Source organism: Parvibaculum indicum (assembly GCF_011762095.1).
GTDB lineage: Bacteria > Pseudomonadota > Alphaproteobacteria > Parvibaculales > Parvibaculaceae > Parvibaculum > Parvibaculum indicum.
In genome coordinates this window covers 168,460-224,382 of the sequence record NZ_JAASQO010000005.1, presented here as the reverse complement: position 1 = coordinate 224,382, position 55,923 = coordinate 168,460, and the positions used below count along the sequence as shown (strand labels likewise).

57 protein-coding genes (2 of these 57 cut by a window edge) are annotated in these 55,923 nt (G+C 64.7%); 33 read left to right on the top strand and 24 right to left on the bottom strand.

The window, feature by feature from the left end:
• Positions 1–165, top strand: partial view of an ABC transporter transmembrane domain-containing protein gene (locus tag FHS78_RS08600; protein WP_246220395.1) — the final stretch only. Its footprint begins 2,538 nt before the window's first position; only the last 165 of its 2,703 coding nucleotides appear in the window; its start codon lies beyond the left edge, outside the window; its stop codon occupies positions 163–165.
• Between the two features lie 19 nt (positions 166–184).
• On the opposite strand, the gene FHS78_RS08595 is transcribed toward FHS78_RS08600, so the two are convergent.
• Complete coding sequence (locus tag FHS78_RS08595) at positions 185–826, bottom strand: TlpA family protein disulfide reductase (protein ID WP_167093191.1); 642 nt, start codon at positions 824–826, stop codon at positions 185–187.
• A 96-nt stretch (positions 827–922) separates the two neighbouring features.
• Between FHS78_RS08595 and argH the strand changes: the two genes are divergently transcribed.
• From argH to FHS78_RS08575, 4 genes are read left to right on the top strand one after another with little or no spacing between them, the layout of a single operon-like run.
• On the top strand, positions 923–2,308 hold the full coding sequence (gene argH, locus FHS78_RS08590) for an argininosuccinate lyase (RefSeq protein ID WP_167093189.1): 1,386 nt from the start codon (positions 923–925) through the stop codon (positions 2,306–2,308).
• A gap of 40 nt (positions 2,309–2,348) precedes the next feature.
• Positions 2,349–2,591, top strand: coding sequence for an LPS translocon maturation chaperone LptM (gene lptM, locus FHS78_RS08585; RefSeq protein WP_167092700.1), 243 nt, complete (start codon positions 2,349–2,351; stop codon positions 2,589–2,591).
• Positions 2,592–2,613: 22 nt separating this feature from the next.
• Positions 2,614–3,885 (top strand): diaminopimelate decarboxylase, encoded by a 1,272-nt coding sequence (lysA, locus tag FHS78_RS08580; RefSeq protein WP_167093187.1) that lies wholly within the window; start codon positions 2,614–2,616, stop codon positions 3,883–3,885.
• Positions 3,886–3,938: 53 nt separating this feature from the next.
• The gene (locus FHS78_RS08575) at positions 3,939–6,542 is read left to right on the top strand and encodes a TIGR02302 family protein (protein WP_167093185.1); all 2,604 of its coding nucleotides are present in this window, start codon (positions 3,939–3,941) and stop codon (positions 6,540–6,542) included.
• A gap of 118 nt (positions 6,543–6,660) precedes the next feature.
• Here the strand turns inward: FHS78_RS08575 and FHS78_RS08570 are convergent, their stop codons facing one another.
• The 3 genes from FHS78_RS08570 to FHS78_RS08560 are packed head-to-tail and all read right to left on the bottom strand — an operon-like array spanning position 6,661 to position 8,464.
• Positions 6,661–7,041, bottom strand: a complete 381-nt coding sequence (locus FHS78_RS08570; protein ID WP_167093183.1) for a response regulator — start codon at positions 7,039–7,041, stop codon at positions 6,661–6,663.
• A 3-nt stretch (positions 7,042–7,044) separates the two neighbouring features.
• Positions 7,045–7,590: a hypoxanthine phosphoribosyltransferase gene (gene hpt / locus FHS78_RS08565; protein WP_205305251.1), complete on the bottom strand. Its 546-nt coding sequence runs from the start codon at positions 7,588–7,590 to the stop codon at positions 7,045–7,047.
• 10 nt (positions 7,591–7,600) lie between these two features.
• Positions 7,601–8,464 (bottom strand): zinc-ribbon domain-containing protein, encoded by an 864-nt coding sequence (locus tag FHS78_RS08560; protein WP_167093249.1) that lies wholly within the window; start codon positions 8,462–8,464, stop codon positions 7,601–7,603.
• A gap of 208 nt (positions 8,465–8,672) precedes the next feature.
• On the opposite strand from FHS78_RS08560, the gene ftsE reads away from it, so the two are divergent.
• The 9 genes from ftsE (at position 8,673) to FHS78_RS08515 (ending at position 17,648) form a co-directional block, all read left to right on the top strand.
• Positions 8,673–9,332 (top strand): cell division ATP-binding protein FtsE, encoded by a 660-nt coding sequence (gene ftsE / locus FHS78_RS08555; RefSeq protein WP_167093182.1) that lies wholly within the window; start codon positions 8,673–8,675, stop codon positions 9,330–9,332.
• Positions 9,325–10,308, top strand: a complete 984-nt coding sequence (locus tag FHS78_RS08550; RefSeq protein WP_167093181.1) for a cell division protein FtsX — start codon at positions 9,325–9,327, stop codon at positions 10,306–10,308. The genes ftsE and FHS78_RS08550 overlap by 8 nt, the downstream gene beginning before the upstream one ends.
• A 113-nt stretch (positions 10,309–10,421) precedes the next feature.
• Positions 10,422–11,072 (top strand): YdcF family protein, encoded by a 651-nt coding sequence (locus FHS78_RS08545; protein ID WP_167093180.1) that lies wholly within the window; start codon positions 10,422–10,424, stop codon positions 11,070–11,072.
• A gap of 28 nt (positions 11,073–11,100) precedes the next feature.
• A complete protein-coding gene (locus FHS78_RS08540; protein ID WP_167093179.1) occupies positions 11,101–11,841 on the top strand; it encodes a lysophospholipid acyltransferase family protein in 741 nt (246 codons plus the stop codon).
• A gap of 73 nt (positions 11,842–11,914) precedes the next feature.
• Complete coding sequence (locus FHS78_RS08535; RefSeq protein WP_167093178.1) at positions 11,915–15,319, top strand: LAGLIDADG family homing endonuclease; 3,405 nt, start codon at positions 11,915–11,917, stop codon at positions 15,317–15,319.
• 47 nt (positions 15,320–15,366) lie between these two features.
• Positions 15,367–15,720, top strand: coding sequence for a type II toxin-antitoxin system RelE/ParE family toxin (locus FHS78_RS08530; RefSeq protein WP_167093177.1), 354 nt, complete (start codon positions 15,367–15,369; stop codon positions 15,718–15,720).
• Between the two features lies 1 nt (position 15,721).
• The gene (locus FHS78_RS08525; RefSeq protein ID WP_167093176.1) at positions 15,722–16,021 is read left to right on the top strand and encodes an XRE family transcriptional regulator; all 300 of its coding nucleotides are present in this window, start codon (positions 15,722–15,724) and stop codon (positions 16,019–16,021) included.
• A gap of 1 nt (position 16,022) precedes the next feature.
• Positions 16,023–16,442, top strand: a complete 420-nt coding sequence (locus FHS78_RS08520) for a VOC family protein (protein WP_167093175.1) — start codon at positions 16,023–16,025, stop codon at positions 16,440–16,442.
• A gap of 3 nt (positions 16,443–16,445) precedes the next feature.
• Positions 16,446–17,648, top strand: coding sequence for a winged helix-turn-helix domain-containing protein (locus tag FHS78_RS08515; RefSeq protein WP_167093173.1), 1,203 nt, complete (start codon positions 16,446–16,448; stop codon positions 17,646–17,648).
• Here the strand turns inward: FHS78_RS08515 and FHS78_RS08510 are convergent.
• A complete protein-coding gene (locus tag FHS78_RS08510; RefSeq protein WP_167093171.1) occupies positions 17,599–18,138 on the bottom strand; it encodes a gamma-glutamylcyclotransferase in 540 nt (179 codons plus the stop codon). The genes FHS78_RS08515 and FHS78_RS08510 overlap by 50 nt on opposite strands.
• Positions 18,139–18,176: 38 nt before the next feature.
• Here FHS78_RS08510 and FHS78_RS08505 point away from each other — a divergent pair, with 38 nt between their 5' ends.
• The gene (locus FHS78_RS08505) at positions 18,177–19,295 is read left to right on the top strand and encodes a DUF2125 domain-containing protein (RefSeq protein WP_167093169.1); all 1,119 of its coding nucleotides are present in this window, start codon (positions 18,177–18,179) and stop codon (positions 19,293–19,295) included.
• A gap of 116 nt (positions 19,296–19,411) precedes the next feature.
• On the opposite strand, the gene FHS78_RS08500 is transcribed toward FHS78_RS08505, so the two are convergent.
• Genes FHS78_RS08500 through FHS78_RS08490 form a run of 3 tightly spaced genes read right to left on the bottom strand, consistent with a single transcriptional unit; the run spans position 19,412 to position 22,376 of the window.
• Positions 19,412–20,347: a prephenate/arogenate dehydrogenase family protein gene (locus FHS78_RS08500; RefSeq protein WP_167093167.1), complete on the bottom strand. Its 936-nt coding sequence runs from the start codon at positions 20,345–20,347 to the stop codon at positions 19,412–19,414.
• The gene (gene hisC / locus FHS78_RS08495) at positions 20,344–21,444 is read right to left on the bottom strand and encodes a histidinol-phosphate transaminase (protein WP_167093165.1); all 1,101 of its coding nucleotides are present in this window, start codon (positions 21,442–21,444) and stop codon (positions 20,344–20,346) included. Before hisC ends, FHS78_RS08500 begins: the two co-directional genes overlap by 4 nt.
• 5 nt (positions 21,445–21,449) lie before the next feature.
• Positions 21,450–22,376 carry a chorismate mutase gene (locus FHS78_RS08490; protein WP_167093163.1) on the bottom strand — a complete coding sequence of 309 codons (927 nt, stop codon included), beginning with the start codon at positions 22,374–22,376 and terminating at the stop codon, positions 21,450–21,452.
• Positions 22,377–22,601: 225 nt separating this feature from the next.
• On the opposite strand from FHS78_RS08490, the gene metX reads away from it, so the two are divergent.
• Positions 22,602–23,789 carry a homoserine O-acetyltransferase MetX gene (gene metX, locus FHS78_RS08485; protein WP_167093161.1) on the top strand — a complete coding sequence of 396 codons (1,188 nt, stop codon included), beginning with the start codon at positions 22,602–22,604 and terminating at the stop codon, positions 23,787–23,789.
• Positions 23,786–24,430 (top strand): methionine biosynthesis protein MetW, encoded by a 645-nt coding sequence (gene metW / locus FHS78_RS08480; RefSeq protein WP_167093159.1) that lies wholly within the window; start codon positions 23,786–23,788, stop codon positions 24,428–24,430. The genes metX and metW overlap by 4 nt, the downstream gene beginning before the upstream one ends.
• Before the next feature lie 126 nt (positions 24,431–24,556).
• Here the strand turns inward: metW and FHS78_RS08475 are convergent, their stop codons facing one another.
• The gene (locus tag FHS78_RS08475) at positions 24,557–25,315 is read right to left on the bottom strand and encodes a class I SAM-dependent methyltransferase (protein ID WP_167093157.1); all 759 of its coding nucleotides are present in this window, start codon (positions 25,313–25,315) and stop codon (positions 24,557–24,559) included.
• A gap of 255 nt (positions 25,316–25,570) precedes the next feature.
• Here FHS78_RS08475 and gloB point away from each other — a divergent pair, with 255 nt between their 5' ends.
• From gloB to FHS78_RS08455, 4 genes are all read left to right on the top strand, one after another.
• Positions 25,571–26,338 carry a hydroxyacylglutathione hydrolase gene (gene gloB, locus FHS78_RS08470; RefSeq protein WP_167093155.1) on the top strand — a complete coding sequence of 256 codons (768 nt, stop codon included), beginning with the start codon at positions 25,571–25,573 and terminating at the stop codon, positions 26,336–26,338.
• 28 nt (positions 26,339–26,366) lie between these two features.
• Positions 26,367–26,789 (top strand): cupin domain-containing protein, encoded by a 423-nt coding sequence (locus FHS78_RS08465; RefSeq protein ID WP_167093247.1) that lies wholly within the window; start codon positions 26,367–26,369, stop codon positions 26,787–26,789.
• 156 nt (positions 26,790–26,945) lie between these two features.
• Positions 26,946–29,168 (top strand): TonB-dependent siderophore receptor, encoded by a 2,223-nt coding sequence (locus FHS78_RS08460; RefSeq protein WP_167093153.1) that lies wholly within the window; start codon positions 26,946–26,948, stop codon positions 29,166–29,168.
• 108 nt (positions 29,169–29,276) lie between these two features.
• Positions 29,277–29,960, top strand: coding sequence for a Fe2+-dependent dioxygenase (locus tag FHS78_RS08455; protein WP_167093151.1), 684 nt, complete (start codon positions 29,277–29,279; stop codon positions 29,958–29,960).
• 18 nt (positions 29,961–29,978) lie between these two features.
• Here the strand turns inward: FHS78_RS08455 and FHS78_RS08450 are convergent, their stop codons facing one another.
• Entirely contained in the window at positions 29,979–31,151 is a 1,173-nt protein-coding gene (locus tag FHS78_RS08450) for a PepSY domain-containing protein (RefSeq protein ID WP_167093149.1), read from the bottom strand.
• A 231-nt stretch (positions 31,152–31,382) separates the two neighbouring features.
• On the opposite strand from FHS78_RS08450, the gene FHS78_RS08445 reads away from it, so the two are divergent.
• Entirely contained in the window at positions 31,383–32,318 is a 936-nt protein-coding gene (locus tag FHS78_RS08445) for a polysaccharide deacetylase family protein (protein ID WP_167093147.1), read from the top strand.
• 9 nt (positions 32,319–32,327) lie between these two features.
• Complete coding sequence (locus FHS78_RS08440; RefSeq protein ID WP_167093145.1) at positions 32,328–32,987, top strand: YcbK family protein; 660 nt, start codon at positions 32,328–32,330, stop codon at positions 32,985–32,987.
• A 240-nt stretch (positions 32,988–33,227) separates the two neighbouring features.
• Here FHS78_RS08440 and phbB read toward each other — a convergent pair whose 3' ends face one another.
• The gene (gene phbB / locus FHS78_RS08435; RefSeq protein ID WP_167093143.1) at positions 33,228–33,953 is read right to left on the bottom strand and encodes an acetoacetyl-CoA reductase; all 726 of its coding nucleotides are present in this window, start codon (positions 33,951–33,953) and stop codon (positions 33,228–33,230) included.
• Positions 33,954–34,046: 93 nt separating this feature from the next.
• Complete coding sequence (locus tag FHS78_RS08430) at positions 34,047–35,237, bottom strand: acetyl-CoA C-acetyltransferase (RefSeq protein WP_167093141.1); 1,191 nt, start codon at positions 35,235–35,237, stop codon at positions 34,047–34,049.
• 480 nt (positions 35,238–35,717) lie between these two features.
• On the opposite strand from FHS78_RS08430, the gene phaR reads away from it, so the two are divergent.
• Positions 35,718–36,392 (top strand): polyhydroxyalkanoate synthesis repressor PhaR, encoded by a 675-nt coding sequence (phaR, locus tag FHS78_RS08425; protein ID WP_167093139.1) that lies wholly within the window; start codon positions 35,718–35,720, stop codon positions 36,390–36,392.
• A gap of 12 nt (positions 36,393–36,404) precedes the next feature.
• Here phaR and FHS78_RS08420 read toward each other — a convergent pair whose 3' ends face one another.
• Complete coding sequence (locus FHS78_RS08420; protein WP_167093137.1) at positions 36,405–38,156, bottom strand: EAL domain-containing protein; 1,752 nt, start codon at positions 38,154–38,156, stop codon at positions 36,405–36,407.
• A gap of 281 nt (positions 38,157–38,437) precedes the next feature.
• Between FHS78_RS08420 and FHS78_RS08415 the strand changes: the two genes are divergently transcribed.
• The gene (locus tag FHS78_RS08415) at positions 38,438–38,773 is read left to right on the top strand and encodes a hypothetical protein (protein WP_167093135.1); all 336 of its coding nucleotides are present in this window, start codon (positions 38,438–38,440) and stop codon (positions 38,771–38,773) included.
• Positions 38,774–38,905: 132 nt separating this feature from the next.
• On the opposite strand, the gene FHS78_RS08410 is transcribed toward FHS78_RS08415, so the two are convergent.
• From FHS78_RS08410 to FHS78_RS08395, 4 genes are read right to left on the bottom strand one after another with little or no spacing between them, the layout of a single operon-like run.
• Entirely contained in the window at positions 38,906–40,495 is a 1,590-nt protein-coding gene (locus tag FHS78_RS08410) for a gamma-glutamyltransferase family protein (protein WP_167093133.1), read from the bottom strand.
• On the bottom strand, positions 40,495–40,914 hold the full coding sequence (locus FHS78_RS08405) for a hypothetical protein (protein ID WP_167093131.1): 420 nt from the start codon (positions 40,912–40,914) through the stop codon (positions 40,495–40,497). Before FHS78_RS08405 ends, FHS78_RS08410 begins: the two co-directional genes overlap by 1 nt.
• A gap of 38 nt (positions 40,915–40,952) precedes the next feature.
• Entirely contained in the window at positions 40,953–41,774 is an 822-nt protein-coding gene (locus FHS78_RS08400) for an enoyl-CoA hydratase/isomerase family protein (RefSeq protein ID WP_167093130.1), read from the bottom strand.
• A 45-nt stretch (positions 41,775–41,819) separates the two neighbouring features.
• Entirely contained in the window at positions 41,820–42,623 is an 804-nt protein-coding gene (locus FHS78_RS08395) for an SDR family oxidoreductase (protein ID WP_167093128.1), read from the bottom strand.
• A 231-nt stretch (positions 42,624–42,854) separates the two neighbouring features.
• Here FHS78_RS08395 and FHS78_RS08390 point away from each other — a divergent pair, with 231 nt between their 5' ends.
• The 4 genes from FHS78_RS08390 to FHS78_RS08375 all read left to right on the top strand — a co-directional run bounded on the left by FHS78_RS08390 (position 42,855) and on the right by FHS78_RS08375 (position 46,829).
• Positions 42,855–43,877, top strand: a complete 1,023-nt coding sequence (locus FHS78_RS08390) for an alpha/beta fold hydrolase (protein WP_167093126.1) — start codon at positions 42,855–42,857, stop codon at positions 43,875–43,877.
• A 71-nt stretch (positions 43,878–43,948) separates the two neighbouring features.
• Positions 43,949–45,376 carry an aminodeoxychorismate synthase component I gene (pabB, locus tag FHS78_RS08385; protein WP_167093124.1) on the top strand — a complete coding sequence of 476 codons (1,428 nt, stop codon included), beginning with the start codon at positions 43,949–43,951 and terminating at the stop codon, positions 45,374–45,376.
• The gene (locus tag FHS78_RS08380; RefSeq protein ID WP_167093122.1) at positions 45,373–45,996 is read left to right on the top strand and encodes a glutamine amidotransferase-related protein; all 624 of its coding nucleotides are present in this window, start codon (positions 45,373–45,375) and stop codon (positions 45,994–45,996) included. Before pabB ends, FHS78_RS08380 begins: the two co-directional genes overlap by 4 nt.
• The gene (locus FHS78_RS08375) at positions 45,993–46,829 is read left to right on the top strand and encodes an aminotransferase class IV (protein ID WP_167093120.1); all 837 of its coding nucleotides are present in this window, start codon (positions 45,993–45,995) and stop codon (positions 46,827–46,829) included. Before FHS78_RS08380 ends, FHS78_RS08375 begins: the two co-directional genes overlap by 4 nt.
• Here the strand turns inward: FHS78_RS08375 and FHS78_RS08370 are convergent.
• A complete protein-coding gene (locus FHS78_RS08370) occupies positions 46,813–47,205 on the bottom strand; it encodes a hypothetical protein (protein WP_167093118.1) in 393 nt (130 codons plus the stop codon). The genes FHS78_RS08375 and FHS78_RS08370 overlap by 17 nt on opposite strands.
• A 169-nt stretch (positions 47,206–47,374) precedes the next feature.
• Here FHS78_RS08370 and FHS78_RS08365 point away from each other — a divergent pair, with 169 nt between their 5' ends.
• Complete coding sequence (locus tag FHS78_RS08365; RefSeq protein ID WP_167093116.1) at positions 47,375–48,457, top strand: M14 family metallopeptidase; 1,083 nt, start codon at positions 47,375–47,377, stop codon at positions 48,455–48,457.
• Between the two features lie 179 nt (positions 48,458–48,636).
• Here the strand turns inward: FHS78_RS08365 and rpmF are convergent, their stop codons facing one another.
• The 3 genes from rpmF to ald all read right to left on the bottom strand — a co-directional run bounded on the left by rpmF (position 48,637) and on the right by ald (position 51,001).
• A complete protein-coding gene (rpmF, locus tag FHS78_RS08360; protein WP_167093114.1) occupies positions 48,637–48,822 on the bottom strand; it encodes a 50S ribosomal protein L32 in 186 nt (61 codons plus the stop codon).
• Between the two features lie 242 nt (positions 48,823–49,064).
• Positions 49,065–49,763 (bottom strand): SPOR domain-containing protein, encoded by a 699-nt coding sequence (locus tag FHS78_RS08355; protein WP_167093112.1) that lies wholly within the window; start codon positions 49,761–49,763, stop codon positions 49,065–49,067.
• Positions 49,764–49,882: 119 nt separating this feature from the next.
• Positions 49,883–51,001: an alanine dehydrogenase gene (gene ald / locus FHS78_RS08350; protein ID WP_167093110.1), complete on the bottom strand. Its 1,119-nt coding sequence runs from the start codon at positions 50,999–51,001 to the stop codon at positions 49,883–49,885.
• Between the two features lie 211 nt (positions 51,002–51,212).
• On the opposite strand from ald, the gene FHS78_RS08345 reads away from it, so the two are divergent.
• The gene (locus FHS78_RS08345; protein ID WP_167093108.1) at positions 51,213–51,854 is read left to right on the top strand and encodes an NUDIX hydrolase; all 642 of its coding nucleotides are present in this window, start codon (positions 51,213–51,215) and stop codon (positions 51,852–51,854) included.
• 64 nt (positions 51,855–51,918) lie between these two features.
• Here FHS78_RS08345 and FHS78_RS08340 read toward each other — a convergent pair whose 3' ends face one another.
• On the bottom strand, positions 51,919–52,152 hold the full coding sequence (locus FHS78_RS08340; protein WP_167093106.1) for a DUF2061 domain-containing protein: 234 nt from the start codon (positions 52,150–52,152) through the stop codon (positions 51,919–51,921).
• A gap of 303 nt (positions 52,153–52,455) precedes the next feature.
• Here FHS78_RS08340 and FHS78_RS08335 point away from each other — a divergent pair, with 303 nt between their 5' ends.
• The gene (locus tag FHS78_RS08335) at positions 52,456–53,595 is read left to right on the top strand and encodes an ABC transporter ATP-binding protein (protein ID WP_167093104.1); all 1,140 of its coding nucleotides are present in this window, start codon (positions 52,456–52,458) and stop codon (positions 53,593–53,595) included.
• On the opposite strand, the gene FHS78_RS08330 is transcribed toward FHS78_RS08335, so the two are convergent.
• Both FHS78_RS08330 and FHS78_RS08325 read right to left on the bottom strand, forming a co-directional pair.
• On the bottom strand, positions 53,592–54,338 hold the full coding sequence (locus tag FHS78_RS08330) for a MerR family transcriptional regulator (protein WP_167093102.1): 747 nt from the start codon (positions 54,336–54,338) through the stop codon (positions 53,592–53,594). The two genes, FHS78_RS08335 and FHS78_RS08330, sit on opposite strands and share 4 nt — an antisense overlap.
• A gap of 56 nt (positions 54,339–54,394) precedes the next feature.
• A complete protein-coding gene (locus FHS78_RS08325; RefSeq protein WP_167093100.1) occupies positions 54,395–55,054 on the bottom strand; it encodes a TetR/AcrR family transcriptional regulator in 660 nt (219 codons plus the stop codon).
• 118 nt (positions 55,055–55,172) lie between these two features.
• Between FHS78_RS08325 and FHS78_RS08320 the strand changes: the two genes are divergently transcribed.
• Positions 55,173–55,923, top strand: the 5' portion of a protein-coding gene (locus FHS78_RS08320) for an HlyD family secretion protein (RefSeq protein WP_167093098.1). The gene runs 359 nt beyond the window's last position; 751 of the gene's 1,110 nt are visible here — the first part of the coding sequence; the start codon lies at positions 55,173–55,175; its stop codon lies beyond the right edge, outside the window.

Sequence of the window (55,923 nt, the reverse complement as noted above, 5' to 3'; positions counted from 1 at the left end):
TCCACCGTGCGCAATGCGGACCGGATCTATGTGCTGGACAGGGGCGAGGTGATGCAGTCCGGCACGCATGACGAGCTGCTGGCCGAAGGCGGGCTCTACGCCCACCTCTACTCGCTACAATTCCGTGATTCCGGCCCGAAACTGGCTGCCGTCGGGGCCGAGTAAGATCCGTCTGATTTCCCGATCATTGACCGAGCGCGGCGCGGATCAGCGCCAGCGCCTGCCGGCCGTCCCAGGGCGCGGGGCCGGAAATCCGGCCCATCTCCCGGCCCTGCGGGTCGACCAGCAGCGTGGTCGGCAGGCCAACGGCCCGAAGCTGGAAATTGGCGCTCGACTTGGGGTCGTTATAGAGCGCGAGATGCTGCGCCTTTACCGTATTGTCCAGAAAATCGCGGGCCCGCTCGAGCCCCTGACGGTCCACGCTGAGCGCCAGCACCTGGAAGCTGTCGCCGCCCATTTCACCCTGCAGCTTGTCGAGCTCGGGCATCTCCTCCCGGCAGGGCGCGCACCAGGTCGCCCAGACATTGAGAAGAAGCGTCTTGCCGCGGAAATCGGAGAGTTTGACCGGCTTGCCCTTACCGTCCTGAAAGACCACATCCGGCACCGGCTTCAGCGTCTTCGAGGGCACGAAGGCCGCGACCTCGCCGGTGGCGGCAGCCTCGAGCGCCGCATAATGCGGGTTCGGCACGCCCGCAGGCCCGGCCTCGCCCTCCGCGCCGGATTTGCCTAAGGGACCGACGATCAAGTATATCCCGGCAACGACAAGTACCGCGGCGGCGACGAAGGCGGCGGCGAGTTTCGGCAGGTTGCGGGATTTCTGGGACATATGTCTTCCTCGACTTCCTTGGCGGCCTTGCCGGGCCTTATACGCCTCTTCTCGAAGAACCTGACCGTCTGACGGAGAGCTCCCGGAGAAGCGAGCATGAGCAACAAGATGTGGGGCGGCCGGTTTGGCGAAGGCCCCGACCGGATCATGGAGGAAATTAACGCCTCCATCGGTTTCGACCAGCGCCTTTTCGCCCAGGATATAAGGGGCTCGAAAGCGCATTGCACGATGCTGGCCGAGAAGGGAATTATCTCAAAGGCCGATGCCGATCAAATTATCGAAGGGTTGGACAAGGTTCTGGCCGAGATCGAGGCGGGCGAATTCGCCTTCAGCCGCGAGCTCGAGGACATCCACATGAATGTGGAATCGCGCCTGACCGAGCTTGTCGGCGCGGCGGCGGGCCGGCTCCATACGGCGCGCTCACGCAACGACCAGGTTGCGACCGACTTCAAGCTCTATGTCCGCGACACGCTCGACCATCTGGACGGGCAGCTGAAGGATTTCCAGCTCGCCCTGCTGGAAAAGGCCGAAGCCCATGCCGACGCCATCATGCCGGGCTTCACCCATCTCCAGACGGCCCAGCCCGTGACCTTCGGCCATCATTGCCTCGCCTATGTGGAAATGGCCGCGCGCGACCGGGGCCGGATGCAAGATGCGCGAAAGCGCCTTAACCTGAACCCGCTGGGCTCGGCGGCGCTCGCCGGCACCTCCTTCACGATCGACCGGGAGATGACCGCAAAGGCGCTCGGCTTCGACGGCCCCACGCGCAATTCGCTCGACGCGGTATCCGACCGCGATTTCGTGCTGGAAGCGCTGTCGGCAGCCTCCATCGCGGCCATGCATCTCTCAAGGCTGGCTGAGGAAATCGTGATCTGGTCGACGCCGGGCTTCGACTTCATCCGGCTGCCGGACAGCTTCACCACCGGCTCGTCCATCATGCCGCAAAAGCGCAATCCGGACGCCGCCGAACTCATCCGCGCGAAATCCGGCCGCGTCATCGGCGCGCTGACCTCGCTCCTCGTGGTGATGAAGGGCCTGCCGCTCGCCTATTCGAAGGACATGCAGGAAGACAAGGAAGCCGCTTTCGACGCACTCGACGCGCTGTCGCTGTCGCTGGCGGCCATGACCGGCATGGTCCGCACGCTGACCATCAACGCGCCCGCGATGAAGGCGGCAGCGTCGCGGGGCTTTTCCACCGCGACGGATCTCGCCGACTGGCTGGTGCGCGAGCTGAACCTGCCCTTCCGCCAGGCCCATCATGTGACGGGCAGCCTCGTCGCCAAGGCCGAAGCCAAGGGATGCGATCTCGACGGGCTGACGCTGGAAGAGATGCAGGCGGTGGAACAGGGCATCACGAAAGATGTATATTCGGTGCTTGGCGTCGAGAATTCGGTTGCCAGCCGAACGAGTTTCGGCGGCACGGCGCCGGACAATGTGCGGCAGATGGCGGCTTTCTGGCGCAAGGAACTGGGACAGTCCTGAGCGGCTGATCCGCATGAATGCGGGGCAAGGGGAGAGCGCAATGAAAAACCGCGGCACATTGGTGACGGCAGGCCTTATTCTGGGCCTCGGCCTTGCGCTCGCCGGATGCGGCAAGAAAGGCCCGCTCCAACTGCCCGAGGGCCAGGAATCCCATATGCCGGCGGATGAGAGCGCGCAGACGGTGGATGCGCCGGAAAGCGACGATCCGATCGATATGCGCTCCATTTCGCACGATCCGAGCATGAAGGCCAATCCCTACGATCCGGCAGCGCAGAGCAACTGACGCGCCCCAACCGGCAAGACACATGAACCATTTCGAGTATCGCGACGGCGTCCTTCACGCGGAAGGCGTCTCCGTCCCCGACATAGCGGCCGCGACCGGCACGCCCTTCTATTGCTATTCGAGCGCCACGCTGGAACGCCATTACGAGGTGTTCTCGCAGGCGTTCAAGGGCCAGAAGGCGCGCATCTGCTATGCGATCAAGGCCAATTCCAACCTCGCCGTCATCCGCACGCTGGCCCGCCTCGGCGCGGGCGCGGATGTGGTGTCGGAAGGCGAGCTGCGCCGTGCGCTGGCCGCCGGCGTGCCTGCCTCGAAGATCGTTTTTTCCGGCGTCGCCAAGACGGACGCCGAAATCGCCTTCGCGCTGGACGTGGGCATCGACCAGTTCAATGTGGAATCGGAACCCGAACTCGATGCGATTTCGCGCGTCGCGGCAGGCATGGGCAAGACCGCCCGCGTCGCCCTGCGCGTGAACCCCGATGTCGATGCGAAGACGCATGAGAAGATCGCGACCGGCAAGGCGGAAAACAAGTTCGGCATCTCCTGGCGCCGCGCGCCCGCCGTCTATGCCCATGCGCGCACCCTGCCCGGTATCGAGATTTCCGGCATCGACGTCCATATCGGCAGCCAGTTGACCGATCTCGAACCCTTCTCCACCGCCTTCACCCGCGTCGGCGAAATGGTGGAAGCGCTGAGGGCGGACGGCCACAACATCACCCGCATCGACCTGGGCGGCGGGCTCGGCATCCCCTATCGCGGTGACAACGACCTGCCGCCGCATCCGGACGAATATGCCGCCATGGTGAAGCGCACGCTCGGCCATCTCGATTGCGAGCTGACCTTCGAGCCGGGCCGCCTCATCGCAGGCAATGCGGGCATTCTCGTCACCCGCGTCATCTATGAGAAGGTGGGCGACGACCGCACCTTCCTGATTGTCGATGCGGGCATGAACGATCTCATCCGCCCGACGCTTTATGACGCCTTCCACGAAATCCGCCCCGTGGCCGAGCCTGCGCCCGGCGCGGAAGAGGTCGAATATGACGTGGTCGGTCCCGTCTGCGAGACGGGCGACACCTTCGCCCGCAAGCGGCGGCTGCCGCGTCTGAAGGCGGGCGACCTGGTGGCGGTGATGTCGGCAGGCGCCTACGGCGCGGTGCAGGCCAGCGAATACAATACGCGGCCCCTCGTGCCCGAAATCCTGGTGCGCGGCGAGCATTTCGCCGAGGTCCGGGCACGCCCCAGTTATGACGCAATGCTGAGACAGGATATAATGCCGGACTGGCTCTCCGACTGAGGCGCGAGGGAGGGCCCGACGGCCTCATCCATCGACGCGCGAAAGGCGAAAGCTTGGCACGCCCCGACGGCAATCCCGATAACGACAGGCCCGAAAGCGAGAAGCCCGAAAAACTGCCGCGCCGCGTGGAGCGGCGTATCGCGCTCGCCCGGGCGACGCTGCTTTGGGAAGCGCTCTGGCCCGCGCTCTGGCGGGCGGCGGCGCTGACCGGATTTTTCGTCTCGCTGGCGCTGTTCGGCCTCTTCGAGGAAGCGCCGCTCTGGCTGCACTGGCTGGCACTCTCCATCTTCGGCGTCCTTCTCGCGCTGACGCTGTGGCGCGGCTTCCGCGACTTCCGCTGGCCGAACCGGCACGATGCGCTGCGCCAGATCGAAACCGCCTCCGGCCTTTCCCATCGGCCTCTCTCCACCTTCGAAGACATGCAGGCGGGCGGTACGGGCGATGAAACCCTGTGGCGCGCCCATCGCAACTGGCTGGCGAAGCGATTGAGCCATCTGCGCGTCGGCCTGCCCGCGCCGCGCATCGCAGGCCAGGACCCGTTCGGCCTGCGCGCGGCGGTGGTCCTGCTGCTGCTCGTCGCCGTCTGGACGGGCGGGCGGGATGCGGGGCCGCGCCTCATCTCCGCCTTCCTGCCCGGTGCCTCGCTTGCCCGCAACATCGTCATCGAAGCCTGGATTTCGCCACCGGCCTATACCGGCACCCCGCCCATCTATCTCACCGGCGGCACGGGCCCCGACAAGACCGGCAAGACGGATATCACCGTGCCGCAGGGCAGCATCCTCTCGCTTCGCGTGAACGGCATGCGGGCCTATCCCGCCCTCACCGTGGAAAACGGCGAGCGCGCGGAACCCGAACCGCTTTCCGAAGTCTCGCCCGGCAGCCACGCCATCGACCGCAAGCTGATGACGAGCGCGGAGATCACGCTGACGGGCGCGGGCCGCATCATGGATAGCTGGAAGGTGAATGTGACGCCGGACGAAGCGCCCTATATCGCCTTCAAGACCGACCCGAAAAAGGCCGCCTCCGGCGCGATCAACATCGCCTATATCGCCAAGGACGATTACGGCATCGCCTCCGCCAAGGCCGAAATCCGCCTCGAAGACGCCAGGGACAAGAAAAAGGCCGACACGGCGGACAGCGCGGATCTCAGCGACATGGTGGACTCCCTCATCCCCGCCGCGCCCGCCGTGGCGCCGCCCGATATCCGCCTGCCGCTCCCCGGCGCGCGGCCGAAAGACGCCGACGGCCAGACCTGGGCGGATTTGCGCAGCCACCCCTGGGCGGGCCTCAAGGCGACCATGACGCTGGTGGCGACCGACGATGCCGGCCAGCAGGGCCATTCCCGCAGCATCGAATTCACCATTCCCGAGCGCCGGTTCACCAAACCGTTGGCCCGCGCCATCGTCGAGCAACGCCGCCTTCTCGCCGAGAATCCGCGCAGCACGGCCCGCGTCGCCCGTTTCCTCAACGCCTTTGCGCATGACCCGGAAAAAACCATTTCCGATCCGGGCGTTTATATGGGCCTCAGGACCGCCTATTGGCGGCTGACGACCGCCCAGCGCAGCGAGGACATGAAAGGTATTTACGACCTGCTCTGGTCGATCGCGCTCCGGATCGAGGATGGCGACCTGTCGCTGGCCGAACGTGATCTGCGCGATGCGCAAAAGGCCCTCTCCGACGCATTGCAAAACGGTGCGGGCGACGACGAGCTTCAGCACCTCATGTCCAAGCTGAAGGAAGCCTTCAACCGCTATATGGACGCGCTGACTGCGCAGCAGAACCAGACCGCCGACCGGCAGACGGAATTCCCCTCCGACGGCCGCAGCATCAGCCGCGAGGAGCTGGAAAAGATGCTGGGCGATATCGGCGACCTCGCCCGCTCCGGTTCGCGCCAACAGGCGCAGGCCATGCTGCAACAAATGCAGTCCGTGCTTGAAAACCTGCAAATGCCCCAACAGGCAGGCCCCATGTCGCCCGGCGACAAGGCCATGTCGGAAGCGGTGGACAAGATGGGCGGCCTCATCCGCCGTCAGCAGGAGCTGATGGACAAGACCTTCCGCCAACAGCCGCCGCAAAAGGGCCTCGATTCCATGGGGATGCCGCAGCAGGGCGACCAGAGCCAGGACGGTATGGGCCAAAACGGTATGGGCCAGGGCGGCATGAACGAGCACGGCAAGGGAGGCGGCAAGGCGCCCGACCTCGAGGGGCTTGCAGGCGAACAGAAGGCGCTGCGCGACCAGCTTGCCAAGGTGCTGAAGCAGCTGAACGAAAACGGCGTGAAGACGCCGGACGCGCTCGGCAAGGCCGACAATTCCATGGAAGACGCCGAAGGCCGGCTGAAAGCGGGCCGCGCCGACCGGGCGACCTCATCGCAGGGGCAGGCCATCGAGCAGATGCGCGCCGGCGCGCAAGGGCTTGCCGACAAGCTGATGCAGGGCCGGGGCGGCAAAGGCCGCGGCAAGGGCACCGCCCGGACCGACCCCTTCGGCCGCCCCTCACCCGGCGCGATGGATCTCGGCGACGGCGTCAGCGTGCCCGACAAGCTCGGCGTGCAGCAGGCGCGCGAAATTCTGCAGGAACTGCGCCGCCGCGCGGGCGAACTCAACCGCCCGCAGGAAGAACTCGATTATCTGGACAGGCTCCTGAAGCGGTTTTGAATTTTCAGCGTCATCCCGGCGAAAGCCGGGACCCACTCTCGTCTCCGCTTGTCGAAGGGCTAATGGGTCCCGGCAACAAGTGCCGGGATGACACGCCGTTTTCAGTTGAAAGGGTTTGCTAACCCCGCGAGGCCAGCGCCGCGCCGACCTGCGTCACCAGCTCTTCCAGCGTGAAGGGCTTCAGCATGATGTCGTGAATGATCGCATCGAGACCATGCGCACGCTCGCGCTGGTCCGAATAGCCCGTCATCAGCAGGATGGTGATGCCCGGCGCGTGGCGCGAGGCGGAAAGCGCCAGCGAGATGCCGTCCATTACCGGCATGATGATGTCGGTCAGCAAGAGCTCGTAAGGCGTCTTGGCCTCCATCGCGCGGGCGAGCGCCTCCAGCGCTTCCGACCCGTCCGACACGGCGTCGACCTCATGTCCCGCACCCCGCAACGCGCGGGTGATGAAGGACTGGACGGCAGGCTCGTCTTCGGCAACCAGTATCCGCGCCATGACCTATTCCTCGAGATAGCCGACAAACGGCAATTGGCGATAGGCATGGGCGACATCCATGCCATAGCCGATGACGAAACGGTCGGGACAATCGAAGCCCGTGAAGTCGGGGGTAATGTCCACCGCCTGCTTGTCTTTCTTGTGGAGAAGGACGCAGGTCCGGACACTCTTCGCGCCGCGCGCCATCATTAAATCCTTGGCAAAGGCGAGCGTGCGGCCGCTTTCCAGAATATCGTCCACCAGCAGCACATCACGACCCTTGATCGGCACTTCGGTATCGCGGACGATCTTGACCTCGCCCAGCGACCTGGTGCCGGCGCCGTAACTCGACAACGAAATGAAATCCATATCCGGCGCCGCGCCCGCATCGTGAAGCGCGCGCAAAAGGTCGGCTGCGAAGATGAAACTGCCCTTGAGAACGGGAATGATGAGCGGAGCGCGCCCCATCTCGGCGACGATCTCCGCCGCCAGCACGGTATTGCGCGCGGCGATCTCTTCCGCGGTCATGAGGACGGTGATATGCGCGGAACGATCGCCTGTTTCGGTCATCCGGTCGTTCCTATTCGCCGCCCGGCCCATCGGCGGGCGGATGGTCGCCTTCGGCCGCCGCATCCGGTGCCGCCCCGGACGGCGCCTTTTCGGCGGGCGCCGGCGAGGAGGCGCCATTGTCGAAACGGATCTCGACATCCCGCGTCTCGACAGGCGGGCTCGAGAGCCGCGTGACGAAAGGAACCGACTGGCCCGGCTTCAGCGACCGTTCCTTCAGCGCGAAGGTCCAGTGATAAATCTCTTTCTTCTTCTCGTTGCGCAAACCGATGCGCAGACGCGGAAGCACGCGGGGCTCGTCGCTCACATTCACCACCTCGCCCATGATGGCGAGCACCGGCAGGTCGTTCACCTCCTGCCGCTCATAGCGAACCTTGTGAAACTCAACCCCGCGCAGATTGATGTCCTGCCCCGTCAGTTTGTAGACATCCGCCGTGGCGGGCCAGAGCGAGGCGATTTCGTTGCGGAAAACCCAGCCCGCCCCCAGCGTGCCGCCGAGGAAGATGATGAGCGTGATCCAGCCGAGAATGGTGAGGAAACGCACCCGGCGCACGGCAGCCGCGCCATGGACGAAGCTGCGGATCCGTCCGCCCGTGGTGCTTTCGCCGGCCTCGGTCGTCGTTTCGACCTGTCGCGGCTGGCGCGCCGCGGCCTTGTCCTTCTCCGCCTCCCGCTTGAAGACGGGTTGGGCAGGCCCCTTGACCGGCTCGGCCTCCGTGGCGGGCGTCGCGCCGGCAGACGGCGTCTCGCCCTCTTCCAGCGGCTGCTGTTCCCAGCTATGGCCGCATTTGGCGCAACGCACCTTGCGCGGTCCCGAGGCGAAGGCACCGGGTTTCACGGGGTAGCGCGTCGAACAATGCGGACAGGTGATAATCATCCGGATCTTGCTGCGATGGATTGCCCAAATGGCGGAAAGACGGACGCGCGGCAGCACCCTCGCCACGCCTCCTTGCACCTCAAGCCTATTGAATGGCCCCTCATGGTTAAAGCCGCGTTAAATGCACGTCGTTTTCACGATGGAAACTGCGGCTTATTGCGTTTCAGCGCGACCCGCCCCACTGCCGATCCGTGATACCGTCTCCTCCATGATTCGCTTCGAAAATGTCGGCATGAGATACGGCATGGGGCCGGAAGTGCTCCGGGATGTCAGCTTCGAGCTCGCGCCCGGCTCTTTCCATTTCCTCACCGGCCCTTCGGGCGCGGGCAAGACCTCGCTCCTCAAGCTCATGTTTCTGGCCGTCCGCCCCTCGCGCGGGCTCATCACCATGTTCGGTCAGGACATCGCCACCCTGCCGCGCAAGGAGATGCCGGCGCTGAGACGACGCATCGGCGTGGTGTTCCAGGAATTCCGGCTGCTCGACCATCTGACGACCTACGAAAATGTGGCGCTGCCCCTGCGCATTCAGGGCCAGCCGGAAAGCGCCTGGCGCGCCGATGTGATGGAACTGCTGGCCTGGGTCGGGCTCGGCGACCGCATCCACGCCAAACCGCCGACGCTGTCGGGCGGCGAAAAGCAGCGCGCCGCCATCGCGCGCGCCGTGGTGGGCCAGCCCGATGTGCTGCTGGCCGACGAACCGACCGGCAATGTGGACCCGGAAATGGGCCAGCGCCTGCTCCGCCTGTTCGTGGAACTGAACCGGCTGGGTACCTCCGTGCTGCTGGCCACCCATGATCGCAGCCTCGTGGAAGCGGCGGGCGCGCCGGAGCTTGTGCTGAAAGAGGGAGGGCTGTCGATCCGTGGCTGATACCTCCCAACGTCCCGCCCGGCCGGGCCGCCCGGGCCGCGACCCCGCCCCGACTTTCCATGACGAGGAGAAGGCGGGGCGCAGCCGGCTCGTCTCGCTGCTCGTCGAAACGCGCTCCATCATGCCCTCGGGCGGCGCAACCGGCCTGCCCCTCATCCTCGCCATCGCGGCCATGTGCTTTCTGGCGAGCCTGACGCTGGGCGCGGCGCTGTCGGTCGGCCATGCGGCGGCGGAATGGACGGGGCAGTTGTCCGGCGCCTTCACCGTGGAAATCAAACCCTCGCCCGAGATGAAGCCGGACAAACAGCTTTCCGAAGTGATGAGCCTTCTGGGCCAGACCAACGGCATTGTGAGCGCCCGTCCCGTGACCCGCAGCGAAACGGCGAAGCTGCTGGAACCCTGGCTCGGCAAGGGCAATGTGACCGACGACCTGCCCATCCCGCAGCTTGTGGATGTGACGATCGACCCCGCCTCGCCACCCGACCTCGCGGCACTGGCGATCAATGTCGCGGCGGTAGCGCCCGGCGCGCTGCTCGACACGCACCGGCAATGGCAGGCCGAAATCATCAGCGCCGCCCATGCCGTGCTGTGGCTCGCCTATGCGGTGCTGGGCCTGGTGGCAGCGACCACCACCGCCATCGTCGTCTTTGCGACGCGGGCGGGCCTCTCCGCCAACCGGGATGTGGTGGAAGTGCTCCACCTGATCGGCGCGCGCGACCGCTTCATCGCCCGCGAGGTGCAGCACCATTTCCTGCATCTGGGGCTCAGGGGCGGCATTGCGGGGCTCGCCCTGTCCGTGCTGACCTTCGTCGTCCTGTCATTCGCGGGCGACAATGGCGCGCTCTTCCTGATGCCGGTCACGGGATTGCAGCTCACCCATTACCCGATCCTGCTGGCCGTGCCGATTGCCTCCGCACTGGTCGCGGTGCTGACCGCCCGCATCACCGTGATGCGCGAGCTGGAACATATGCTCTGAGATCGAAATCCATGCGGCATTGCGCGCTTTTGCGCCTATCCTGCGGCCCGCGCATTCCATGTTAATATCTGCGACGTTAGAATTCTCTCAGAGCCGACAAGGACTTGGCATCATTGGCCCGAACCAGCGCCACAGGGAAAGCAGGCGAGAACCGCCAGACGCCGCCCGGACCGGACGGGCCGCGCCGCCCCTTCCTGCGTCTTGTGGTCGGGCTGGCGGCGCTGGCGCTCGCGCTTTACGTGGGCGGCTTTTTCGTCTTCACCGCGCTGATCGACCGGACGCCCGCGGCCAATGACGGCAAGGCCGACGGCATCGTGGTGCTGACGGGCGGGCCCGAGCGCATCGCGGAAGGCTATCGGCTGCTCGTCGAAGGCCGCGCCAAGCGCATGCTCATCAGCGGCGTGAACCCGGAAGTGAAGGCCAGGGAGCTTGCCGCGCTGGTCGGCGGCGACCGGGGAAAATTCGATTGCTGCATCGATATCGGCTGGCAGGCCATCGACACCATCGGCAATGCCGAGGAGACCGCCAACTGGGTGCATAAACGCGACTACCGCTCGATCATTCTGGTGACGAGCACCTATCACCTGCCGCGCGCCCGGCTGGAACTCAGACGCGCCATGCCGGGTGTCGAAATCATGCCCCATCCGGTATTTCAGGATAAGCTGCATCTCGACGGCTGGTGGAACTATCCCGGCACCACGCGGCTGCTCGTATCGGAATACACCAAATATCTGCTGACGCTGACGCATCTGCGCGCGCGCTAGCGGGAGGAAAACGAAGGGGCGTACTTCCTTGCTCTGGCTTCGCTCGACCTTTTTCAACCTGTCCTTCTGGCTGATGTCCATCATCATGTGCATCCTCGCCACGCCGCTCTTTCTGGCGCCGCGCGGCTGGACGGTTCGGGCCATGAACCTGTGGTCCCGCCTTACCATGTTCCTGCTCCGGGTCTGCGCGGGCACGCGCTACGAGGTGCGCGGGCGCATACCGGAGGGCGCGGTGCTGGTCGCGGCCAAGCACCAGTCCATGTGGGACACGATCATCGCGACGACCCTGCTGCGCGATCCGGCCATCGTGATGAAAAAAGAACTTCTGATGATCCCCTATTATGGCTGGTACTCGCTGAAGACGCGCATGATCGCCATCGACCGTGGATCGGGGTCGGCGGCCATCCGCAAGCTCATCGCGCAGGCAAAGGCCGCGCTGGGGCTGGGACGGCCCGTCCTGATCTTTCCCGAAGGCACGCGCATGGCGCCCGACGCCGCGCCGGACTACAAGCCGGGGGTAGCCGCGCTTTACCGCCAGCTCGACGTCCCTTGCGTGCCGGTGGCGGTGAATTCAGGTATCTACTGGGCGCGACGCGGCTTTGCGAAACGCCCAGGCACCATCGTGATCGAATTCCTCGACCCCATTCCGCCGGGCCTCGACCGCAAGGCGTTCATGGCGGAACTGGAAAAACGCATCGAACCGGCGACCGCGAAACTGGTGGCCGAGGCAAGGGGCAAAACCCCGGCACTCTCGGAAGCGGCGGATTAGACTCCGGCGCGCGGGAACGATACAAGAACATTCATTCATCGACCGGTGACAGAACCGGGTTTAGGTTAGCGTTATGAAACCCATCGCCGAACAGATCTGGGACATGAAATACCGCCTGCATGCGCAGGACGGCACGCCTGTGGACCTCACCGTCGAGGACACATGGAAGCGTGTCGCCAATGCGCTGGCGGCCGCCGAAGCGCCTGAGAAGCGCGCCGAATGGGCGGAGAAGTTCCATGGCGCGATGGAGGGCTTCCGCTTCCTGCCGGCGGGCCGCATTCTCGCGGGCGCAGGCACCGCGCGCGATGTGACGCTCTTCAACTGCTTCGTGATGGGCACCGTGCCCGACACTATGGCGGGCATCTTCGACAATCTGAAGGAAGCCGCGCTGACCATGCAGCAGGGCGGCGGCATCGGCTACGACTTCTCCACGCTGCGCCCCAAGGGCGCGCCCGTGCATGGCGTGGGGGCGGATGCCTCCGGCCCGCTTTCCTTCATGGATGTGTGGGACGCGATGTGCCGCACCATCATGTCGGCGGGCTCGCGCCGGGGCGCGATGATGGCGACCATGCGCTGCGACCACCCGGATATCGAAGCCTTCATCGACGCCAAGCGCGAACCGGGCCGCCTCACCATGTTCAACCTCTCCGTGCTGGTGACGGATCCGTTCATGGAAGCGGTGAAGGCGGATGCGGATTGGGACCTCACCTTCAACGGCACGGTCTTCCGCACGCTGAAGGCGCGCGAACTCTGGGACAAGATCATCGCCGCGACCTATGCCTATGCCGAACCGGGCGTGATCTTCATCGACCGCATCAACAAGAAGAACAATCTTTATTACGCCGAGACGATCCAGGCGACGAACCCCTGTGTGACAGCCGATACATGGATTATGACCGAGGAAGGCCCTCGTCGCGCGGGCGATCTTGTGGGCACGGACTTCAGCGCCCGCGTGAACGGAGAGGCCTGGAGAAGTAGTGACAGAGGGTTCTTCCGTACCGGGCGCAAAAGTGTCTTTTCGCTTCGAACTGAAGAAGGGTTTTCCGTTTCGCTGACCGCGGATCACCCGGTTTTGAAAGTGACCCGACGTACGCGTTGGTCGATCGACACGCAATGGTGCAAAACCTCCGAACTGATTCCTGGTGACGAGATCATTCTTCATGATCATACAGACGCCTCCACATGGGATGGGACGGGATCCGAGAGTGAAGGCTATCTTCTCGGCCTGCTAGTGGGAGATGGCACGTTGAAAGCCGACAAGGCGGTGCTCAGCGTATGGCAACCCGCACTCGTCGCCAATGAAACGTCTGCACCAATCGGCACGACGGGCATCATGAAGGCAGCGGAAGCGGCAGCCCGCGCCATGCCCCACCGCAGCGACTTCAGCGGCTGGTGGCGCGTCGAAGGCCGCAATGAGTGGCGTCTTGCTTCTGGCGCGCTCAAAAAGCTTGCCGCCGAAATGAATCTCGCGCCGGGCGCGAAGAACGTGACGCCAGCTATCGAACAATCCTCGTCGGATTTCCATGTCGGATTCCTCCGCGGGCTCTTCGATGCGGATGGCAGCGTACAAGGCGACCAGCAAAAGGGCGTGAGCGTAAGACTGGCTTCCTCCAAGCTCGAAACACTGACGGCGACGCAGCGTATGCTGGCCCGCCTCGGTATCATCTCCCGCATCTTCCGCGACCGGCGCATGGCCGGCCCGCGCCGCCTACCCGACGGACATGGCGGAGAAAAAGAATACTGGTGCAATGCCGACCACGAACTCGTCATTTCCGGTTCCAATCTGAGGCGCTTTGCGGAAAGGGTCGGTTTTGAAGACACCGACAAGTTCGCACGGCTGGCCTCCGCACTCAGCCAATACAAGCGCGAACCAAACCGCGAGAGATTTCTGGCGCGTGTCGTCGCCCTCGATGCGATCGGCGAAGCCGATGTATTCGACTGCGAAATTCCGGGAATCAACGCATTCGATGCCAATGGCCTTTATTTGCATAATTGCGGCGAGCAACCCCTGCCGCCCTATGGGGCGTGCCTGCTGGGCTCGATCAACCTCGCCGCGCTGGTGAAGGATCCGTTCGGCGACGATGCCGCGCTCGACGAGGACGAACTCGACGCGCTGGTACGCACCGCTGTGCGCGCCATGGACAATGTGGTGGACGTCTCGCGCTTTCCGCTGCCCGAGCAGGAACATGAGGCGAAGGCCAAGCGCCGCATCGGCCTCGGCGTGACGGGGCTCGCCGACGCGCTCATCATGTGCCGGACGCGCTACGGTTCGGACGAGAGCGTGGCGCTCATCCGCAAATGGATGCACAGGCTTTCGCGCGCGGCCTATCTCGCCTCGGTCGATCTCGCCGCCGAAAAGGGCGCCTTCCCGCTGTTCGACGCGGACGCCTATCTGGCGGGCGAGACCATCGCCACGCTAGACGAGGATGTGCGCGAGGCCATCGCCAAACACGGCATCCGCAACGCGCTCGTCACCTCCATCGCGCCGACCGGCACGATTTCGCTTTTCGCAGGCAATGTGTCCTCCGGCATCGAGCCCGTCTTCGCCTATGGCTATACGCGCAAAGTGCTGCTGCCGGACGGTTCGCATCGCGAGGAACGCGTGCGCGACTATGCGGTGGAGCAGTATCACGCCCGCTTCGGCGACAAGGCGGAACTGCCGGATTATTTCGTCAATGCGCAAACGCTGAGCCCCGCCGAGCACATCGCCGTGCAGGCGGCGGTGCAGGACTATATCGACAGCTCGATCTCCAAGACGATCAACGTGCCCGCCGATATTTCCTTCGAGGCCTTCAAGGGCGTCTATACGGATGCCTATGAGAAGGGATTGAAGGGTTGCACCACCTATCGCCCGAGCGATGTGCGCGGCTCCGTGCTGACGGCGGATGAGGAACCGGCGGCGCAGCCCGCCGCGCCCGCGACGACGCCTGCGAGCGAGGACGGCGTGGTGCGCATGTGGCAGCCGCTGGAGCGCGACGAGATCCTTCCCGGCTTTACCTACAAGATCAAATGGCCGGAATCGGACCATGCGATCTACATCACCATCAACGACATCGTGCAGGACGGACGCCGGCGTCCCTTCGAGATCTTCATCAATTCCAAGAACATGGAGCATTACGCCTGGACGGTGGCGCTGACGCGGATGATCTCCGCCGTCTTCCGCCGGGGCGGCGACGTGACCTTCGTGGTGGAGGAACTGAAAGCCGTGTTCGACCCGCGCGGCGGCGCCTGGATGGAAGGCCGCTACGTGCCGAGCCTGCTGGCGGCCATCGGCGGCGTCATCGAACAGCACATGATCGACACCGGCTTCATCGCGGCAAAGGACGGCAAGCCGATCACCGAGGCGATGCAGAAAGCAGTCGGCGAAAACGACGGCCGCCCGCGAGGCAATCCCTGCCCGCGCTGCGGCGCCTATGGCATGATCAAACAGGAAGGCTGCGAGACATGCCCCTCCTGCGGGCATTCGAAATGCAGTTGAACAAAAATCCCCCTTGCCAAATAGTACCAAAATAGGTACAAATCAATATGCCATCCACGCCAGTCAAGCGGATACCCGCCATTTTCTACCGGACCGGGCGGGGAGCGGAACCCGTTCGAGACTGGCTGAAGGGTCTGAACAAGGCAGACCGGTTACTGATCGGCGCCGATATCAAGACTGTGGAATTCGGCTGGCCCATTGGCATGCCGACATGCAGACCGCTTGGCGATGGACTGCATGAAGTCCGCACCAATCTGACGAATGGGCGCATCGCGCGCGTAATCTTTTTCGTAAGGCGCGGAAAAATGGTGCTCGTGCACGGCTTCATCAAGAAAACACAGAAGACGCCGAAACCCGATCTGGACCTCGCCCGAAAACGCAAGAAGGAAGTGGAAGAGTAAAATGGCCAAGAAGAACATTCATCTCGGGTCGAGCCTCGACGACCTGCTGGAAGAAGAAGGACTTCTTGCCGAAGCGCAGGCAATTGCCATCAAGCGTGTACTGGCATGGAAACTTGCCGAGGCTATGAAAGAAGAAAACCTGACCAAGTCGGCGCTCGCCAAGACAATGAACACGAGTCGCTCCGCACTGGACCGCCTGCTCGATCCAGACAATCCCTCCGTGACGTTGCTGACCATGGAAAAAGCCGCCGCCGCCATCGGCAAGACGCTGCGGGTCGAACTGATCGACGGTCCGGCCTGACATGACCTCGCGCGGGCTCATTCACCATGTCGATCTCACCGTCACGGATGTCGCCCGCTCCGCGCCGTTTTACGACGCGGTGCTGAGCTTCATGGGTTATCGCCGCTGGCAGGAAGACGAGCACGGGATCGACTGGGAACACACCGGCACGCCCGACCTGCTGCCGACCATCGGCATCTTCAATGCGAGCGCGGAAGGCCGCGCGCAGAAGCACAACCGCTATGCGCCGGGGCTGCACCACATGGCCTGGAACGCGGAAAGCCGCGAAGACGTGGACCGGCTTTACGACCTTCTGAAAAGGATCGAGGCCGACATCCTCGATCCGCCGGCGGACTATCCGGAATACGGACCGGGCTATTACGCCGTCTTCTTCGCCGATCCGGACGGGCTGAAGCTCGAATATGTGTTCGAGCCGCGCTGACGCATGACCGCTCTCACTCTCGACAATGAGACGGCACGGCGTCTCTTCCTCGACCGCCACGCGCTGAGCGCGCCCGTCGGCTGCCAATCGCCGGACGATCTGTCGTCGCTCATCCGGCGGATCGGCTTCGTGCAGATCGACAGCGTCAATGCGGTGGAACGCGCGCACCACATGATCCTGTTTTCCCGCGCGCCGGCTTACGAACGCGGCTGGCTCGACGAACTGCATCAGGACCGCCGCGACATCTTCGAGCACTGGACGCATGACGCCTCGCTGCTGCCGATGGAGTTCTATCCGCACTGGCACCACCGCTTCAAAAAGGCGAAGGAACGGCTGAAGCATCCCAACTGGCAAAAGCGCATCGGCGAGGACCCGCAAAAGACGATCCGCAAGGTGCGCGCCCGCATCCGCAAGGACGGCGAGGTGAGCACGCGCCATTTCGACGACAAGGGCGCAGGCGGCTGGTGGGGTTGGGGCCCGTCCAAGACGGCGCTGGAATTTCTCTGGCGCGCGGGCGAACTCGCCATCGCGCGGCGCGACGGCTTCGAGAAGGTCTACGACCTTGCCGAGCGCGTGATCCCGGACGAGCTGCGTAAACGCCGCCCGACGAGACGGCAGACGGTGGACTGGGCCTGCGAGACGGCGCTTGACCGGCTGGGCTTTGCGACGCCGACCGAGTTGGCAAAGTTCCTCGATCTCATCGAAATCGCCGAGGCGAAAGACTGGGCGAAACGCGCGGCCAGGCGCGGGGAGATCGTGGAAGTCGCGGTGACGGGCGCCGACGGCAGCCATCGCCATGCCTTCGCGCCCGCCGACATCGAGGAACGGATCGCAAAGCTACCCTCCCCGCATGAGGGCCTGCGCTTCCTCTCGCCCTTCGACCCGGCCATTCGCGAGCGCAGGCGCGCCCAGCGGCTTTTCGGTTTCGACTACACCATCGAAATTTTCGTGCCGGAAAAGAAACGCAAATACGGCTACTACGTGCTGCCGCTGATGGAGGGCGACCGCTTCATCGGCCGCGCCGACCTGAAGGTCCATCGCGAGGAGGACCGGCTGGAGGTGAAAGGCTTCTGGCCGGAAAACGGTGTGAAGATGACGAAGACGCGCATCGCCGCGACGCAGGACGCGCTGGCGGATCTTGCGCGCTTTACCGGCGTCAGCCGGATCGAGGGAGCCGTTCCTTCACGGCGCGCCAAAGCCTCGTAAGGCCCTCGTCATGCGTGCCCATCTCGTCGAGATGCTGCACCATGCCGTGAAGATAGTCCGGATTGCGGCCGGACTGGCCTTCTCCCTCCGCGATGAGACGCACCTGGTCCTCGAAGGAGAGCGCGCCCGCATATTGCCCGTGGGACCGGTCCACCAGATAGCAAAGCGCCTGCGCCTCGCCGCCGCTGTGAAGCAGGCGCACACGCTTCACCTCTTCGCGATAGACCATGGTGACCTGCTCGCGCGCGCGGAGATAGTCGCGCACCTCGTCCACCCGATCGGGCGCGATGCGGAAGGCCATGCCCTTGCAGGAGCCGCCCGCATCCAGCCCGAAAACCAGGCCGGGCCGCTCCGGCGTGCCGCGATGAACGTGACTATAGACGCAGAAGGCGCGATGATAGCCGTGAAGACGGGCGGGCTCCCGGTGCTCGAACGCGAAACCCGGTCGCCACATCAGCGAGCCATAGCCAAATACCCAGAAATCATTCATTACTTGCCGCCCTGCCTTGGGGCGCACACCATATCGTCATGACAGAGAACGCAAAAGCTTCCCCTCCGCCGCGCCGGAGAAACATCCGATGGGGCGTCCTGACCCCGACCATCGTGCTGGGCGTGCTGGTGGCCGCCTACACCGCCTATTGGTGGATCGTCGCGGGCGAGATCCGCAACCGCGTCGAAACCGCGTCGCTGGATGACGGGCGCATCGAGGCGGGGTGGAAAGAGCTGGGCGTCTATGGCTTCCCCTATCGCTTCACGGCGAGCTTCACCGGCCCCGAGATCGCCGCGCCCCGCACGCCCGAACAATGGCGCTGGCAGGCGGAGGAATTCTCGGCAAGCGTCCTGCCTTACGATTTCAGCCATGCGATTTTCGACGTGGAAGGCGAACAGCGCCTGAGCTTTCGCGATGTGACGCAACAGGACGCGCCGCGCCGCCACTGGCGCATCGAAACGCATACCGCATGGGCAAGCTATGTGGCGCAGGAGGGCGCACCCTTCGGACGGCTGGCCATCGACGTGAAGAAGCTCGACGCAACCCGCGAAGACGGCGGCGGGACGATGCGGGCGCAGCGGCTGCAACTTCACGCGCGGCCCGCCCCGCTGACGCTCGAAGGCGGCGCGGCCCCGATCCTGCCCGGCACACCGAAAGCGGCGACCGCCATCGACCTCGCATTCCAGGGCGAGGACATGCTGCTGCCCGCCCGCCTGACGCCGCCCGCGCTCGGCAACAAGGCCGGGTTCGTCATCCTGCAGGCGCGGATGCGCAACGTGCCCGTCACCCATGCGGCAAGCCCGGTGGAATTCTCGCGCGACTGGATGGCGGCGGGCGGCACGCTGGCCGTCTCCGACCTGAAAGTGAAATGGGGGCCGCTCGACATGAAGGCCTCGGGCGAAGTGACGCTGGACGAGAAGGGCCGTCCGGCGGGACGCCTCGAGGCGGAGATCGCCGACTATGAAGGCCTCGTTTCGGCGCTGGTGAAGGCGGGCCGCATTCCGCGGAAGAACGAGAAGATGGCACTGGCGGGCCTCGGCCTCATCTCGCAGTTCCAGGGCAATAAATCCGGCCGGGTGCGCGTGCCTGTGGTGATGAGCGAAGGCAAGCTCTATCTCGGCCCCGTGCCCGTGGCGCGGCTCGATCCGGTTTATTGAGGCTCGCTCCCCGTCATTGCGAGGAGCGATAGCGACGAAGCAATCCAGCGCCGAGCCTGCCGCTTCTGGATTGCCGCGCGCCCTGCCGGGCGCTCGCAATGACGAATGAAGAGGCCTCAGTCCTTCTTGCCCGTCTTGTCGGGCGTGCGGCCGAAATTGGGGGCGGGGGTTTCCTGACCGGCTTCGATGATCGAGCGGCGGATATCGCGGGTGCGCGTGAAGAGGTTGAAAAGCGCATCGCCGTCGCCCCAGCGGATCGCGCGCTGCAGCGCCGACAAATCTTCGGAAAACCGCGCCAGCATTTCGAGGATCGGTTCGCGGTTGTTGAGGCAGACATCGCGCCACATGGTCGGGTCGGACGCCGCGAGACGCGTGAAGTCGCGGAAACCGGAGGCGGAATATTTGATGACTTCCGATTCCGTCACCGTTTCCAGATCGTTCGCCGTTCCGACGATGTTGTAGGCGATGATATGCGGTAGATGGCTGACGATGGCGAGCACCATGTCGTGATGGCGCGGTTCCATCGCATCGACGGTCGAACCGCAGCCTTCCCAGAAGGCGGTGAGCTTTTCCGTCGCCTGACGATCCGTGCCGGGCACCGGTGTGAGAATGCACCAGCGATTGTCGAAGAGTTCCGCAAAGCCCGCCTCAGGCCCGGACTGCTCCGTACCGGCGATGGGATGGCCGGGAATGAAATGCACGCCTTCGGGCACATGCGGGCCGACATCGCGGATGACGGCCATCTTCACCGAGCCGACATCGGTGAGGATCGCTCCGGGCTTCAGCGCCTTTTCGATTTCCGCGGCCACCGGCCCGAGCGCGCCGACGGGCACGCAGAGGATGACGAGGTCGGCATCCTTCACCGCGTCCGCCGCCGTCTCATGCGCACTGTCGATGAAGCCGATTTCATGCGCACGCTTGCGGGTTTCTTCCGACCGCGCATAACCCGCAATGTGTTTTGCGAGATTGCCGCGCTTCACCGCATGGCCGATGGAACCGCCGATAAGGCCGAGGCCGATCAGCGCGATACGCTCGAAAAGCGGTTCGCTCATGACGCACCGCCCTTCATGAAGTCGGCGAGCGCGTCCACCACCAGCCGGTTCGCTTCTTCCGTGCCGACACTCAGGCGCAGGCAATCGGGCAGCCCGTAAGACGAGACGGCGCGCAGGATGAGACCGCGCTTCATCAGGAAGGCATCCGCCTCCGCCGCCGTCTTGCCGGGTTCATTCGGAAAGCGGACGAGCAGGAAGTTCGCCGCGCTCGGCGTCACCTCAAGGCCCAGCGCCGAAATCCGCTCCGTGAGCCATTGAAGCCATTCGTCGTTATGCGCGCGGGCCTTTTCCACATGGGCGATATCTTCCATCGCCGCGACGCCGGCCATCATGGCGGGCGTGGAGACGTTGAAGGGACCGCGCACGCGGTTCAGCGTTTCGCAGACATGGGCCGGGCCGTAAAGCCAGCCGAGGCGCGCGGCGGCCAGCCCGTAGATCTTGGAGAAGGTCCGCGTCATCACGACGTTCTCGTTCGTCGCGACAAGCTCGATCCCGGCCTCGTAATCGTTGCGGGTCACATATTCGGCATAGGCCGCGTCGATGACGAGCAGGATGTCGTGACGCAGGCCTGCGTGAAGCCGCTTCATCTCGTCCGAGGGCAGATAGGTGCCGGTCGGATTGTTGGGATTGGCGATGAAGACGATCCGCGTCCTGTCCGTCACCGCGGCAAGCACCGCATCGACATCGGTCCGCAGATCCTTCTCCGGCACCTGAATGCAGGTGCCGCCCGCCGCCTTGGTCACGATGGGATAGACGAGGAAACCGTGCTCGCTCGCAATCGTCTCGTCGCCCTCGCCGACATAGCACTGGGCGAGAAGATGCAGAAGTTCGTCGGACCCCGCGCCGCAGACGATGCGGTCGGCGGCCAGGCCGAAACGCTTTGCAATCGCCTCGCGCAGGGGCGCCGCGGAGCCTTCCGGATAATGTTCGAGATCCTGCGCGGCGGCGACATAGGCCTCGCGCGCGGCCGGGCTCGGCCCCAGCGGCGTTTCATTGGCCGACAGCTTGAAGACGCGCACGCCCGGATCGGCCTTGGCGCGGCCGCCCACATAGGGCTCGATCCTTTCAATGCCGGATTGCGGTGTCGGTTTCGTCATGAGGCTCAGTCCGTATCCGCGTCGCGCTGCACGGGATTGGCGAACCCGCCCAGCACATAGACGTCGTCGACGGGATCTTCGATCAGCGCGGCAAGGCGCGCATCGCCGGCTTCGAGATAGCCCGGCACGGCATAAAGGCTCAGATGACGCGGCTCCCCGTCCTGCGTGACGGCGACGCTGAGCCGCTCCGCCTCGATCCCGGCCTGCTTGACAAGCTGGGCGAGCTTCGCCTCGCTGACGCTGCCGCGCGCGGAAATGGCGATCAGGCTGGTATCGTCGCCGGTGGGCTCGAACTCCGCCTGCGCCACCACAAGCGCGCCGACCTCGCCCTCCGCGCCGTCGATACGGGCGAAGGGAAGCTGCGTCACCACGCGAAGCGGCACGCCGCGCCCGGCCAGCGCCGTCCACCAGTCGCCGCCGGGATAATGGCCCGGCCGGGGCAGGATGCCGATGGCGGAGCGGTCCTGCGACACGCGGCGGGTGAGATCGCGCATGCTGTCATGCAGCGTCATCTCGGTGATGGAGCCGTAATAATTGCGGGCAAGGTCCCAATAGGCGAGCGCATCGGTATCCGCGCCGCCATAGACCTCCACCCGGAAGGGGCCCTGAATGCGGGTCATGGCGGAAATGATCTCGCGCCAGAGCCGGAAGACGACGCGAAGCGGCAGCCGCCCTTCATGGCGGCCGGCGAGACGGCGCAGCACCTCCGCCTCGCGGCCCGGGCGGAAGGCAATGAAGCTCCCCTCCCCCGCCGCGCTGGCATCGCGCGCCTTGGCATTGGCGACATCGACGACCAGCTCGGTCCGCTTCATCAGCAGATCGTGGATCGCATCGTCGATCGCATCTATCTCACGCCTCACATCGGCCAGGGCGGGCGCGCTCTCATCGCCTGTCCCGGCCTGTTTGACGGGGCTTTGTGTCTCGCTCGTCATCTTGTGTCTCACGCACGGAAAAAGGGGCGCAAAGCCGCTGCCCGGCCCCTGCCGCAGGAGCGGTATTCATAAGGGCGGATATGCCCAAAATCAAAGAAAACATTGACATTTCAAGGGGTCCCACCCTAGCTATGCTGCCTGCCCGGGGCGACATATGAGGCCGTCCGCGGGCCGGAAATAACGCGAAACGACCTCAAAAAGCGCCGCAGGACCGCCGCTCACGCGATGATTACCACCGAAAAGCCGGAAATAGCGGAAGCCGCCGCCGAGGCGGGAGAGCGCGTCAACGCGAAGAGCTGCACCGAGACCTTTGGCGCCGACGAGCCGCTGAGGCTCGACAGCGAGGTCGAGTTGTCGCCCTTCACGATCTCCTTCCAGACCTATGGCCGGCTCAACGCCGACAAGTCGAATGTGGTGCTGGTCTGCCATGCGCTGACGGGCGATCAGTTCGCGGCGAGCCCGCATCCGGTCACCGGCAAGCCCGGCTGGTGGTCCAACATGGTCGGCCCGGGCCGCCCCATCGACACCGACCGCTATTTCGTGATCTGCCCCAACGTCATCGGCGGCTGCATGGGCACGACCGGCCCGCGCGACATCAACCAGGAAACCGGCAAACCCTACGGCCTTTCCTTCCCCGGCGTCACCATCGCCGACATGGTGCGCGCCCAGGCCATGCTGCTCGACCGGCTGGGCATCGACGACATTTTCTGCGCCATCGGCGGCTCCATGGGCGGCATGCAGGTGCTGCAATGGTGCGCGGCCTATCCCGGCCGCGTCTTTTCCGCGATCCCGATTGCGACCGCGGCGCGCCATTCCGCCCAGAACATCGCCTTTCACGAGGTCGGCCGCCAGGCGATCATGGCCGATCCCGAATGGCGCCATGGCAGCTATCTGGAACACGGCACGAACCCCGCCAAGGGGCTCGCGGTGGCGCGCATGGCCGCCCATATCACCTATCTGTCGGAAACGGCGCTGCACCGGAAATTCGGCCGCAACCTGCAGGACCGCGACGAGGTCTCCTACGGGTTCGACGCCGATTTCCAGATCGAATCCTATCTGCGCTATCAGGGCTCGACCTTCGTGGATCGCTTCGACGCCAATTCCTATCTCTACATCACCCGGGCGATGGACTATTTCGACCTCGCCCAGGACCATGGCGGCATCCTCGCCAACGCCTTCCGGGGCACTTCGACCCGCTTCTGCGTGATGAGCTTCACCAGCGACTGGCTGTTCCCGACCTCCGACAGCAAGCAGGTCGTCCATGCGCTGAACGCGGTGGCCGCCAATGTGAGCTTCGTCGAGATCGACACCGACAAGGGGCATGACGCCTTCCTGCTGGACGAGCCGGAAATGCTCGACACGCTGTCCGGCTTCCTGGAATCGGCGGCGCAAAGGCGGGGCCTGACGACATGAGCCCCACCAGCCTGACGGGCGTGCGGCCCCTGCCCCGCACGCCGCGGACCGACTTCGATTTCATCGCCGAGAAAATCGCGCCCGGCAGCCGCGTCCTCGATGTCGGCTGCGGCGACGGCGAACTGCTGGCGCGCCTGGTCAAGGAGCGCGGCGTGGACGGGCGCGGCATGGAACTGAGCCAGGAAGGCGTGAACGCCAGCGTGACGCGCGGGCTGTCGGTCATCCAGGGCGACGCCGACACCGATCTGCGCGACTACCCGCAAGACGCCTTCGACTATGTGATCCTGAGCCAGACCATTCAGGCGACGCATAATCCCAGCGTCGTGCTGCAGGAACTGTCCCGTATCGGGCAGCACATCATCGTGTCCTTCCCCAATTTCGGCCATTGGCGCGTCCGGCTGAAACTTCTGCTGCAGGGCCGTATGCCCGAAACGCCCTCGCTCGGCTTTCACTGGTACGACACGCCCAACATTCATCTGTGCACGCTGCGCGACTTCACCGAGCTGTGCGACACGCTCGACCTGCATATCGACGATGCGCTGGCCGTGAACGGCACGCGGGCGAAGCGGATCGGCAAGCCCGGCCCGCTCGACAACCTGACCGCGAGCGAAGCCGTCTTCATGATGTCGCGGAAGGGCTGAGGCCCGGCCTCCCAACGTCATTGCGAGCGCCCGTCAGGGCGCGCGGCAATCCAGGGCGGCAGGCGCAGAACTGGATTGCTTCGTCGCTTGCGCGCCTCGCAATGGCGCTTTTAGACAATAACGGCCCTATTCTTCATCGCCCCGGCTCCGGCTCTGCATGCCCTGCGGCACGGGCGCGGGCGACAAGGCGCGCATGCGCCGGGCGAGACGGCGCTTGGGCTGCGGCGTCGCGGCATAGATCTGCTTGCCGGCCTCCACCATGATGACGCCGGAAAACCGCGTCCAGAGCGTATGGCCGACCTGCTCCCAGACACCGGCCGATTGCAGGAAGGGCCGCCACTGAACGGGCGGCACGTAAAGCGCCGTCTCCCAGCGCGTGGGCGAGAACATGTTCTCGCGCATGAGCTGGGTGAGCTGGGAACGCGAAAAGGGCTGGCCGATGCCGAAGGGCGTGCCCTCGCGGCGCGACCACAGGCCCCGCCGGTTGGGCGCCACGACGAGAAGCCGACCGCCCGGCGCCAGCACGCGCCAGATCTGGCGCATCATGGAGCGTACCGCCTCGCTGCCTTCCAGCCCGTGCACCAGCAGGATACGGTCCATGCTCTCGTCGGGCAGCGGAATTTCGGTCTCGTCCACCAGGCAGGTGAGATATTTCCCGTTGGGCGGCCAGGCGAGTACGCCCTGCTGGGCGGGCATCAACCCGATGACGCGCTGCGCCTGCCCCTGAAAGGGCGACAGGTAAGGCGTGGCGAAACCGAGCCCGGCCACGTTGAGCCCGCGCACATCCGGCCAGATTTCGCCGATGCGGCGCGTAATCAGCGTCCGCGCCACCGCGCCCAGCGGACGGCCGTAGAAATCCCGGAGATCGATGACATCCATATGCATGGGCGAAGCCTATGGCCTTTTGAGTCCCGTTGGAATCGTCATTGCGAGGATGCTTCGAGACGCGGCTTCGCCGCTCCTCAGCATGAGGTGGCGTGTTAGTTAGGCCTCATCCTGAGGAGGGCCGCAAGGCCCGTCTCGAAGGATAGACGGCTTCATCGGTTAAGGTTTCTTTCCCTCAAACTCGGGAGGGGTTCAATCGCCGCCCCAAGGGCTTTAGGGTCTCGTCACACGCCCTCCAGCACCGGAACCGGAACGATGAGCCTTCATATCCATCAATTTCCCTGCCTGAGCGACAATTACGGCTATCTGGTCCATGAGCCCAAATCGGGCGCGACGGCGGCCATCGACACGCCCGACGCCAAGGCCATCGAAAAGGCACTGGCGGAAAAGGGCTGGACGCTCACCCATATCCTCAACACGCATCACCATTACGACCATGCGGGCGGGAACGAGGAACTGAAGGCAAAGACCGGCTGCATCGTTATCGGCCCGAAAGGCGAGGCGGCGAAAATCCCCGGCCTCGACCGCGCCGTCGGCGACGGCGACATGGTGGAGCTGGGCGAGGCGCGCGCCCGCGTCTTCGACGTGCCGGGACACACGGCGGGCCACATCGCCTATTACTTCGCAGAGGACGGCGTGGCCTTTGTGGGCGACACGCTGTTCGCGCTCGGCTGCGGGCGGCTTTTCGAGGGTACGCCCGAACAGATGTGGACCTCGCTCTCCAAACTCATGGCGTTGCCCGACGACACAACCGTCTATTGCGCGCATGAATATACGCAGGCCAATGCCCGCTTCGCGCTGACGATCGATCCCGAAAACGAAGCGCTCGCCGCCCGCGCGAAAGAGATCGACGCAAAACGCGCCAAAGGCGAATGGACCGTGCCGACCACCATCGGCCTTGAAAAGGCGACCAATCCCTTTCTGCGGGCGGGCGATGCGAAACTGCGCCACGCCATTGGCCTCGACGGCGCAAGCGATGTGGACGTCTTCGCCGAGACCCGCCGCCGCAAGGACAATTTCTGAAGAGACAAAGGATCCGCCCGTGACCGATATGAGCCCCGAAGAAATCATCGAGATGCTCAACATGCAGCCGCATCCGGAAGGCGGGCATTTCGTCGAGACCTTCCGCGACGCGACGGCGGAGATCGAGCGGGGTCATTCGACCGCGATCTACTATCTGCTGCGCGAGGGCGAGCGCTCGCACTGGCACCGGGTGAAGGACGCTGCGGAAACCTGGCACTGGTATGCGGGCGGGCCGCTGCAGCTCGGCATCGCCGCCGAGGAAGGCCCGGCGGAAATCCACCTGCTGGGACAGAACCTCGCCGCCGGAGAGCGCCCGCAGATCATCGTGCCGCGCAATTACTGGCAGGCGGCGGAGCCCGTGGGCCTGTGGACGCTGGTCGGCTGCACCGTCGCCCCCGGCTTCGATTTCGCCGCTTTCGAAATGGCGCCGGAAGACTGGGTTCCGCGCTGATCCGCCCGCGCGGAATATGTGGCCACGCCGCAACACCCGCTATTTATTGCAAACGATTCTCAAGATGGTATCAAAACCGACTTGTTGCCGGCGCGCGCCGCACCTAAGAATGCCTCGCATTTTCATTCCCGATGCGAAATTCAAGGGGGGCATTCAGTGCCGAAAAATCCTCACGTCTCCTCGACGTCCACTTCCACATTCCTCCTCGCCTCCGCCAGCGTGGCCGCCGCTCTCTACGGCCTGTCCGGCCCCGCCTATGCGCAAGACGCCGCCGCCCAGCAGCAGGACGAAACCGTCACCGCGCCCATCGTCGTGGAGGGCGACCAGTTGAACGAGGGCTATAGCGCGCCCGTGGCCGCCTCGCCCAAATATACCGCGCCCATCAAGGAACTTCCGAAATCGGTCACCATCGTGAACGAGGAAGTCCTGAAAGACACCGGCGCCACCTCGCTCGAAGAAGCGCTGCGCACCGTGCCGGGCATCACCATGGCCATGGGCGAAGGCGGACAGCCCTTCGGCGACCGTCCCGTCATTCGCGGCTCCAGCGCCGACACCAACATCTTCATCAACGGCGTGCGCGACACGGGCTCGCAGCAGCGCGAAATCTTCGACATCGAGCAGATCGAAGTGACCAAGGGCGCCGACAGCGCCTATTCGGGCCGCGGTTCCGCCGGCGGCGCGATCAACCTCGTCACCAAGACGCCGAAGGGCAAGAACTTCATTGCCGGAACGGCGGGCATCGGCACCGACAATTACAAGCGCCTGACCGCGGATGTGAACCAGGTGATCGACGACCAGATCGCGGTGCGCCTCAATGCGATGTGGCACGACGCGGACGTGCCGGGCCGCGACGAAGTGGACGAGAGCCGCTGGGGCTTCGCTCCCTCGGTGACGTTCGGCCTCCATTCCGATACGCGGGCGACGCTGAGCTATTATCACCTGCAGACGGACGACATGCCCGATTACGGCCTGCCGCTCGACACCACCACGGGTACGCCCGTCTCGGTCGACCGTGACAATTTCTACGGTCTCACCAGCCGCGACTTCCAGAAGGTCCATACCGATATCGGTACGCTGGAACTGGTGCACGATTTCTCCGACACCATGTCGATCCGCAACGTGACGACGGTAAGCCGTACCGGCAACGACTACATCGTCACCAACCCGGACGACAGCAAGGGCAATGTCGTGAACGGCCGCGTCTATCGCGGCGTCAAGAGCCGCGACTCGATCACCAAATCCGTCATCAACCAGACGGATCTGTCCGGCGAGTTCGACACCTCCTTCATCAAGCACACCTACTCCGCCGGTATCGAGTTCAGCTTCGAGCGGACGACCAACGAGAACTATTCCGTCGATACCGATACCGACCCGCTGACCCCCGGCAACCAGACGAGCTGTCCGACGACGGGGCCCAGCACCAACTACAATTGTACCGACCTCTTCAACCCCAATCCGGGCGATCCCTGGAACGGGTCCGTCACCAAATCCGGCAACCCCTCCGAAGCGCAGGCCACGACCTATTCGGCCTATGTGCTCGACACGATGCGGTTCAACGCGCAATGGGCGCTGAACCTGGGGCTGCGCTTCGACAGCTACCACTCGAAGGCGCAGAGCCGTGGCACCTCCTACCAGAACGACGAAAGCTTCCTGAACTACCAGGCGGGCGTCGTCTACAACCCGGTCCCGGCCGGCACCTTCTATGCGAACTTCGCGTCCACCTCGACCCCTTCGGGTACCGATGTGGGCAGCGGCGGGAACTCGCTCGGCGGCTCCAACAGCACCCTCGAGCCGGAGCGCAGCTACTCCTATGAGCTGGGCACCAAATGGAATGTGCTCGACAATCTCTTCGTGACCGCGGCCGTGTTCCGCACGGAAACGGAGAACGCCAAGGTCGCGACCGCGCCCGGCCGCGGCGCGCCGGAGGATACGATCGGCGAGATTCGCATTCAGGGTTACGAGCTTGGCATCCAGGGAGCCATCACCCCCCGCTGGAACGTGATTGCCGGCTACTCCTACCTCGACAGCGAAATCATCGACGCCGGCCCTGCCAGCACGGATGAGGGCAACAGGTTCCCGCAGACGCCCGAAAACGCCTTCAGCCTCTGGAGCACCTATGACGTGCTGCCCCAGGTGCAGATCGGCGGCGGCGCCTATTTCGTGGATCGCCAGTATGGCAATGACGCAAACACCAAGTCGATTTCGCCTTACTGGCGCTTCGACGCGATGGCCTCATATGCCTTCAACGACAATGTGACCTTCCGGCTCAATGTCGAGAACCTGCTGGACCGCACCTATTTCGAGCGCGTCTACGCCACGCATATGGCAACGCTGGGCAATGGACGCCGGGCCATCCTGACGGCGGACTTCAAGTTCTGACGATTGCGACAAACGGTCCTTTCTAACCCGGACCCTTGGAGCAAAAGCGCCCCGCCCCTATAAAGGGCGGGGCGTTTCCCGTTACGATACAGACAAAGGACGAAAGCCATGATGGTCGTCATCCCCCAGCTCCTCAGCAAGGAAGAGGTTAAAAAATTCCGTGAGCTGATGGACAAGGCCGAATGGGTCGATGGCGGCGTAACGGCCGGCGAACAGTCCAGACAGGCCAAGAAGAATTCGCAGCTTCCCGAGGACGGCGATGCCGCCCAACAGCTCGGCCGGGCGCTTCTCGAAAAGCTGCACCTCAACCCGCTCTTCCTCTCCGCCGCGCTGCCCGCCGAGATATTCCCGCCGCTTTTCAACCGCTATGCGGGCGGTGATCGCTTCGGCAACCACATCGACAATTCGATCCGCATGGTCCGCTCGACCGGCAAGCGCATCCGCACCGACCTTTCCATGACGGTATTCCTGAGCGAGCCGGAGGAATATGAGGGCGGCGAACTGATCGTGGAAGACACCTATGGCGCCCACAGCGCGAAACTGCCCGCGGGCGATATGGTGCTCTACCCCTCGACGAGCCTGCATCGCGTGGAACCGGTCACGCGCGGGGCGCGCGTCTCGTCCTTCTTCTGGATGCAGAGCATGATCCGCGACAACGAGCAGCGCGCGGAGCTTTTCCAGCTCGACAACACGATCCAGCGCCTTGCCGGCGAACTCGGCCAGAAGCACCAGTCGGTGATCGACCTCACCGGGCTCTATCACAATCTGGTGCGCCGCTGGGCGGAGCCCTGAGCGAAAAGGGCCGCGCCTTCACTCCGCCGCGGCGAGACGACGCGCCAGCGCCTTGCGATTGGCCCGGCGGCGCCACCACATGACGATACCCGTCACGCCCAGAATGGCCGGAATGATGCCGCCCGCGAAAATCACGATCTGCCAGACGAGCCCCATGCCCCGCCCGTCATGCCAGCGGCGCATGGTCATGGCGAACGAACGGGCGCCATCCGCATTGCGCGCCGCCGCGGCCCGGCCGCTTTCCGGCACGCGCTGAACGGTCGCCACACCGTCTGCGTCGGCAACACCGACACGCCGGCGCTCGCCATCCGCGATCATCTCGATCTGCCAGACGGGCGGCGTACCCGCCGCCATGCTCATCGTGACGATTTCCGCGCCGGGCAGCGCGGCTCTGGCCGCATCGGCGGCCTGATCCACCGTCATCGCCGTGCCCCGCACGGGCAGTTCGAAACGGCGGCGGGGCGGTCCCTGCCTTCGGCCGTCGTTCTCCGGTGGCGTACCGGCGAAAATGCCGTAGACCGCGGTCGCCGTCTGCGGGAAGGAGATATAGGCGCCGGTGAAACTCAGCATGGCGAGCGGCACCGCGATCCAGAAGCCGAGCGTATAGTGAAGATTGCCCATCGTCGTCGGGACACGACGCCATTTCAGCGCCTTGAGAAACCTGTTGTTGCGCGGCCACCAGAGCCAGATCCCCGTCAGGCAGGAGACGAACATGGCGACGCCCACCCAGCCCACGATCCGGCGTCCGATACCCGGCACCATGAAAGAGCCATGCAGCATATGCATGACGCCCACGAAGGAGCCCCGGAAATCCGCCACGTCGAGAACCCGGGCCGTCGGCGGGTCGAGATAGACCGTATAGAAATTCGGCCTCTGCGAACCGGGCACCGCGCGCATGGCGCGGACCGTCACCGGCGCGCCCGCCTCTTCCGGCATGGCGACACGCGCGGCCTGCGCGCCTTCGGCAAGCGCGTTTTCCGCCGCCGCCACATAAGCGGAGGCAGGCTGCGCCGCCGCCACCCCGGTGACGCGGTAGCGTTCGGGGTTGAGCATCTCGTCGACGCCGTCATGCCAGACCAGCGCCGCGCCGGTCACCGAAAGCGGAATGACAAGCAAGGCCAGCCCGACGCCTATCCAGAGATGGACATCCAGCCATAATTTGCGCCAGCGCGCCTTGTCCCAGGAACTCACTAAACCCCCGACATGTCTCAGAAATAATAATAATTATTAATAGCAAAATTTCCGCTCTGGCAAGTACCGGCCCCGAGCTATATGCCCCAGGCCGTGGCTTCGCGGAAACAGCCGATTCACAAAACGCGGCAGGCGGGGCATTCCGTCGGAAAATTCCGCCGCATTCGATGGATGTCATACGCAAGCGACCGTAAGGTCACGGGATCACGCTTGGCATGTCGGGGGGCATCCATGAAACCGGGGCGCATCGTCACCCTGCTGGCACTAGTCGTCGGCCTGTCCGCAAGTCTCGCGGGCGGGGCGCAGGCCGACGCCTGCCGACAGCCGGACCGCACGGCCGAGATCGCCACCAGGGGCGGGCCCGCCTATGGCACGCTGCAATATCGCCGCATGGTGCCGCTCGCGATGAAGGAGGTGGCGCTCACCTTCGACGACGGGCCGGACCCGCATACGACGCGCCGCGTGCTCGATATTCTCGATGCGAACTGCATCAAGGCGACCTTCTTTCTGGTGGGCTACTACGCGGAGCGCCATCCGGAGATCGTGCGCGAGATCGCCGCGCGCGGTCACACCATCGGTACCCACACATGGTCGCATCCGAACAATCTGCGCCGCCTCTCCACCGCCGCCGCGCGCCGCCAGATCCGGCGCGGGTTTGCCGCCGTCGAAAAGGCGCTCGCCGCCGCGCCGCCCGCGGACCGGCAACGGCTCGCGCCCTTTTTCCGCTTTCCCGGCCTCAATGACAGCAAGCATCTGATGGCCTGGCTCGGCGCGCGCAACATCGCCACGCTGTCCTGCGAGTTCGGCGCCGACGACTGGAAGCGCATCGGCGCCCGGCAGGTCCGCCGCCGCGCGGTCCGCAATATCGCCTCGGTGGGGCGCGGCGTCCTCATCCTGCACGACACCAAGCCGCACACTGCCGCCGCGCTGCCCGGCATCATCGAGGATCTGCGCAAGCGGGGCTATCGCTTCGTCCAGCTCGCGCCCGCGCCGGGTGCGCGCCAACTGGCGGCGAGCGCGCCCGACGCGCTGATCGCGCCCGTCGCCGTGGCGGCAAAGCCCGTGCCGGAATTGCGCGGGGCGCAACATGCACAAGCGGCAGGCTTGCCCGCCGCGCAACATGCTAGAGCGGACGACCTTCTTGAGCCCGTCAAATCGGTGCAATAGGCTTTCGGCATGGGCATGAAAAAACCGGGTGCGAAACTGCTACGGCCGAACCGACGCGACGCCTTGCGCGGCATGGGCACGCTCGGCCTCGGCGCGGCGTGTTCCCTTGCCGCGCCCACGATCCTTCGCGCCGAAACGCCCTACAAGAAACAGCTGAAGCTGCAGAGCCTCAATTCGGGCGAAAAGCTCGACATGACCTATTGGGCCGACGGCGAATATCTGCCGCATGCGCTGGAACGGATGCGGCACTTCATGCGCGACCTGCGCGCCGAAACGACGCATGAAATTCATCCCGGCCTGCTCGACCTTCTCTGGGAGATCGACCGGCACACGCGCTCGAAAAACCCGATCTACACCATGTCCGGCTACCGCTCGCCGCAAACGAACGAATGGCTGCTGGCAAATTCCGACGGCGTCGACCCCGGCAGCTTCCATATGCGCGGCATGGCCGTGGACATCACGCAGAACTTCCTCGACCCGGAAGAGATCTATCGCGTGGCGCTGAAGCTGAAACGCGGCGGCGCGGGCTTCTATCCGACGAAGCGCCCCTTCGTCCATGTCGATATCGGCCCGCGCGACAACTGGGTCTATCCGGCCATGCCGACACCGGGCCGCGACAAGGAATATGATCGCCAACAGGCGGAGAAAGCGAAGATGGAGAAGGGGTGAACCTCCGAATGGCTTCCTGACTGCCTCATCCTGAGGAGGCCCGTCAGGGCCGTCTCGAAGGATGGCGCAACGCCCGGACCTCGCCCTTCGAGACGCGGCTCCGCCGCTCCTCAGGGTGAGTATGGATTTATGGAGCCAACAAGAAAACGTCATTGCGAGGCATGAAATGCCGAAGCAATCCAGTCCGGCACCCGACGCCTCTGGATTGCTTCGCTATCGCTCGCAATGACGCTGAGTAGATCAGCCCGCGATATACTGCGCGCCGTTCGCGGTAATCGTCGCGCCGGTAACGAAGCCCGCATCCTCCGCGACCAGGAACTTCACGCAATGCGCGATTTCCTCCGCCTTGCCGAGACGGCCGACGGGGATCGAGGCGACGATGCCTTCCAGCACCTTTTCCGGCACGGCGGCGACCATGTCGGTATCGACATAGCCCGGCGCGATGCAGTTCACCGTGACACCCTTGCGCGCGACTTCCTGCGCCAGCGCCTTGGTGAAGCCGATCACGCCCGCCTTGGCGGCGGAGTAGTTGGTCTGGCCCATCTGACCCTTCTGGCCGTTGATCGACGAGATGTTGACGATGCGCCCGAAGCCGCGATCCCGCATGCCGGAGATCAGCGGCTGGCACATGTTGAACATGCTGTCGAGATCGGCGCTCATCACTTCGCGCCACATCTGCGGCGTCAGCTTGTGCAGCATCGCATCGCGCGTGATGCCCGCATTGTTGACCACCGTGTCGATGGGGCCGTGATCGGCTTCCACCTTCTTGAGGCCCTCGACGCAGGCGTCGTAATCGCCGACATCCCATTTATAGGTCTTGATGCCGGTCTCGTCGGTGAACTTCTTCGCCGCCTCGTCATTGCCGGCATAGGTCGCGGCGACGTCGAAGCCCGCATTCTTCAGTTCCACCGAAATGGCATGGCCGATACCGCGCGTTCCGCCGGTCACAACTGCTACACGTGTCATCCGTGCGCCCTTCCTTCCGAATTCGTTTCTATTGAAGTCACGAGACCCGGGCGGCATCCTCGCGGGGTGCCGCCCGGTTGTCCTTGCGCTGTATCAATCCCGCTCGACGCAGAGCGCGATGCCCATGCCGCCGCCGATGCACAGCGTGGCAAGGCCCTTCTTGGCGTCGCGCTTCTGCATTTCATGCAGCAGCGTGACGAGAATGCGTCCGCCCGAGGCACCGATGGGATGGCCGATGGCGATGGCGCCGCCATTGACGTTGACCATGGAGGTATCCCAGCCAAGATCCTTGTTCACGGCGAGCGCCTGGGCGGCGAAGGCTTCATTGGCTTCGACGAGATCGAGATCGTCGACCGACCAGCCCGCCTTTTTCAGCGCCGCGCGCGAGGCCGGGATCGGGCCCGTGCCCATGATGGAGGGATCGACGCCCGCCTGCGCCCAGGAGACGATCCGGGCAAGCGGCGTCTTGCCTTCCCTGGCGGCCCGCTCGCCCGACATCAGCACGAGCGCGGCCGCGCCGTCATTGATGCCCGACGCATTGGCCGCGGTCACCGTGCCGCCATCCTTCTGGAAGGCGGGCTTGAGACCGGAAATGCCGTCGATCGTCACGCCGTGCTTGATGAACTCGTCGCTGTCCACCACCGTCTCGCCCTTGCGGGTCTTGATGGTGACGGGCGTGATCTCGTCCTTGAAGCGACCGGAGGTCTGGGCGGCCTCGGCCTTGTTCTGCGAGGCGACGGCGAAAGCGTCCTGCTCCTCGCGGGTGATCTGCCACTGCTTGGCGACGTTTTCCGCCGTTTGGCCCATGTGATAGCCGTTGAAGGCGTCCCACAATCCGTCCTTGATCATGGTGTCGATGAACTTCACATCGCCCATGCGCGCGCCGGAGCGCAGATAGGCGGCATGGGGGGCCTGGCTCATGCTTTCCTGACCGCCGGACACGACGATCTCGCTGTCGCCATTGAGAATGGCCTGACAGCCCAGCGCGACCGAGCGCAGACCCGACCCGCAGAGCTGGTTCACGCCCCAGGCCGGCACTTCCGAGGGCAGGCCGGCATTGATGGAGGCCTGGCGCGCCGGGTTCTGGCCCTGCGCGGCCTGCAGGATCTGGCCCATGATGACCTCGGAAACCTGATCTTTCTCCACGCCCGCGCGCTCCAGCGCCGCTTCGATGGCGACCCGGCCCAGCTCATGGGCCGGAAGGGCGGACAGCGCGCCGTTAAACGACCCGACAGGGGTTCGCGCGGCCCCCGCGATGACAACTTCGGTACCGGATTTGCTCATTTGAAGCTCCCTGTTTTTTGGGCCGGACCGCCTTTTTGCGTCCGGTTGGGGGGACTGACGATGCCCGGCAAAGCTCTCCCGCTCACCCTGCCACCCCGTCAGAGGACGGCAAAAAAGCAAGCCCGGCAACAATCTTCGTCCTACGCATATGCAATGCAGGACTTGCGCATTGCAACATTACCGCGTCAGAATACACAAGATTGGGGGAGACGGGAGACCGCATCGGCATCATGCCTGCATATGACTATGCGGCCATGTCCCAAATATGAAGGTGCGCCCGGCGGCGGATTTCCGCTCGCAAAAAGGCTGCCTTCGGAAAGACCCGTCTCGCGGAAAACTGGTGAATAGAGCCGGATAACGGCCAGGAGAGTTCAATCACGGAGGTTCGGGACCGGCAGGCTTGCCTGACGGCCCGGAGGGGCCCGACCGAAAAACGGTGTCTGCGTTTCAAGCCTTCGTAGAAACAAGGTGGTAAAAACCGTGGCGAAAAAGACCGCTTCCACGGATGACGACGTCATCATAATCAAGAAATACGCGAACCGTCGTCTCTACAACACCGCAACGTCCAGCTATGTCACGCTCGACCATCTTTGCGAGATGGTGAAGGAGGGGCGCGAATTCGTCGTTCGCGATGCCAAGACGGGCGACGACATCACGCGCTCGGTGCTGGCGCAGATCATTTTCGAGGAGGAAGGCAAGGGACAGAACCTGCTGCCGATCAATTTCCTCCGGCAGGTCATCCGCTTTTACGGCGACAGCCTGCAGACCTTCCTGCCCTCCTATCTCGAAATGAGCATGAACAGCTTCACCAAGGAGCAGGAAAAGATCCGCGACCGGATGGCGAACGCCTTTGGCGGGCGCGAGCGCTTCGAGCAGATCGAGGATCAGATCCGGCAGAATATCGAAATCTTCGACAGCGCCATGCGCATGTTCACCCCCTTCTCGCCGGGCAACCGGCCCGGCGGCGAGGGAACCGGCTCCACCGGCGAGAGCGATACGCCGAAACCCGCCGGCGGCCCGACCAAGGACGCGCCGGACGACAAGGCCCGCAATAGGGAACTCGACGAGCTGAAGCAGCAGATCGCGGCCATGCAGGCCCAGCTCGCGGCAATCAGCAACAAGGATGACGGAGAGGGCGGCTCGTCGCAGAGCTGAGCCGGGATACGTCTAGATCGCCTCGGCGCCCGCGGCCGGTACGGTCGGCGCGGAGGCGATACCCGCGCCGTAAAGGTCGGTGTCGGGACGGCCGAACATGAAGCCCTGGAAATAGTCCACGCCGAGCTTGCGCAGAACGGCCGCGTCTTCCTCGCTGTCCACCCATTCGGCGATGGTGGGCAGGTTGAAATTATGCGCCAGCTCCACCAGCGTGCGCAGGAAGACCTGATTGTCCGTATTTTGCGCGACGCCTTCCACATAGGAGCCGTCGATCTTCACCATATCGACATCGAGCGTCTTGAGATTGCGGAACGAGGTATAGCCCGCGCCGAAATCGTCGATGGCGATCCGGCATCCCATCTCGCGGAAGGCGCGGACGAACGCCGCCGTGTCCCGCACTTCGTGGATCGCCACGGTTTCCGTGATTTCGATGATAAGGCGCTCGGCCATGCCGGGATGGGCGCGCAGTTGCGCCTCCAGCGTCTCGCGCCACAAGCGGTCGCCGATGGTGCGGCCCGACACGTTGAGCGAGAGCTGGGCCTGCGGATAGTCGCGCAGCGTCTCCACGGCGAGTTCCATGGCCCTGAAATCGAGAAAGCCGATCAGGCCGAGCTTTTCGGCCACCGGCACGAAGGCGCCCGCCGGGGCGATCTCGCCACGGGAATCGCGCATGCGGATCAGGCATTCGTGAATGAAAGGCTGGCCCGCCGTGTCCACGATGGGCTGATAGGCAAGCATCACGCGCCGCTCGTTGAGCGCGGCCAGCAGGTCGTCCGCCACGCTGATATTCTTCAGGCGGACCTTTTCGCGCTCGCTGGACGGGGTGTAGATGACATAGCTGTCGCGATGCATCTGCTTGGCGCCCAACAGCGCCTCTTCCGCGCGCGCCATCGCCTTGTCGGCATCGGTCGCGTTACGGGGCAACGCAATCGCCCCCGCCGAAATCGTGGCCGCGACCGGCCCGCGCGTGGTGGAGATCACCTCTTCGCGTACCTTGGAAAGCAGACGCTGGCAGATATTGTCGAGACGGTCTTCGTCGCATGACGTCAGCACGAGACCGAACTTGTTGCCCGCGGCCCGGCCCAGCGCATCGCTTCGCCGCGCCATGCCGCGCAGACGCTGCCCCACGCCGACGATCACCTCGTCGGCGACGTCGAAGCCGAACGCATCGTTGATGAGCGCCAGATTGTCGATCGCCAGCAGGATGAACGCCCCTTTCAGGCGGCCCGCATTGGCGTCGCTCAGCACCTCTATGAGCCGTTCCTTCACGCTGACGCGGTTGAGAAGCCCGGTCAGTTCGTCATAGGTGGAACGCTGCAACAGGCGCTGCTCGCGGCGATGCCGCTCGTCGATCGGGCGCAATACGCCGATGGCCGTCGCCGGACGCCCTTCGGCATCGGCGAACCAGCGGCCGCGCTCCTCGACCCAGCGCTCGCCGCCGAAATCGTCTTTCAGGCAATATTCGAGTTCGTAGGAAACGCCCTCGCCCATGTCGCGCCCGCCGCCGAGAATACGCTCGAAGCGGCTACGGCCTTCATGAACGGTAATGCGCGCGGCGAATTCGCTATGGTCGGAAAGCCGGTCGGAGGCGGTCACGCCCAGAACGGTTTCCACACCGGCGCCCCACTCGATCCGCTCTTCGCGGATGGACCAGCGATAAGACACATCGCCCACGATGGCGACGGCGTCGTGCAGCGCCTGTCGGCGACGCTCGGCCGTTTCCTCATCAATGAGCCCATACGCATTCTGCGCTTCAGAGTCCACGTTACCCACTCCCGCCCCGTCACCCGTTCCGGATGCAAGGCATTGCCACTCCTGCATGACCCCGACTATGCGGAGGCCGGGTTAAAACTTTGAAAAGGAGACGGGATATCGGGCGGACGACATCGAGCCGCGCGCCGCAAACGCGCCCGATCTGTTCACGAATGGGACAAATCGACAAAGAAACACTCAAATTCGACGCAAATTGACTGGCCGGCTTCTTGCTCTTGAAGGATCATTCACACGCATCGGATGGATGCGCTGTGTCAATCGGCGAAAGACGCATGACGAAGATCGACCGCATATCGGGAGCAGGAGCCCGCCTTCCCGCCCGCGCCGAAAGGCAGCGGCAGGAAGGACCGCGACGCCTTGCGCCCGCCCCGCTCGATCCCGGCGCCGCGCAGAGAGGCACGAGCGGCGACAGGCCCGAGGCGGGCCGCCGCGGCGCAGCCACCCCCTTCCTCGCCCAATATGTGGATCAGCACTGGCCCTGGCCGCGCGATGCCGCCCGCAAGGCGGTGCTGCGCCAGCGCGCGACCTCCGCCTATCTGGAAGCCGACAGCCTGCCCGACCGTCTGGAAGACGAGGCCCTCAGCGGGCAGTACCAGCGGAAGCTCTGAGCGTCGGGTCGCGTTCCACCGACACACCCAAAACAGCCGTCATTGCGAGCGCAAGCGAAGCAATCCGGAGACCGCAATCTCAGGGCTGGATTGCTTCGTCGCTATACTCCTCGCAATGACGAAGAAAAAAACTCAATAGCCGACCGCCGCGCCGTCCTTGCGCGCGTCGGAGCCGCCGATCAGCGTACCCCGCTCATGATCGATCACGATGGCCTGCCCGCCGCCATGCGGCAGGAAGGCATCGCGAATTTCATGGCCGCGCAGGATCAGCCCTTCGCGCGTCTCCGTCGAAAGGCCGCGTTCGACCTCCAGCGCCCCGCCGCCCGGGAAGGCGCGCGGACTGTCCAGCGCCTCCTGTATGTCGAGCCCGTAATCGAGAACATTGCTGACGAGATGGGTGTGGCCCACCGCTTGATAGGCGCCGCCCATCACGCCGAAAGGCATGACGGCCCTGCCGTTCTCGACCATCATGCCGGGAATGATCGTGTGGAGCGGCCGCTTGCCGCCCTCCACGCCATTGGGATGATCTTCCTTCATCACGAAGCCGCAGCCGCGGTTCTGGAACATGACGCCCGATTGGGGCGCGAGAATGCCCGAGCCGAAGCCGAAGAAGAGCGAGTTGATGAAGGAAACCGCATTGCGGTCCTTGTCCACCACGGTGAGATAGACCGTGTCGCGATTGAGCGGATCGCGAATATCGGCCAGGTCGTCGAGCCGACGGTCCGGATCGATCCGCGCGGCCAGCGTGTCGGCCAGCTTGTCTGACAGCATCCCCTCGACCGGCACGTCGCGCATGGTCGGATCGGCGACATAGCGGTCGCGCATGTCATAGGCGAGCCGGGCCGCCTCCATCTCGTAATGGAAACGCGCCGCGCCATGCGGTTCAAGCTCGCCGACATCGCAGCGCGCGAGGATGTTGAGCATGATGAGCGCGGTGATGCCCTGCCCGTTGGGCGGGATTTCGCAAATCTCGCGCCCCCGATAGGCGGTACGGATCGGCGTCACGTAATCGCTGGCCGTCGCGGCGAAATCCTCCAGCGTGTGAAACCCGCCCAGCGCATTGAGCTTCGCGACCATGTCCTGCGCCAGCGCGCCCTCGTAGAAGGCGTCGCGGCCCTTCTCCCCGATGAGGCGAAGCGTCTTCGCCAGCACCGGCAGGCGCACCTTGTCGCCCGCGGCCGGCGCCTCGCCGCCGAAGATATATTGCGCGGTCGCATCCGCATCATGCGCGAGATGGCCCTTCAGGAACTGCCACTCCACCGCAATGCGCGGCGCAACCGCAAAGCCGTCCTCGGCAAGCGCGATGGCGGGCTCGAACACGCGGCCCAGCTCCATCGTGCCGTGATCTTCCAGAAGCCGCGCCCAGGCATCCACTGCGCCCGGCACGGTGACGGCGTGAACGGAGTTGATGGAAATATCCTCGACACCGGCGGCCCGGAGCTTTTCAAGCGACAGCGCCCTAGGCGCGCGGCCGGAACCGTTGAGACCGATAATGTCGCCGCTGCCGCCCTTGGAGAGCAGCGCGAAACAATCGCCCCCGATCCCGGTGTTATAGGGTTCCACGACGCAAAGAACGGCGCTGGCCGCGATAGCGGCATCGACCGCATTGCCGCCCGCGCGCAGAATGGCGATAGCCGCTTCGGCGGCCAGCGGCTGCGAGGTGGCGCAGATCCCGTTCACCGCATGGACGGTGGACCGGCCGGGGAGATGCAGGTCGCGCATTACTTTTCTTCCTCACGCATGGACTTCAACAAGGCGCTCAGCTCCGCCACCGCCCTTTCAAGACCGGCCATGCGGGCATCCAGCGCATCGAGACGGTCGATGATATGGCCGGCCTCAGCGCCCGACGCCTCGCCGGGCGGCTGATGAGCGACACGCCGTCCCCCGGCCCCGGGGGCGAGCGGGCGCGCCGCGCCGGGCTGCGGCGTGGCGATCCCGGCATGGTTCACCACATCCTCGACGGGCTGGCCCAGCAGTGCGGCAAGCACCGTGACCTCTTCCACCGTCAGCTCGCGCTGGTCCTTCCAGACCTCGTCCACCTGCTCCGCCGACAGGCCCAACGCCGCGGCCACCGTATCGCGGTTGAGGCCCGCCTCGGCGAGACGGGCCTCGAACCATTCCTGATCGAAAAAAAGCGCCATGCGGTCTCCGCCTGTCCGCGCTTTCCCGGCGCAGGGCCCTATCGTCCCTTGAAGACGGGGTCGCGCTTTTCGAGAAAGCTTTTCACACCTTCGCGATGATCCTCCGTCTGGAAGAGCTTGCCAAGGGTGCCGCTGACCCAGCCGCCGATTTCTTCGAGTTCGCCATAGGTCGTGCGGCGAAGCCCTTCCTTCATATGGCGCAGCGCAAGCGGTGGATTGGCAGCGATACGATCCGCCAGTGCGCGGGCGCGCGGCATCAGCTCCTCATGCGGCACGACTTCCGTAACGAGGCCGATGCGCTCGGCTTCCGTCCCGTCGATCACATCGCCGGTGAAGAGCAGTTCCGACGCCTTGGCCGCGCCCACGATATGCGGCAGGCGCCACAGCCCGCCCACATCGCTGACCAGCCCGCGCTTGATGAAGATCTCGCCGAACTTCGCCTTTTCCGACGCGATGCGCATATCGGCAAAGAGCGAAAGCTCCATGCCCCAGCCGACGGCGGCGCCGTTCACCGCCGCGATGACCGGCGTCTCGCATTCCAGCGCGGCGACGGCGGCAGGCGTCGGTCCGGGGCAAACGGAGGTAAGGCGCGAGACGCTCGCCTCATGCTGCTCGCCCGTCATCATCTCCTTCACGTCCTCGCCGGAACAGAAGGCGGGATCCGCGCCGGTAACGATGACGCAGCGCACCTCCATATCCGCCGAGGCGTGGCGGAAGGCGGCTTCGACCTCGTCATAGGCGCGCCGGTTCAAGGCATTGCGCCGCTCCGGCCGGTTGATGGTAATAGTCGCCACATTGCCGGCGACCTCGTAGAGCAGGCATTCGAACTCCCCGATGCCGATTGCTGCCTTTCGGGCCATGACGCTCCTCCCTCGCCTGGTCTGATGATCGCGCCGTTTCCCGGCTTATTTGAAGTCGCCCAGCGCGTCGCCTTCGGCATTGCCGAGCCCCGTGCCGCCATCGCAATCCATGATGGTGCCGGTGATGTAATTGGCATTGTCGGTGGAGAGGAAGAGCGCGAGATCGGCGATGTCGGTCTTGGTGCCGTAATCGCGCAGCGCCAGACGCGCCTTCACGCCCGCTTCCATCTCCGGCGTGGGCGCGAGACGCGCCATGCCTTCGGTATCGGCGACGGGGCCGGGCGAAATCGCGTTGACGCGCACACCGCCGGGGCCCCATTCCATCGCCAGGCACTTGGTCAGCATGTTGATGCCCGCCTTGGCCGCGCAGACATGCGCCTGATAGAGCGAGGGGTTCACCGCCTGCGGCGCGGTGATGGAAATAAGCGACGCCCCCGGACGATTGAGATACTGGAAGCAGGCGCGCAGCACGTGGAAGGTGCCGATGAGGTCGATATCGACGACGGTGCGGAACCCGTTTGCCGACATGCCGAGCGCGGGCGCCACGAAATTGCCCGCCGCGCCGGAGACCACGATGTCGATCTTGCCGAACGTGTCATGCGCCGTTTTCAGCGCCTCGTCCACGGCCGCGAAATCGCGCACATCCGCCGCCATGCCGATGGCTTCATATCCTTCATCGGTGATGGTCTTCGCCGCCGCCGCGATCTTTTCCTCGCTGCGGCTGACGATGGCCACCCTGGCGCCATTGCGCGCAAAATGCTGCGCGATGCCCAGATTGATACCGCTCGACGCGCCTGCGATGAAAGCGACCTTGCCTTCGAGCGGCTTGTCCTTGAATGCATTTGCCATATTTCGTCTCCCTTTTGCGCATCGTCGCGACGGCGCGTGTGCCCTGTTTGAACGGCATCAAGCCTTCATTTGAACGCCCTCGCAACCCTCCGCCCCTTTGACGGAGCGGCGGACTTGGCCGTCGGCCATATTCCGGGCACGTTTTGGCGGTTGGATACGCCGCCTTGGTGCACCGCCTGCAAAAGAATAGACTGACCGCCCTTCCGGGCAGCCCTTCACGGAAACGCACACATGCCGCTTCTGGACAATCTGATCGCCGCACTCGCCTTCGTCGCCGCCGCGCTGATCCTGCTTTCCCTCATCGCCTATTGGGGCGCGCAGCTCATGCGCCGCAAGCTGGACGACGCGGCGCGGCGCAAGCTGCTGGCGGAAGGAAAGGCGCAACGCTTCGTCTGGCTGCCGGACGGGATCGCCCATGCCGGCTACTACCGCGCACAAGGCACGAGCACGACCGCCGCGCCGGTCGTGGTGCTGATCCACGGATTTTCCACGCCGAGCTTCGTCTGGCGCGACCATATCGAACCGCTCACACAGGCAGGTTTCCGCGTCCTGACCTACGATCATTTCGGGCGCGGCTTCTCCGCGCGTCCGCGCCGCGAATACGATACGACGCTTCTCGACCGCCAGCTCGAAACCCTGCTCGACGCCTTCGACCTGAAGGAGCCGGTGCATCTGGTCGGCTATTCCATGGGCGGCGCGGTGGCGACGGTCTTCGCCGCGCGCCATCCCGAGCGCGCGGCCTCGCTCACCCTGATCGCGCCCGCCGGGCTGGGCGTCGCCCCGGCAAACCGCGCCATGGCCCTTCTGAAGGCGCCCGCGATCGGCGACTGGCTGGTGCGGGTGTTCGGTCCGCGCATCTTCGCAAAGGCCGCGGCGCGCGAAGCGGCCAACGCGCCGCGCCCCGACGATTTCACCGCCGACTTCCGCCGCCAGCTCGCCTATCGCGGCTATGGCGAAGCGCTGCTCTCGACCATCCGCCACTATCCGCTGACCGGCGCCGCCGATTTCTACGCGCAAGCCGGCAAGGCGGGACGGCCCGTGCTCATCGTCTGGGGCGAAGCGGACAAGACGGTCCCCTTTGCCCATGCGCAGGAACTGGTCCGGCTGATGCCGCAGGCCACGCTTTATTCCTATCCGAATATCGGCCACGACATCGCCTATTCGCAGGCCCCGCTCGTCTCGGGCCTGCTGACGCAGTTTCTGGCGGGCCTGCGCGGCAGCGGCGCCACGCTGCGGCTGGTACCGCGCGAATAGGCGGGCTTGCCGCCTCCCCTCGCGGGCCCTAAAACAGGGACATCCCGAAAGCCTGTCGCAAAGCGGAATTTATGGTCCCGATTGTCGAGGAGTTGCCCTGGTGCGCGCCGCATGAGCTGTTTCATGCGTTCGCGGCAGAGCCCTTCGCGCTTTTTCTGGATTCGGCAAGCGCCGGTCCGGCCCGCGACGTCGGCCGCCATGGCCGCTGGAGCTATATCGCGCTCGACCCGTTCGACCGGCTGAGCCTGCGCGCCACGCCCCGAACCGATGCATTCGGCATGGTCCGGGACAAACTCGCGCGGCTGCCCGAAACGCAGGGCGCCCCTCACCTGCCGCCCTTCATCGGCGGCGCGGCGGGCTTTTTCGGCTATGGGCTTGCCCGCACACTGGAACGCCTGCCCGGCGAGGAAGCGCCCTTTGCCCGCGACGACCAGCATCTGCCCGACATCGCGCTGGGGTTTTACGATTGCGTGCTCGCCTTCGACATGAGCGCGGAACGCCTCTTCATCGTGACCACCGGCCTGCCGGAAACAGACACGGGAAAACGCCTGAGCCGCGCCATGGCGCGCGCCCAAGCCTTGCGCGCCCGCGTCGAGAACGCCGCCCGTCCCCCCGCCGCGCCGAAGCGGGCATCCTCGCCGCCGCTCGTCTCGAATTTCACCCGCGCCGCCTATGAGACAGCCGTGCAGCGCGTGATCGACTACATTCATGCAGGCGATATTTTCCAGGCCAATCTCTCGCAGCGCTTCGAGACGCGGCTGGGCCCGGACGACACCTCCTTCGATCTCTATCTGCGCCTACGCGCCGAAAGCCCCGCGCCCTTTGCCTGCTATTTCAATTTCGGCGACGGCGAGATCGTCTCCTCCTCGCCGGAGCGCTTCCTGCGCGTGGAAGGCACCCATGTGGAAACGCAGCCCATCAAGGGAACGCGGCCGCGCGGACGAACGCCGGAAGAAGACCGGCGCCTTGCCGACGAACTTCTAGCATCCGAAAAGGACCGCGCGGAAAACGTGATGATCGTCGACCTGCTCAGGAACGATATTTCGCGCGTCTGCAAGGATCATTCGGTGATCGTGGAAAAGCTCTGCGCGCTGGAAAGCTTTTCCAATGTCCACCACCTCGTTTCCACCGTATACGGAGAGTTGCGCGAGGGAGAAAGCGCGGTGGACCTGCTCGCGGCCTGTTTCCCCGGCGGCTCCATCACCGGCGCCCCGAAGGTCCATGCCATGGAGATCATCGCCGAACTGGAGCCGACGACGCGCGGCCCCTATTGCGGCGCCATCGGCTGGCTCGGCGCGGACGGCGCGATGGACAGCTCCATCGCCATCCGCACCATGACGGCGAAGGACGGCCGCATCACCTTCCAGGCGGGCGGCGGCATCGTCGCCGATTCCGTACCGCATGAGGAATATCTGGAAACGCTGGCCAAGGCGCGCGCCATGGCCGGCGCGCTCGGCCTGTCGCTGGACGAACTGGCCAGGGAGGAGGCGACCGCGTGATCCTTCTCATCGATAATTACGACAGCTTCGTCCACAACCTCGCCCGTTATGTCGGCGAGCTGGGGCTCGAACGGAAAGTGATCCGCCACGACGCCCTCACCGTGGACGACGCGCTTGCCCGGCGGCCCGACGCCATCATCCTTTCGCCCGGCCCCTGCGGCCCGGAAAGCGCGGGCATCTCCGTGCCGCTGGTGCGCGCGGCGGCGACGGCGGGCATTCCGCTGCTCGGCGTCTGCCTCGGCCACCAGGCCGTCGCGGTCGCCTTTGGCGGCAGCGCCCCGCGCGCCGCAAATCCCGTCCACGGCAAGCCCACCCGCATCCATCATGACGGCACGGGGCTCTTCAAGGGCCTGCCGCAGGACTTCACAGCTGCGCGCTATCATTCGCTGCTGGCGGCGCTCCCCGAGAGCGGTCCCCTGCGCGCCACCGCCCGGACCGCCGACGGCGAAATCATGGCGCTGGCGCATGATAGCGCGCCGATTTTCGGCGTGCAGTTCCACCCTGAATCGGTTCTCACCGAACATGGACACGACCTGCTGGCGAATTTCCTCGAAATCGCCGGCCTGAGACCGACCCGCCTTGCGCGCACCGTCGTCGCCGCCCGGGAGAGCACGGCATGAAACTCTGGCTCAATGGCGAGATTGTCGAGGCGGAGGGCGCGCATATCGCACCAAGCGATCGCGGCTTCCTGCTGGGCGACGGGCTGTTCGAAACGCTGTTGGTGCTGGACGGCCGGCCTGTGCTGATCGACGCGCATATTGCGCGGCTCGCCTCGGCGGCGGAGATCCTCGCCATTCCGCTGCCCTTCCCGCCCGCCGCGCTGAAAGCCGCCTGCGGGGAGCTGCTGGCCGCCAATGCGCTCGACAATGCACCGCGCGCCTCGCTGCGCGTGACGCTGACGCGCGGCCCCGGCCCGCGCGGCATCGCCGTGCCGCCGGAGGTATCGCCCACGCTGCTCATCGCCGCCGCGCCGGGCGCGGAACCGCCCGAAAGCGTGCGCGCCGTCATCAGCACCATCCGGCGCAACGCAAGCTCGCCCGCCGCGCAGTTGAAGGCCCTGCCCTATCTCGACAATGTGTTCGCGAAGGAAGAAGCGAAACTCGCCGGCGCGGATGAAGCCATCCTGCTCGACACGCAAGGCCATCTCGCCTGCGCCAGTGTCGGCAATGTTTTCTTCTGGGAAGGGAGAACGCTCGTCACGCCCACGACCGACGGTCCCATCCTGCCCGGCATTACGCGCGCCAGCGTGTTGGCCCTCGCCCGCAAGCTGGACATCGAGACCGAGGAAGGCCGCATCGCGCCGGAACGCCTGCTGAAGGCGGAGGGCATCTTCCTCACCAACAGCCTGACGGGGCTGCTGCCGGTCGAAAAAATGGATGGGCGGAAACTTCCCGCCCATCCCGAAACGCAAAGATTGTCCGACGCCTATGAGGCGTTTATTCGCCGACCGTGAAGTCGCGCCGCGCCGCCGTGATCGTGACGGTGAAGCCTGCGATCACATCGAACAGCGTCAGCAGCACCAGCAGGAAGAAGGTCGAGTGCCCGAACTGCGGCAACACGATGAATTCGATCAACGCCACCAGCAGCACCAGCATGGAAAGCGCGTGATTGACGATGGTGGAGGCGCCGGTGCGCGTCGCGCCGATCAGTTCCAGGAAGAGGAGGATCAGGCCGGCTGCGACGATGATATCGTTGACCGAGACCGTCCAGATCGCACCCGAAACCAGCGCCACCTCGAATACCGGCGCCGTCAGATCGATACCCGTCAGATAAACGAGCGCGTTATAAACGATGATGACCAGCGCCATCAGCGGAAAAGTGCCCAACATGTGATCCCCTCTCTAGAACCCTTTGACCGTTGCCGAGGCCACGACCGGCGTGGCCGTCCGGAATGCGCTTTATGCCCCCCGCATCCCTCGACTGTGCCACACTAGCACAACAGAAGGGTGAAACCCCACCGGCAACCGCAACAGGGTTACCGGACAAAGCGAGCCGACCATGACAAAAATTCCTGCCTGTTTTTCAGAGACTTATGCCGAAGCCCGAGAGAAGTTCATCGCCGCCGCGAAGGCGAAGGGAGCGGCCGTCGACAGCCATGAGCATCCGCTGAAGGGGCCCGGCGGCGAAACGCTGGCCATGGATGTCGCATATATCGGCCCGGCGGACGCCGACGCGGCCATCGCGCTCGGGGCGGGCACGCATGGCGTGGAAGGCTATTGCGGCTCCGGATTGCAGACGGCGCTTCTCGAAACCGGATTCGCGGACCGCCTGCCGGAGGGCGCCGCGCTTGTCCTCATCCATGCGATCAACCCGTTCGGCTTTGCCTGGAGCCGCCGCGTGAACGAGGACAATGTCGACCTCAACCGCAATTTCGTCGATCACGATGCGCCGTATCCGGAAAATCCCGGCTATGAGGAACTGATCGACGTCATCAACCTGCCCGATCTCGACCCGGACACCATCAAGAGCGCGCAGGAAAAGCTCCTCGCCTATGCGGACAAGAACGGCTTCCCCGCGCTCCAGCATGCGATGAGCGCCGGGCAATATGCCCATCCCGGCGGCGTGCAGTTCGGCGGCAATGCGCCCAGCTGGTCGCAACGCACCCTGCGCGAGGTCGTGCGCAAATATCTCGCGCCCGCGAGCCGCATCGTCTTCATCGATTTCCATTCCGGCCTCGGCCCCCGCGGCCATGGCGAGATCATCAGCACCGCCGCCCCCGGCACACCGACCTATGACCGCATGACCGCTCTCTGGGGCGACGAAGTCATCTCCACCAAGGGGGAAGGCTCCGTCTCGTCGAACATTGCCGGCTCCATCACCGATTTCCTGGCGGAAGAACTCGACGGCAAGACGCTGGCCGCCTGCGGCCTGGAATTCGGCACGCTGCCGATCACGGATGTCTCCTTCGCGCTGCAGGCCGACAACTGGCTCTGGCAGCATGGCGGCGCGGAAAACCCGCGCGCGAAAGAAGTCGCCACCCTCATCCGCAATGCGTTCTATGTGAACGAGGACGACTGGAAGGAAGAGATCTTCGCCCGCGCCGAGGAGGTGGCGGTGAAGGGGCTCAAGGGGCTGGAATAGAACCGCCCTCCTTCGTCATTGCGAGGAGCGAAGCGACGAAGCAATCCAGTGCTGCGCCTGCCGTTCTGGATTGCCGCGCACCCTGACGGGCGCTCGCAATGCCGGTTCAAGCCGGACGAACGAAAAACGCCGGCGCCCTTTCGGGAGCCGGCGTTTTTGCATCTCTCGATCCGGTCGGATCAGAAATCGTCCTTCGGCTTCAGCACCTGACGGCCGCGATACATACCGCTCTTCAGGTCGATATGATGCGGACGGTGCAGCTCGCCGCTGTCGGGATTTTCGACATAGGCCTGCTGCTTCAGCGCATCGGCCGAACGGCGCATGCCGCGCTTGGACCGGGTAACTTTACTCTTCGGAACGGCCATGGCTCTAGCTCCAGTTGGGTTAAACCCGTCAAAGGCGGCTCTCCGCGCCGGCCCGGAAAACGGGATGGGCCGGTGCCGGCTGCCTGCCTCGACTAGGCTTTGAAATCGGCTTGCCGCGCCCCGAAATCCACTTCGCCCCGGGCAACCGGCAATTTGGACGGGCTTATACAGGCAAAAGGGGGCAAAAGTCCATGCCCCCCTGGCGCTTCGGCGCATATTTGCGCGAATCCGGCGCGCGGGCCTCAGTTGAGCGCGACAACCGCGCAATCGGCGCCCGGAATACCGGCCCTTGCGCAGGCCGCGCGGGCATCTCGCTCGCTTGCAAAACCGCCCATCCGGACCCGGTGAAAGCGTTCGCCGCCCACATCCGCCTCTTCGATGAAGATCCGCTCATCGCCCTGAAGATCGACCTTCTCGCCGGAAAGATCCAGATAGCGCCGGGTCGCCGAGTCGATGGATTGATAGGAGCCGAGCTGCACATAATAGCGCGCCATGCCGGAGCGGCCCTCGGAACCTGCGCTCACAGGCGCGGCGGGCGCCAGGCTCGCCACCTGTACCCGGCGGTCCAGGCCCGGCCGCGCCATGGGCAGGACCGGCGATGCGTTGATGGAGCCGGTAATGAGGCGGTCGTCGCGATCCCCGGCCGCATCGGGAACGGCCGCGACGCGCACCGGCTCATGACGGGCAGGCGCGCGGCGAGGTTCGGGCGCCGGACGCACCGCTGTCGCAGGCCGCCAGGGCCTAGGCTTCGGCAAGGCATGCGCGTCGGCCACATATACCGGCACCTCAACCGTGCTCTCCACCAGACGGTTCATCCCCGCCGTGTCGTAGCGCTCCGGCGTTTCACGCGAGACGGTCTCGCGCTGCCAAACGAAAATCGCGATCAGCATTGCGCCCAGAAACAGCCAGAAACGTTCCCGCCGGACTTTATCCCGAAACATGGTCGAGCCCCCGTATTGCCCATACGCCCCGAAGGGCCATGGCGGGAGACTCGGGCAATATGGTTAATAAAAACTGTATCTTTATAGGACAGGGTCACACGAAAGCCCGCTCGGGAGCTTCAGGCGCCGAGCAGACTGTCCGCCTCGTGGAAAGGTGCGCCCAGCGCCTCGGCCACCGCCCGATAGGTGAGCTTGCCCTCATAGACATTAAGACCGGCCTTGAGGTGCTGATTGTCGGCAAGTGCCTGCCGGTAGCCCTTGTCGGCCAGCGACAGGGTGAAGGGCAGCGTGGCGTTGTTGAGCGCGAAGGTGGAGGTGCGCGCTACCGCGCCGGGCATGTTGGCGACGCAATAATGCACCACCTCATCCGTCACATAGGTGGGATCGGCATGGGTGGTGGGATGCGAGGTGGCAAAGCAGCCGCCCTGGTCGATGGCGATGTCGACGAGCACCGAACCCTTCTTCATCTTCTTCACCATCTCTTCGGTCACGAGCTTGGGCGCCGCCGCGCCCGGCACCAGCACCGCGCCGATGACGAGATCGGCGCCCAGCACATATTCCTCGATCGCATCGACCGTCGAATAGATGGTGTTGAGCATCGGGCCGAACTGCATGTCGAGCTCGTAAAGCCGGTGCAGGTTGATGTCGATCACCGTCACATGCGCCTCGAGCCCCATCGCCATGCGCGCGGCATTGGTGCCAGCCACGCCGCCGCCCAGCACGACGACGCGGCTGGCGGCCACGCCCGGCACGCCACCCAGCAACATGCCGCGACCGCCCTGGGCTATCTCAAGGCAATGGGCACCGGCCTGGATGGACATGCGGCCGGCCACTTCCGACATGGGCGCCAGCAGAGGCAGCCCGCCGCGCTGATCCGTCACCGTTTCATAGGCAATGGCCACGCAGCCCGATTCCATCAATCCGCGTGCCTGCTCCGGATCGGGCGCCAGATGCAGATAGGTGAAGAGGATCTGGCCCTCGCGCAGCATCTTCCATTCGGCGTGCTGCGGTTCCTTCACCTTCACGATCATGTCGGCGCGCTCGAAAATCTCGTCCGGCGTCGCGGCGATTTCCGCGCCCGCCGTTTCATAATCGCTGTCGAACAGACCGATGCCGAGCCCCGCATCCTTCTGCACCATCACCCGGTGCCCGTGATGAACCGCTTCGCGCACCGCCGCGGGCGTCATGCCCACGCGATATTCATGGACCTTGATTTCCTTGGGGACACCGATACGCATGGGCGTAACCTCCGGGCTCGGAAGATGAGACGGCCTTGACCTGTAAGGAGGAGGTTACGCGCCCGCACACGGCCCACCAAGATGCCGGGAAGACGAAATTTCACGCGCGCGTTTATGATGTTAAACATTTGAGGGTCTTTTGACGCCGAACCGCGCCATCGGGACCGATTTACTAAACACCCAATCAACAGCCACCGACCCCGCAAGTTCAATGCCCTACCCTTTCGACGAGACGCTCCGCCGCCAGATGACCGAGAGGCTTTCCGCCTTCCGCCCCGAAACGCCCGCGCCGTCGGCGCTGAAACAGGCCGCCGTCGCCATCGCGGTCGCGCCCATGCGCAAGGAAGGGCCCGACAGCGAAGAGGAGGCGGGCTTCCTGCTCACCCGCCGCGTGCCGCGCCTTTCTTCTCATGCGGGCCAATGGGCGCTGCCGGGCGGGCGGCTCGATCCCGGCGAGACGGTGCTCGACGCGGCGCTGCGCGAAATGCGCGAGGAAATCGGGCTGGCCCTGTCGCCGGACCATCTTCTGGGACGGCTGGACGCCTATCCCACACGCTCGGGCTATGAGATCACGCCTTTCGTCTTCTGGACGGCGGATCTTTCGGACATGGAAGCGAACCCCGCCGAGGTCGCCTCCATCCATCATTTCGGATTGAGCGAGTTCGACCGGGAAGGCTCGCCGGAATTCATCGACATCCCCGAAAGCGAGCGGCCCGTCATCCGCCTCCATATCGGCCCCTCGCATATCCACGCGCCCACCGCCGCCATGCTCTACCAGTTCGCCGAAGTGGCGCTCAGGGGCCGCGATACCCGCGTCGACCGTCTGGAACAGCCCGTCTGGGCCTGGAAATGAAAACGCCGCCGGAACATCCGGCGGCGCGAAACATATCCGGCCGATACCCCGTCAGATGACGGTGTCAGAGGACGTTGTGGCCGAGATCCGGGTCGAACCCCTTTTCGAGTTCGGCGGCCCGCCCGTCGGCCCGGGCCCATGCCTGCTCGTGGAAATAGAAGACCACCGTATTCACCAGCGGCTCGATCAGCGCCACGCCCGCGGCGATGCTGACGGACCCGGTCAGCGCATAGGTCACGCCGAAGCCGACGCTGAAATGCAGGCAGGCAAAAGTCAGTGTCTTGGCAAGCGAGCGCATGTCGATCTCCATCCGTGAGACGCACGGGACCCCATATCCCGGCTGCATGAGCTAGATAATATTTATTCTCATTCTAATTTACAAGAAGAATGATCCATATTCCTTGGCCGCACGGCGGGACGGCCGTCATACCGCACTGCCGCATTCCGCTTGCCCGTCCCCCCGCTTCCGGTGCTAGGCTCTTTATGACGAATTACCGGGCGGGCGCCGTTTTCTCACATCCGACCTCTCTCCCGATCGTGTCAGAAGCCTGCCCGCACGCCGATCGCAGCGCTTGCCGGGCATAACAAGTCGAGCATGTGCATGTCTGAAGCCGCAACGACGCTATCCTCGCCCGAGGTCCGGACGGACCGGCAACCGATCATCGAGATAAACGGCGTGTCCAAGGTCTTCCCCGGCGGGGTAAAGGCGGTCGACCATGCCGACTTCACCATCAAGCGCGGCGAGTTCTTTGCCCTTCTGGGCCCGTCGGGCTGCGGCAAGACCACGCTTTTGCGCATGCTGGCCGGTTTTGAAACGCCCAGCCATGGCGAGGTCCTGATCGACGGCCAGAACATGGCCGACGTCGCCCCGAACAAACGCCCGGTGAACATGGTGTTCCAGTCCTATGCGGTCTTCCCGCATATGACCGTCGAACAGAATGTCGGTTATGGCCTGAAAATGGACGGCCGGCCCGCCGGCGAGATCAGGACGCGCGTTTCCGACGCGCTCGACCTCGTGAAACTCGGCGGTTACGGCAAGCGCAAACCCGACGAACTTTCCGGCGGCCAGCGCCAGCGCGTGGCGCTCGCCCGCGCCCTGGTCAAACAACCCTCCGTGCTGCTGCTCGACGAACCGCTCTCCGCGCTCGATGCCAAGCTGCGCGAGGCCATGCAGCTCGAACTCGTCCGCCTGCAAAAGACCGTCGGCATTACCTTCGTGGTGGTGACGCACGATCAGTCCGAGGCGCTTTCCATGGCCGACCGCATCGCCGTGATGAGCGACGGTGTGGTGCGCCAGATCGCCTCGCCGCAGCAGCTTTACGAAAACCCGCACAACAAGTTCGTGGCCGACTTCATCGGCACCATCAACATGCTGGACGCGAAAGTGACCCCGGCCGGCGACGGCCGCGTGACCGTCGACGCCGCGCCGCTGGATGCGTTCCAGACCGCGGGCGATGCGCAGGGCGACCTCACCATGGCGATCCGGCCGGAAAAGATCTTCGTGGCCGACAGGCCCGAAGAAATCCGCGATCCCGACAGCGCCGTCATCGTCAAGGGCAAGGTCGGCGAAGTGGCCTATTACGGCAGCTATTCCAACATCTTCTTCGAGATCGGCGGGGGTAAACGCCTGCTGGCCGATATCGGCAATGTCAGCCGCGACATCGAGGAATTCACCTTCTCGCCGGGCGAGGAATACTGGCTCTACTGGCGCAAGGAAGATGCGCTGCTGCTGCGGGACTAGGACGGCCCCGCCTGGCGATCGCGCGTGTAGCCCTCGGGTAGCTCGCCCTCGTCGCTGAGGCGCTTGATCTCGCGCACGATCTTCTCGATCCGCAAGAGAGGCAGGATCTCGTCGAGCAGCCGGATCCCGCGCGCGGCAAGCTGGGCCGCCTCTTCCTGGTCGAGCCTGTCGCCCACATTCTCGTAGAAGGTGACGACCGCGCGCCGCGCCAGCACATCCGTCAGTTCCGCATAGATGCCATAGGTGTCGACCTCATAGCCCATATCGGGCGTGAAGCCTTCCTTGCGGCCCTCCGCGACGAGTTCCACCAGTCGCGCATTGCGGCTGTTGAGCCATTCCTCGCCGTCATGATTGTCCACATGGAGAAAGCCGACCTCGACGAGGCGCCGCATCTCCTCCTCGCTGAGCCCCGAACTGTCGCGAACCTCCGCGAAACGCCGCGGCTCCAGATTGCGCGGATCGGCGACCAGCGGCCCGAGAAGGTTTTCAAGCCCGATCAGCTGCTCGATGCCGCGCTGGGGGCGCGCATCCTGCGCGGTGACGATGGTCTTGATGACGCTGAGAGGCAGGAAGCGCTCATGCTGCAGGCGGCGGATCAGCTTCAGCCGGTCCACATGCTCCTGATCGTAGCGGGCCACGTTCCGTTTGGGACGGTCGGGCTCGGGCAGCAGGCCTTCGCGGATGTAAAAGCGGATCGTCTCCCGGCCGACGCCCGTCTCCTTCTCGAGTTCCTTCATCTTCATCAGATGAGCGCAGTCCTTTTATGGTCTTCCTCTACGCAATTCGTAGACGGGGGAATTCACCTCTCCGCGCGGTATCCGTCAAGGAAAAGCCGCACGGCGGCATCCACCGTATAGCCGATGCGCTGCGGGGTGGCCGTCTCGATCACGCTGATCTGGCGCAGCATGTCGAATTCGCCCTTGCAGAGCACGATGAATTGCGTCGCCGCCAGCTCGGTATCGGGAATATCGAGCTCGCCCGCCTCCACCCGCCGCTTCAGATAGCCTGCGAGCTGCCCTTTCATGCGCCGGGGCCCGTTTTCGTAGAAGGCATGACCCAGTTCCGGAAACTTGCCCGACTCCGCCGTAATCAGCCGCCGGAGCGCGCAGGCCGGCTCGCTCAGGACGAAGTCGACGAAATGACGGCCGAAGGCCGGCAGGATCTCCGAGGCGGGGCCGTCCTCGTTCAGCACCTCGAAGGCGGTGCCGCCCTGGGTGTGGCATTGCAGCTCCGTCACCGCGGCGAAGAGCGCTTCCTTGTTGGAAAAATAGACATAGAGCGTGCCCTTGGAGACGCCGGCCTCGCGCGCGATGAGCGACATGCTGGTGCCCTCATAGCCATTGGCAAGAAAGGCCCGCCGCGCGCCTGCGAGAATCTGGCTGCGCTTGGCCGATTCCGTCTCGGCGACCGCCGCGCCATCGTTCTCCATAACGCCCCCATTGGCATCCAGATCCGACATTTTTTCTACCAGAAATGTTTATGACCGAACGGTTCAGTCATTTTCGCTATTGAAAATGGCGAGGATCGATACATATTTCAAGCCTATTGACCGACCGGTTCGATCTTGAGGTTTCCCCATGACTACGCGCCAGCGCATTTTCGCCGGGCTTGGCGGCCTGTTCGCCCTTGCCGCCATCGTTTACACCATCCTCTGGTTCACCAGCTTCCGCTACTATGAGAGTACCGACAATGCCTATGTGCATGCGGATATTTCGGTGATCTCGCCCAAGGTCTCCGGCTATCTCGCCTCGGTGGATGCGACCGACAATGCCTATGTGCACAAGGGCGATGTGCTGGCCACCATCGAGCCCCGCGATTTCGAGATCGCGAAGGCCGAGGCCGAAGCCCGGCTCGAAACCCAGAAATCGGCCATCGCCACCATTGCCGAACAGATCGAGGCGGCGAAAGCCGATGCGGAAAGCGCCAAGGCCAATGTCGCCGCCGCCGATGCGCAGGCGCTGCGCGCCCGGACCGATTACCGGCGCTATGAGAAACTCGCCCGGCAGGATTTCGCCAGCCGCCAGAAGCTCGATTCCGCCAGCGCCGAGATGAAATCCGCCAATGCGGCGCTCGCCGCCGCGAAGGCCAAGCTGCACGCCGCCAGCACCCAGATCGCCGTCCTGAAGGCGCAGAAAGCCCAGCAGGAAGCCCGGCTGAAGCAGGTTCAGGCCGATCTCGACCAGGCCGACCGGAACCTCGCCTATACCGTCATCCGCGCCCCTGTGGACGGCGTGATCGGCAATCGCCACATGGATGTCGGCCAGCTCGTGCAGCCGGGCAACCAACTCGCCTCCGTCGTGGCGCTGCCGCATGTCTATATCGATGCGA

Coding starts and splice junctions, on each gene's coding strand:
- FHS78_RS08415 (WP_167093135.1), top strand. CDS start 38,438: ATGACGAAGATCGACCGCATATCGGGAGCAGGAGCCCGCCTTCCCGCC.
- lysA (WP_167093187.1), top strand. CDS start 2,614: ATGAACCATTTCGAGTATCGCGACGGCGTCCTTCACGCGGAAGGCGTC.
- metX (WP_167093161.1), top strand. CDS start 22,602: ATGATTACCACCGAAAAGCCGGAAATAGCGGAAGCCGCCGCCGAGGCG.
- FHS78_RS08430 (WP_167093141.1), bottom strand. CDS start 35,237: ATGAGCAAATCCGGTACCGAAGTTGTCATCGCGGGGGCCGCGCGAACC.
- FHS78_RS08395 (WP_167093128.1), bottom strand. CDS start 42,623: ATGGCAAATGCATTCAAGGACAAGCCGCTCGAAGGCAAGGTCGCTTTC.
- lptM (WP_167092700.1), top strand. CDS start 2,349: ATGAAAAACCGCGGCACATTGGTGACGGCAGGCCTTATTCTGGGCCTC.
- hpt (WP_205305251.1), bottom strand. CDS start 7,590: ATGACCGAAACAGGCGATCGTTCCGCGCATATCACCGTCCTCATGACC.
- FHS78_RS08505 (WP_167093169.1), top strand. CDS start 18,177: ATGACAGAGAACGCAAAAGCTTCCCCTCCGCCGCGCCGGAGAAACATC.
- FHS78_RS08510 (WP_167093171.1), bottom strand. CDS start 18,138: ATGAATGATTTCTGGGTATTTGGCTATGGCTCGCTGATGTGGCGACCG.
- FHS78_RS08375 (WP_167093120.1), top strand. CDS start 45,993: ATGAAACTCTGGCTCAATGGCGAGATTGTCGAGGCGGAGGGCGCGCAT.
- FHS78_RS08390 (WP_167093126.1), top strand. CDS start 42,855: ATGCCGCTTCTGGACAATCTGATCGCCGCACTCGCCTTCGTCGCCGCC.
- FHS78_RS08595 (WP_167093191.1), bottom strand. CDS start 826: ATGTCCCAGAAATCCCGCAACCTGCCGAAACTCGCCGCCGCCTTCGTC.
- FHS78_RS08405 (WP_167093131.1), bottom strand. CDS start 40,914: ATGGCGCTTTTTTTCGATCAGGAATGGTTCGAGGCCCGTCTCGCCGAG.
- FHS78_RS08535 (WP_167093178.1), top strand. CDS start 11,915: ATGAAACCCATCGCCGAACAGATCTGGGACATGAAATACCGCCTGCAT.
- FHS78_RS08330 (WP_167093102.1), bottom strand. CDS start 54,338: ATGAAGATGAAGGAACTCGAGAAGGAGACGGGCGTCGGCCGGGAGACG.
- FHS78_RS08530 (WP_167093177.1), top strand. CDS start 15,367: ATGCCATCCACGCCAGTCAAGCGGATACCCGCCATTTTCTACCGGACC.
- FHS78_RS08355 (WP_167093112.1), bottom strand. CDS start 49,763: ATGTTTCGGGATAAAGTCCGGCGGGAACGTTTCTGGCTGTTTCTGGGC.
- argH (WP_167093189.1), top strand. CDS start 923: ATGAGCAACAAGATGTGGGGCGGCCGGTTTGGCGAAGGCCCCGACCGG.
- FHS78_RS08340 (WP_167093106.1), bottom strand. CDS start 52,152: ATGCGCTCGCTTGCCAAGACACTGACTTTTGCCTGCCTGCATTTCAGC.
- FHS78_RS08325 (WP_167093100.1), bottom strand. CDS start 55,054: ATGTCGGATCTGGATGCCAATGGGGGCGTTATGGAGAACGATGGCGCG.
- phbB (WP_167093143.1), bottom strand. CDS start 33,953: ATGACACGTGTAGCAGTTGTGACCGGCGGAACGCGCGGTATCGGCCAT.
- pabB (WP_167093124.1), top strand. CDS start 43,949: ATGGTCCCGATTGTCGAGGAGTTGCCCTGGTGCGCGCCGCATGAGCTG.
- gloB (WP_167093155.1), top strand. CDS start 25,571: ATGAGCCTTCATATCCATCAATTTCCCTGCCTGAGCGACAATTACGGC.
- FHS78_RS08525 (WP_167093176.1), top strand. CDS start 15,722: ATGGCCAAGAAGAACATTCATCTCGGGTCGAGCCTCGACGACCTGCTG.
- FHS78_RS08445 (WP_167093147.1), top strand. CDS start 31,383: ATGAAACCGGGGCGCATCGTCACCCTGCTGGCACTAGTCGTCGGCCTG.
- hisC (WP_167093165.1), bottom strand. CDS start 21,444: ATGACGAAACCGACACCGCAATCCGGCATTGAAAGGATCGAGCCCTAT.
- FHS78_RS08520 (WP_167093175.1), top strand. CDS start 16,023: ATGACCTCGCGCGGGCTCATTCACCATGTCGATCTCACCGTCACGGAT.
- FHS78_RS08440 (WP_167093145.1), top strand. CDS start 32,328: ATGGGCATGAAAAAACCGGGTGCGAAACTGCTACGGCCGAACCGACGC.
- ald (WP_167093110.1), bottom strand. CDS start 51,001: ATGCGTATCGGTGTCCCCAAGGAAATCAAGGTCCATGAATATCGCGTG.
- rpmF (WP_167093114.1), bottom strand. CDS start 48,822: ATGGCCGTTCCGAAGAGTAAAGTTACCCGGTCCAAGCGCGGCATGCGC.
- metW (WP_167093159.1), top strand. CDS start 23,786: ATGAGCCCCACCAGCCTGACGGGCGTGCGGCCCCTGCCCCGCACGCCG.
- FHS78_RS08455 (WP_167093151.1), top strand. CDS start 29,277: ATGATGGTCGTCATCCCCCAGCTCCTCAGCAAGGAAGAGGTTAAAAAA.
- FHS78_RS08345 (WP_167093108.1), top strand. CDS start 51,213: ATGCCCTACCCTTTCGACGAGACGCTCCGCCGCCAGATGACCGAGAGG.
- FHS78_RS08570 (WP_167093183.1), bottom strand. CDS start 7,041: ATGGCGCGGATACTGGTTGCCGAAGACGAGCCTGCCGTCCAGTCCTTC.
- FHS78_RS08490 (WP_167093163.1), bottom strand. CDS start 22,376: ATGACGAGCGAGACACAAAGCCCCGTCAAACAGGCCGGGACAGGCGAT.
- FHS78_RS08465 (WP_167093247.1), top strand. CDS start 26,367: ATGAGCCCCGAAGAAATCATCGAGATGCTCAACATGCAGCCGCATCCG.
- FHS78_RS08365 (WP_167093116.1), top strand. CDS start 47,375: ATGACAAAAATTCCTGCCTGTTTTTCAGAGACTTATGCCGAAGCCCGA.
- FHS78_RS08515 (WP_167093173.1), top strand. CDS start 16,446: ATGACCGCTCTCACTCTCGACAATGAGACGGCACGGCGTCTCTTCCTC.
- ftsE (WP_167093182.1), top strand. CDS start 8,673: ATGATTCGCTTCGAAAATGTCGGCATGAGATACGGCATGGGGCCGGAA.
- FHS78_RS08475 (WP_167093157.1), bottom strand. CDS start 25,315: ATGCATATGGATGTCATCGATCTCCGGGATTTCTACGGCCGTCCGCTG.
- FHS78_RS08400 (WP_167093130.1), bottom strand. CDS start 41,774: ATGGCCCGAAAGGCAGCAATCGGCATCGGGGAGTTCGAATGCCTGCTC.
- FHS78_RS08335 (WP_167093104.1), top strand. CDS start 52,456: ATGTCTGAAGCCGCAACGACGCTATCCTCGCCCGAGGTCCGGACGGAC.
- FHS78_RS08370 (WP_167093118.1), bottom strand. CDS start 47,205: ATGTTGGGCACTTTTCCGCTGATGGCGCTGGTCATCATCGTTTATAAC.
- FHS78_RS08410 (WP_167093133.1), bottom strand. CDS start 40,495: ATGCGCGACCTGCATCTCCCCGGCCGGTCCACCGTCCATGCGGTGAAC.
- FHS78_RS08500 (WP_167093167.1), bottom strand. CDS start 20,347: ATGAGCGAACCGCTTTTCGAGCGTATCGCGCTGATCGGCCTCGGCCTT.
- FHS78_RS08560 (WP_167093249.1), bottom strand. CDS start 8,464: ATGATTATCACCTGTCCGCATTGTTCGACGCGCTACCCCGTGAAACCC.